Source organism: Stenotrophomonas sp. YJH_SMC_110, assembly GCF_059369255.1.
In genome coordinates this window covers 1-40665 of sequence record NZ_JCAFSM010000013.1, presented here as the reverse complement: position 1 = coordinate 40665, position 40665 = coordinate 1, and the positions used below count along the sequence as shown (strand labels likewise).

Below are 40665 nucleotides of genomic sequence, written 5' to 3'. Positions count from 1 at the left end.
GTTGGCGGCCTGCTGCTCGGTGCGGCGCGACAGGTCGCTGTTGCCGGAGGCGATCTCGCCGGCGGCCAGGGTGATGCTGGACGCGCTGGCCTGGATCTGGCCGACGATCTGGGTCAGCTGTGCAACGGTGGTGTTGGCATCATCCCGCATGCGCGCGAACACGCCATTGAACTGGCCTTCCATGCGCGCGGTCAGGTCGCCGGCGGCGATCGACTGCAGCAGCTGCGAGAGCTGGCCGAGGTTGCCGTCGGCCACCTGCATCATGGTGTTGAGATGCTCGATCATCAGCTTGAAGTCATGCTGGAAACGTTGTGCGTCGCCGCGCTGGCTGAAGTCACCGGCAGCGGCCGCCGCGGCCAGCTGCTGGATCTGCGAATTGATCGCCAGCAGGCTGGCCTTGGCCGCGTCCATCGATTCGTGCAGGATCGCGCGGCTGCCGGGCAGGCGGCGTGCATCCGGGGTGAGATTGCCGATGGCGTACTGGTTGAGCACGTCGATGGCATCGCGGATCGCATCCAGGTGCTCGAAGATCACCGTATTGATGCCGCCGGCCAGCTGGCCATAGACACCCGGGAAATCTTCCGGAATGCGATGGCTGATGTCCGGTCCCGCGTGCATCTGTGCCATCAGCTGGGTCTGCTCGCTGAAGCGGCGGAGCATTGCGGTCATCTCGGTCGTGGCGGCCAGCATCCTGCCGGCTTCGTCCTTGCTGGTGGCCTGGGTGCTGACGCTGAGGTCGCCGCGGGCAACCGCCTGGATGGCATGCACGGCCTTGCCCAGCGGGCCGGTCACTGCACGCGAGATGACGATGGCCAGCGCGGCGGCCACCAGCGACAGCAGCACGATGCAGCCGATGATGGCGATCATGCTGGTGCGATGGGTGGCGTTGGCGTCGGCGATCTTGCCGTCCATCTGCCCGGCGATGTGGGTGCCCAGTGCCTTCATCGCAGCGAACAGGTCGCGGCGCGCCGGGCGTGACTGCTCATCGGAGATCTGCTGGGCCTGCGCGCCATCACCGGCGGCCACGGCGTCGCGCATCGCCTTGTTGGCGGCGAAGTAGCGATCCAGCTGGGTGCTGGCGGCGCGATACAGTTCGCGCTCCTTGTCCAGCGCCGGCAGCGCCGCGTACGCCGCCAGTTCGTCATGTACGGCCTTGGCGGTGTCGTCCATGCGCTTGTTGTAGTCGGCGACCTTCTCCGGCTGGTCGAGCATGCTCAGCTGGGCCAGTTCGTAGGTGCGGAACTCACCGAGCTGCGAGCGCGCCTCGCCCAGGTGCTGGACCGAGGGGATATCGTTGCCGGCCATCTCGCGCAGCTGCGCGTTGGCTTCGCTCAGTCGCAGCAGGGCGAACGCGCCGAGGACCAGGGTCATCAGGGTGGTAAGGGTGAACCCCACGGCCAGCTTGCGGGCGATGGGCAGATCTTGGAACCACTTCATGCAGGGTGCTCCAGGTGGGCAGAGTGCCGGCGTCTGTGCGCCGGTTTGGGGGTGGTTGCAGAGCGAACGGTGGTGCCCGGTGGGGTTCGGTGACGGCCGTCAAAGCGAAATAGCGGCGCAGTCCGGATGGACTTTATGGACGCATGTCACATTCGGTGGCGTAGGGATGACGGCGCGGAAGTGGCGCAGCGGCGGGGCTTTCGCTTGCATGGCGTAGTTGCGCGCGAAACCTTCGCGTCGACGGAGTTCACAGAACGGATGGGGTCAGATCCCTTTTCCCCGAAAGGGCATCCGGCCCCGGCCGGAATGGAGCGCGCAAACAAAAACCGCCGCCCCGAAGGGCGGCGGTCCAGTACACGCATGCAGTGTGGATCAGGCGGCCTGCGGCATCCGCAGTGAACGCACCAGCCCGCCGATGTCGACGATCAATGCGACGCGGCCGTCGCCGAGAATGGTCGCACCGGACACCCCGCCGATGCGGCGGTAGTTGTTCTCGATGTTCTTCACCACCACCTGCTGCTGGCCGACCAGTTCGTCCACTTCCAGGGCGATCTTCTGGCCATCGCCTTCGACCACCACCACCAGCGATTCGCTGCCGGGTGCACGGTTGCCGTAGCCGTAGTACTCGCTCAGCGACAAGATCGGCAGGTATTCACCGCGCACGCGCAGCACGCGGCCTTCGCCGGCCATGCTGCGGATGTCCTCGGCTTGCGGCTGCAACGCCTCAAGCACATAGGCCAACGGCAGGATCAGGGTCTCACCGGCTACCGCCACGGTCATGCCATCGAGGATGGCCAGGGTGAGCGGCAGGCGGATCAGCGTGCGGGTGCCAGCGCCGAGGCTGCTTTCAATCTGCACCTCGCCCCCCAACGCCTGGATGTTGCGGCGGACCACGTCCATGCCGACGCCACGACCGGACAGGTCAGTGACCGCATCGGCCGTGGAGAAGCCGGGCTGGAAGATCAGGTCCCAGACCTGCGAATCGGTCGGGTTGTCCGGCACCGCCAGGCCGCGCTCGGTGGCCTTGGCCAGGATCTTGGCGCGGTCCAGGCCGCGACCGTCGTCGCTGACTTCGATGACAATGTGGCCGCCCTGGTGCGAGGCCGCCAGGGTGATCGTGCCGGTTTCGTCCTTGCCTGCACCGCGGCGCACGTCGGGCATTTCCAGGCCGTGGTCGATCGAGTTGCGCACCAGGTGCACCAGCGGATCGGCGATCTTCTCGATCAAGCCCTTGTCCAGCTCGGTACCTTCGCCGACGGTGCGCAGCCGCACCTGCTTGCCGAGGCGGCTGGACAGGTCGCGGACCAGGCGCGGGAAGCGACGGAACACCGCATCGACCGGCAGCATGCGCACGCCGATCACCGCTTCCTGCAGGTCGCGGGTGTTGCGTTCAAGCTGGTCCAGGCCAGCGAACAGGCTCTCGGCGTGAACCGGGTCCAGCGCATGCGAGACCTGCTTGAGCATGGCCTGGGTGATGACCAGTTCGCCGACCAGGTTGATCAGCGCGTCGACCTTGTCGACGCTGACGCGGATGGAGGTTTCCGCTTCCTGGCTGGCGCCACCGCTGGCGGCAGGCGCGGCGGGTGCCGACGGCGACGCTGCCGCCGGAGCGGGAGCAGCCGCGGCCGGCGCCTGGGTGGCCAGGCTCGGCGGTGCGGCCGGACGGATGTCCAGCTCGCAGTCGTCCAGTACCCACGCGAAGGTGTCTTCGATCTTGCTGCGCGGCACCTTGCCGACCAGACCCAGGTCCCACGCCAGGTGGGCTTCGAGCGGATCGAGCTGCGCGAAGCCCGGCAGGCGGTCCATGCGCGCGGCGACCTGCAGCGAACCGAGGTGTTCCAGTTCGCGGATGATGCGCAGCGGGTCGTTGCCGCTCATGAACAGCGACGGCGCCGGGGTGAAGCCGATCTGCCAGGCTTCCGGCGTATCGTCCACCTTGGCTGCGGCGGCCGCCGGGGCGCTCGCTGCGGCCTGGCCGGACAGAACCGCCTCCAGGCGTGCCTTCACCGCAGCGACGGCAGCCGGATCGGCAGCCTGGCCATGTTCGGCTTCGCGCAGCAGGGCGCGCAGCACGTCCACCGAAGACAGCATGGCGTCGACGGCGTGGCCTTCCAGTGCCCGCTTGCCGGCGCGCAGCTCATCGAGCAGCGTTTCCAGCACGTGGGTCAGGCCGGCGATCGCGTCGAAGCCGAAGGTGCCGGCGCCGCCCTTGATCGAATGGGCAGCGCGGAACACCGAATTGATGATCTCCGCGTCCTGCTGCCCCGATTCCAGGGCCAGCAGGCCAGCCTCCATCGCGTCGAGGCCTTCGCGGCTCTCCTCGAAGAAGGTGGCGTGGAAGCGTTGCAGGTCCATGCTCATGGCAGTGGTGGTCCGAAAGCGAAGAGGGGGAGCGGTGCCGGGCGATCAGCCCAGCACTTTCTGCACGGTGGCGACCAGCTGTTCGGGATTGAACGGCTTGACCAGCCAACCCGTAGCGCCAGCGGCCTTGCCTTCGGACTTCTTGTCGGCGGCAGATTCGGTGGTCAGCATCAGCAGCGGGGTGAACTTGTAGTCCGGCAGCTGGCGCAGTTCGCGGATCAGCGCGATGCCATCCATGTTCGGCATGTTGACGTCGGTAACCACCGCATTGAAGCGCTGGCCCTTGGCGCGACCGAGCGCGACCGCGCCGTCTTCAGCTTCTTCGACGGCAAAACCGGCCGAGGTGAGGGCGAAGGACACCATCTGGCGCATCGACGCCGAATCGTCCACCACCAAGATACGTGCGCTCATGCAGCGTTCTCCACAGATTTCAGGTTGTCATGGGTTACGTCCAGGCCGAGGGCCTGGGTGACGCCCAGCAGGCGCGCGGCGTCACGGAAGGTTGCAGTGCAACCGTGGAAGCCGGTGCCCAGGCCTGCCTCGCGGCGGGCCTGCACGAACGCACACAGCACCTGCACGGCGGCCGTGTGGATGCGGGCGACCTGACTGGCATCCAGGGTCAGCTCGCCTGCCTGCTCCACCAGGGGGGCAAGGCGGTTCTTGAGCTCGGTAGTGCTCTCGATGCCGAGATCCCCACCCAGTTCGACAGTGCTCATCGTTGCTCCGGACAAACGGTTCCGTGATCCATAACGGCATCCCGGTGGGGTTCTTTAGAAGAATCGACGCGGTGCGTCGATGTGGTCGCTGTTGAAAAGGGGACGGAGGGGATTAAGTCGCAAGCGACCTGGATCTGCCGCAGCCCCTCGGCAACGTCGACCGCGCAGTGGGGACGCAAGGTGTTGATCCAACGGATCAACCCCTTGCGTCCCCGACAGGCACCGCTTCGGCGCCAAGCGCCGAGCCACTTGCGACTTAATCCCCTCCGTCCCCTTTTTGGGGGTCAGCTCAACAGCCGTGTGGCGTCGAGCAGGATCATCGGGCGCTGGCTGACGCGGGCCACGCCGCGGAACAGGTCGTTGGAAATCTGGCAGATGCGTGCGGTATCGGGAGGTTCGATCTGTGAATCGGTGAGGTTGGCGACATCTTCCACTGCCGACACGCGCAGGCCGATGGTCTCGCCGTCTTCTTCCAGCACCACGATGCGGGTCTGGGCGTCGTCCTCGGCGGCAGCCGCGCCCAGGTGCAGGCCCAGATCCATCACCGGAACCACCTGGCCGCGCAGGTTCATGATGCCCAGCATGGCGGCAGCGGTGCCGCGCAACGGCAGCAGCGGCACCGGCAGCACGACCTCCTGGACCTTCAGCAGTTCCAGCGCATAGGCCTGGGTGCCGCAGCGCAGGCGCAGCCAGCGCGAGGTGCGTTCACCGGCGCGACGGTTCTGCGGATGCGGGCTGCGGGCCGGTTGGTGGGCCTGCGCCTGCAGCTCCTGCCAGGTGCCGGGGCGGTTGCCTGCGGGTGCATCGACGGCGACGCGCGGCGGCGGCGTGGCGGCGCGTGCGGCCGGGGCCGGTGCAGGGCGTGCCGCCGGGGGGGCCACCGGCGCTGCGACCACGGCGGGCGGCGGCGCAGGCACGTCTTCGCCACCAGCGGCTGCCTCGAAGGCGGCCTGCAGGCCGGGGCTGTCGGTGTGGGCGAGACGATGGCTGTCCGCCGGGTCGGTCTCGTAGATCACTTCGTCCGGCAGATCGTCCCAGGTGGGTTCCGGGCCGGTGTTCGCAGCGGCCGCAGCGGGTGCCGGCGCGGTTTCGTGGATGACCTCGTCGGGCAGGTCATCCCAGGTCGGCTCGCGTTCGGTGGGCCCGGCGCTGGCCGGCGCGGCGGCGGCCTCGAAGGCGGCCTCCAGTGCAGCCTCATCCTCGGCCAGGGCCGCGACGACGGCATCCGTTTCGTAGACCACTTCAGCAGGCAGATCGTCCCAGGTGGGCTCGCGTTCGGCATCGATCACGCTGACGGGCGCGGACGCAGCATCGAAAGCGGCTTCCAGTGCGGCATTGTCCACGGCAGGGGCAGCGGCAACGCTCTCGGTTTCGGTTTCGTAGATCACCTCGGCCGGCAGGTCATCCCAGGTGGGTTCGCGTTCGGCGGCGGCTTCGGTGGCCGTGGCCGGGGCGGTGCTGATCGGCGCGGGGTGGGGAGCGGCGGCCGGGGCGATCGCCTCGCCCAGCAGTTCGTCCAGGTAGTCGTCGAGGATGCCAGTGCTGTTCATGCGGCCTGCTCCAGGGCACGGGCATCCTCGCCGAGAATCCAGTTCAAGGCGCGCCGGTAGGCGGCCAGGCCGCGCCCCGGGTAGTCTTCGCCGACGCTCGGCAGGGTCAGCCCGGCGGCGTTGCTGATGCGGGTGTCGATCGGAATCGCATCTTCCCAGACGCGGCTGCCATGGCGGTCCTGCATGGTGCGCAGCGACTCGTTGCCGGCGCGGGTGCGGCGGTCGAACAGGGTTGGCAGGATCGAGATCGGCAGCGGCCGCCGGCGCGAACGCTCGACCATCTCGCCGGTGCGGACCATGCCATCCAGGCCGTGCAGCGCCAGCGGCTCGGCCTGGGTCGGAATGATGAGACGGTCCGCTGCAGCCAGTGCGTTGATCATCAGCAGGCCGAGCGTCGGTGCGCAGTCCAGCAGGATGTAGTCGTGCTGGCCCTGGTGGCGCGCCAGCGCGTTCTGCAGGGCCAGGCCGAGGCCGGGTTGGTTGGCGCTACGGCGTTCCAGCGTGGCCAGCGCGGACTGCGCGCAGACGTAGTCCAGGCCCTGGATGTTGCTGGCATGGCACAGGCCGGACAGGTCCGCTGGCGGTGCGCCGAACAGCTCCAGCACGCCGGCCGGCGGCGGGTCCACCGGCACGCCGAAGGCGCGGCTGAGCGAAGCATGCGGATCGAGGTCGATCAGCAGCACGCGATGGCCGAGCGCGGCCAGGCCGCGGCCGAGGGCGAGGGTGGTGGTGGTCTTGCCGACTCCGCCCTTCTGGTTGGCGACTGCCCAGATGCGCATCGGATTACTCCTTCATTGCCGGGGGAACGGCGGCGCCGACGCGGCTGCCAGCCGGCACCGGTGGCAACGTCACCGGTGCGATGGGGGAGGTGGGGGCGCTGGCCGGCGTTGCGGCGGCCTGTTCGGTGACGGTGCTGCCGGTGGCGCCGGTGGCTGCGTTCAGGCGCTGGCCGAGCGGGTCCACCGAATGCGAGGTGTCGGCCAGGATGATGACCATCACCCGGCGGTTGCGGTTGCGGCCCTGTGCGCTGTCGTTCTCTTCGCGCGGGCGGAACTGGCCATAGCCGACCATCGCCAGCCGCGACGGCTGCACGCCCTGGTCGGCGAACAGATGCACCACGCTGGCGGCGCGTCCGGCCGACAGCTCCCAGTTCGAAGGGAAGGTGGCGGTGGCGATCGGCACGTTGTCGGTGTGGCCTTCCACGCGCACGCTGTTGGGCACGTCGCGCAGCACCTCGGCCAGGCTGGCCAGGGTCTGCCGCGCATGTACGTCCAGTGCGGCCGAGCCGGTGGGGAACAGGATGTCGCTGTTGATCTCGACCTCGATCCACAGTTCCGTGCGGCGCACGCTGATCATGCCGCGGTCGATCAGCGGCGCCAGGGCGGCGGTGAGGCGGTCGGCAATCGTGTTGAGCTGGCGCTCGGCACGGGCGATCTGCTCCTGGTTGTGCACCGACACCGGCATGCGCATCTGCGAGGCCATCGACGGCAGCAGCGTCGGGTCGTGCGAGGGCGCCGGCGCGGACGGTCCGATCTTGGTGCCGGACTTGATCACCGACGGGCTGTCCCAGCCGCCACCCTGCACCTGCTTGTTGCCCACCTGCACCGGATTGATCGTGCGCGGCGCGCCACCGAAGGCATCGGTGAGCGCGTCGGCCATGATCCGGTACTTGCCCTCGTTCACCGACGAGATCGCGTACATGACCACGAAGAAGGCGAGCAGCAGCGTCATCAGGTCGGCATAGGGGATCGCCCATGCTTCGTGGTTGGCGTGCTCTTCGTGGTGCTTGCGGCGGGCCATGTCAGTGCAGGAAGCCGGAGAGGTTGGTTTCGATGTTGCGCGGGTTCTCGCCCTGGGCGATCGAGATCAGGCCTTCGATGACCATTTCGCGGTCGCGCGTGTTGTGCGAGATCACGCTCTTGAGCTTGGCGGCGATCGGCAGGAACAGCAGGTTGGCCGAGGCGATGCCGTAGATCGTGGCGGTGAACGCCGCAGCGATGCCGTGGCCGAGCTTGCTCGGGTCGGCCAGGTTCTTCATCACCGCGATCAGGCCCAGCACGGCGCCGATGATGCCGAGCGTCGGTGCGTAGATGCCCATCGCTTCGAACACCTTGGCGCCGGCCTGGTCCTGGTGTTCCTGGCTGCCCAGTTCGATTTCCAGCATGTGCCGCATCGATTCGGGCTCGACACCGTCCACCAGCAGCTGCAGGCCCTTGCGCAGGAACGGGTCCTGCTGCGCTTCCACCTGCGATTCCAGGCCGAGCAGGCCCTGGCGGCGGGCGATGTTGCTCCACTCGACGATCTGCTGGATCAGTTCGCGGCGATCGCTGTGCGGCGGGCGCACGACCCAGCGCACGATCTTGAACGCATGCTTGAACACCGCCGGCGAGGTGTGCAGCAGGATCGCGGCAACGGTGCCGACGATGACGATCACGAACGCCGCAGGCGACCACAACGACGCCAGGCCGGCGCCCTTGAGGATGCTGCCACCGACCAGCGAGGCCAGGGCGAGAAAGAGTCCAATGAGGCTGAGTCTATCCATGGATCCGGTATCGGCTTGTATGAATGGGACTTGAGACACCGGTACGGGCTACTGGTGCGACTTCACGGTTTTACGGGTTCAGCAAGCGGGTCAGTCGTGCGGGCTGCGCAGGCCATCCACATCCAGGATCAGCGCCATGCGACCATCGCCGATCAAGGTTGCACCGGCGTAACCGCGCAGGCCGCGCAGGGCCTTCGGCAGTGGCTTGATGACCACTTCCTCGCGCCCACGGACCTGGTCCACGACCAGGCCGAAGCGCGCTTCGCCGGCCTGCAGCACCACGATGGTCAGCAGGGTCGATGCGGCCGGCGTCACATCCAGCCACTGCCGCAGATCGACCAGCGGCAGCGTGTGCGAACGGCGGTCGAGCACGGCACGGCCATCGAACCAGCCCAGCGAGGTGCGCGGCGCGTGCAGTACCTCCATCACGCGCGCCAGCGGCAGCGCATAGACGTCCTCGCCGGCCTGCACCAACAGGGTCGGCAGGATCGCCAGGGTCAGCGGCACGCGGATCAGGAAGCGGCTGCCGCGGCCCAGCTCCGACTGGATCTGGATCTGCCCGCTGAGTTCGCGGATGCGCGACTGCACCACGTCCATGCCGACGCCGCGTCCTGAAATATCCGTGACTTGCTGCTTGGTCGAGAAGCCGGGCAGGAACACCAGGTGCAGGCACTCCTCGCTGCTCAGGCGGGCGGCGGCTTCCGGATCGATCAGGCCCTTCTCGCGTGCCTTCGCGCGCAGCTTTTCCGGATCGATGCCGGCGCCATCGTCCTGCACCTCGATGCTGACGTAGTCACCTTCCTGCTGCGCCGACAACCGCACATGGCCCATCCGCGGCTTGCCCTGCGCTTCGCGCAGGTCGGGCATTTCCACGCCATGGTCGATGGCGTTGCGGACCAGGTGCACCAGCGGGTCGGCCAGCGCTTCGACCAGGTTGCGGTCGAGCTCGGTCTCGGCGCCGATCAGCTCCAGGTCCACTTCCTTCTTCAGCGAGCGGGCGACGTCGCGGGCGACCTTGGGGAAGCGCGAGAATACCTTGCCCACCGGCTGCATGCGGGTGCGCATCACCGCCGACTGCAGGCGCGCGGTGGCGATGTCCAGGGTGGACACGGCGCGGTCCAGCTCCTCGTCGCGCAGGCGCGCACGCAGGGTCTTGAGCCGGTTGCGCGACAGCACCAGTTCGCCGATCAGGTTGACGATCGCATCCAGGCGCTTGGTGTCCACGCGCACGGTGTGTTCGGCTTCGGCCAGCGGCTTGGCGGCCGGCTTGGCCACCGGTGCCGGTGCGGTGGCCGGGCGCGGGGCGGCGATCGGTGCCGGCGCCACCGCAGCCGCGGGCCTGGCGCCGGGTGCGGCGCCACCGTGCAGCTGGTCGAGCAGGGCTTCGAACTCATCTTCGCTGATCAGGCCGTCGTCGGCCTTCTTTGCCGGCGCCACCGCAGTCGGTGCGTTGCCACCGTGCAGCTGGTCGAGCAGCGCCTCGAACTCGTCGTCGGTGATCAGGTCGCCGGCACCGGCCGCCGGTGCGGCGGCAGCGGCGGCAGGCGCTGCTGCACCGCCATGCACGTCGAACTGGGCGATCAGGTCCGGCGGTGCATAGCCCGGCTCGGTGCCGGAAGACACGGCATCGAGCATCGACTGCAGGTAGTCCAGCGATTGCTGGGCGGCGTCGAAGTGATGGGCCTGCAGCACGGCCTGGCCGGCACGTGCAGCGCCCAGCGCCTCTTCAGCGGCGTGGCACAGCTCGACCATGGCGGTGACACCGAGGAAACCCGCGCCGCCCTTGAGCGTGTGGTAGCCCCGGAACACCGCGTTGAGCTGTTCGGTGTCCTGCGGTGCCTGCTCCAGCGACACCAGCTGTTCGCCGAGGCGATCCAGGATTTCCTGTGCCTCGATGATGAAATCGGCAGTGATGTCGTCGGATACCGCGCTCATGCTTACAGCCCCAGATCCGACAACAGGTCGTCGGCGTCGTTCTGCGAGACCGCGTGGCGGTCCAGTCCCTTCAGTGCCGGCCCGGCCAGTTCCGGGTCGGTGCGATGCTGTTCCGGCGGCAGGCCGAGCGCGCCGAAGCCTTCATGCACGCGGCGGACGATGCCGACCACGCGACGGATGATCTGCCCGGTCAGGTCCTGGTAGCTCTGGGTCAGGGCGATCTCGGTCAGGTTGTGGCGGATGCGCTCCAGCTGCACGTCCTGGCCTGGCTGCAGGCCTTCGGCGCGCAGCTGCTCGGTCAGGCTGCGGCATTCCTCGGCCAGGTCCAGGGTGCGGTGGGTAGCGTGTTCGGTCATCGCCACCACGTGGTCCAGACGTGCGCACGCATCGTCCAGTTCGCCGGCCTCGCTGGGCACGGTCGGCAGTTCGCCCAGGGCCTGCCCCAGCTCGCGGGCCAGCCGCGAGAGGCCACTCATCATCGGCTGCGTGCGCAGCGCGACCAGTCCGTCGATGCGTTGCCGCCAGGCGGCTTCGTCACCGGACTCCAGGGCATCCAGGGCTTCCTGCAGGCGCAGGGCGAGGGCGTTCTTGTCGACCGTGGTATCCATCAGGCGCTGGCCGCCAGGCGTTCGAAGATCTTGCCCAGCTTCTCTTCCAGCGTCTGCGCGGTGAACGGCTTGATGATGTAGCCGTTCACGCCGTTCTGGGCCGCTTCGATGATCTGCTCGCGCTTGGCTTCGGCGGTGACCATCAGCACGGGCAGGGTCTTCAGCTTGGCGTCGGCACGGATCGCCTTGAGCAGTTCGATGCCGGTCATCACCGGCATGTTCCAGTCGGTGACGACGAAATCGAAGGGCTGGCTCTGCAGCAGCGACAGCGCGGCATGCCCGTCCTCGGCTTCGGCGGTGTTGGTGAAGCCCAGATCGCCCAGCAGGTTCTTGACGATTCGACGCATGGTCGAGAAGTCGTCGACGATGAGGATGCGCATGTTCTTGTTCAAAGCAGAGTTCCTTTGTTGTTCATTCCGGGCGGCCGGGGGCAGTCGCCTCGGGGATGTTCATTCTTCCAGGCCGGCGTCGACGGCCTCGAAAATCTTCAGGCGGCCGCGCAGGCGCAGCACGGCCTGGCCATGGATCTGGCAGACCCGCGACTCGCTCACGCCGAGCACCGCGCCGATCTCCTTCAGGTTCAGCTCCTGCTCGTAGTACAGCGAGAGCACCAGCTGTTCGCGCTCGGGCAGGTGGCCGATGGCCTTGCCCAGCTCGCGACCGAACTCGCCGCGCTCCAGCACCTGTTGTGGAGTCGGGCCGCCCTGGGCGACGGTATCCAGTTCGCCCTGGTCTTCGATGCGCGACTCCAGGCTCAGCACCTGGCCACGTGCGGCGTCTTCCATCAGGCGCAGGTATTCCGGCAGCGGCATCTCCATCGCGGCGGCCACTTCGGTGGCGCTGGCGGCACGGCCCGTGCTCTGTTCCAGGCGGCGGATGGTGGCGGCGGCGTCGCGTGCACGGCGGTGCACCGAGCGCGGCACCCAGTCGCCACGGCGGATCTCGTCGATCATCGAGCCGCGGATGCGGATCGAGGCATAGGTCTCGAACGAGGCGCCCTGGTCGGCGTCGTAGCTGCGCGAGGCTTCGATCAGGCCCATCATGCCGGCCTGGATCAGATCATCGACTTCGACGCTGGCCGGCAGGCGCGCGGCCAGGTGGTGGGCGATGCGTCGCACCAGGTCCGAATGCTGGGCGATGACCTCGTTGGCCGCCGAGCGCTGGACTTCCCTGTACTGGTGGGCTGCGCCTTTCATGCGGCCACCCCACGCTGCTTGAGGATGCGTTCGAGGAAGAACTCGACGCCACCGCGCGGTTCGGTCGGTGCCTGCCAGCGCGCGGTGCGGCGTGCGATCTCGGTGATCGCCAGCGCCGACGGGCTGGACGGATAGGCCTTCACCACCGGCTGCTGGCGCTGCACCGACAGGCGCAGCCAGTCATCCTGCGGCACGCAGCCCAGGTAGTTCAGCGAGACATCGGCGAGGAACTTCTCGCAGACGCGGGTCAGCTTCTCGTACAGCACGCGGCCCTCGTTCGGGTCGCGCACCATGTTGGCCACCACCTGGATGCGGTCCACGCCGCGCTCGCGCGACAGCACCTTGATCAGTGCGTAGGCGTCGGTGATCGAGGCCGGTTCGTCACAGACCACCACCACGGTGTCCTGCGCGGCCTGGCAGAAGGTCAGCACGCCGTCGGTGATGCCGGCGGCGGTATCGACCACCATGATGTCCAGCTCGCGTTCCAGTTCGGAGAACACGTTGACCAGGCCGACATGCTCGGCCGGGGCAAGCTCGGCCATGTGCCGGCGGCCGGAAGCGGCCGGGACCACCAGCACGCCGTTCGGGCCTTCGACGATGACGTCGTCCAGCGAGCAGCGGCCGGCCACCAGGTCGGCCAGCGTAAAGGTGGGGTTCAAGCCCAGGATCACGTCGATGTTGGCCAGGCCCAGGTCGGCGTCCAGCAGCAGCGTGCGCTTGCCCATGCCCGCCAGCGCCACCGCCAGGTTGGCGGACACATTCGTCTTGCCCACGCCGCCCTTGCCGCCGGTCACCGCGATGGTGCGCACAGGGCCGAGCGGCTCGCTGCGGGTGGCCGACAGCGGGAAGGTCTTGGTCAGCTTGGCGTACTCACGCGACGGCATGGTTCAACTCCGGGTTGCAGGGCATATCGGCCGCTCGGCGCAAATCTTCAAGGCGAAGTACAAGATTGGCTGCACTGGCCCGGTGCAGGTCCTCCGGGACGTCCTGGCCATCGGTCACCCAGGTGATCGGCAGGGCGTGGTCCACGGCCACCGACAGGGCGTTGCCGAAGCGGCCGGTCTCGTCCAGCTTGCTCAGCACCAGGCCCTGCAGGTTGGCCGCACCGAAGCGGCGCACCACCTCGTCCATGTCGCCGAAGCTGGTGTTGGCCGGCAGCACCAGCAGGGTGCGCACCTGGCGCGCGGCGCGCAGCCACTGCAGCTGGGCGGCCAGGGCACGGTCGCGCGGGCCCAGGCCGGCGGTATCGATCAGCACCAGCTTGTAGTCCTTCAAGCGTTCCAGCAGCTGGTCCAGGTCGGTGCCGCTGTTGGCCTCGTGCACGGCGATGCCGAGCTGGCGGCCGTAGCCATACAGCTGTTCACGGGCGCCGATGCGGGTGGTGTCGGTGGTGACCAGGGCGACGTCACGCGGGGCCTGCTTCTCGGCGAAGCGCGAGGCCAGCTTGGCGATGGTGGTGGTCTTGCCGGCGCCGGTCGGGCCGACCAGCGCGATCACGCCGCCTTCCTCCAGCGGGTCGACCGGGGCGATCGGCAGCTTGCGCGAGATCAGCCCCAGCATCAGGCCGCGGCCACGATGGGCTTCGGTTTCCAGCGGGATCTGCATGGCCACGTCGCGGGCCAGCCCGGCGTCGAAACCGTACTCGTCCATCAGGTCCAGCGCGGTGGCGCGCACCGGGCTGCCACGCAGGCGCTCGTCGGTGAAGCGGTTCATCTCGCGCTCGATCACCTGGCGCATGCCGGCCACTTCCTGGCGCAGCTGGCGGATCTCGGCGTCGTCCTGGGCAACCACGGTCAGCGTCGGTGCCGGGGCCAGCATGGGGGCCGGGCTGGCTTCGATAGCGGCTTCGACCGCTGCCGGTTCGCTGGCGGCGATCCCGGGCTGCGCGTCGATCACGGCAGCGGTCGGCAGCGGCGGCGGCTGCACGGCCGGGGCCACGCTTTCGTGATGCGCCTCGTGCGGCGGGTCGATCTGGAAGCGCGCGCGGTTGGCCGGCACGGTGGCGGCCGGTGCAACGATGGCCTCGGCGAACGGGGCGAAGATCTGTTCCGGCGGTGCCGGTTCGTTGACGGCGGCGCGGGCCAGGGTGGCGGCGAAGCCGGTGCTGCCCCGGGTCGGCACGATCTCGTCGGCGCTGTCCAGGGTGCGGCCGGTGGCACCGACGGCGGCGCGGGCGAGGGCGGCCACTGCCGAGGTGGTGGCCGCGACCGGTTCCGGCGCCGGGGTGCTGCTGCGGCGGCGGGTGACGGCGGCGATCACCGCGTCGGCGGCGGTGCGCGGCTTGGGTGCCGGCGGCGGTGCGACGTCACGGCGCGAGGCTTCCAGTGCACGCTGCACGGCGCTCTCGTCGTAGTTGGCGGCGGCGACGATCTCGATGCCTTCCTCGATCCGGCGGTTGGACAGGATCACGGCGTCAGGACCATGTTCCTTGCGCACCAGGTTCATGGCCGAGCGCATGTCGGCGGCGACGAATCGTTTGATTTTCATGCTGTGGTCACGGGGCGAAGACGGCGGGGTGGCGGTCGGAGAACTCGGGTGGTCGGTGGTCTGCACGGTGCGGGTTCCCCTTGGTATCTGTCTGTTGCGTTGGTTCGAAAGTGGTGTCTGTTTTCTGGCGCATCGCAGGGCGGCGTCAGCTGATCGTTCCGACCAGCTTCAGGCGCTTGTCCTCCGGCACCTCGCTGTAGGCCAGGACCGACAGCGACGGAACGCTGTGGCGGACCAGGCGGGCCAGCGCGGCGCGCACCGGGCCAGGTACCAGCACGACCGCGGGCTCGTTGCGGGCTTCCTGCTTGCTGACACATTCGGCCAGGCTCTGGTGCAGTCGCTCAGCGAGTCCGGGTTCCAGCGCGGCGCCGTTGCCCTGCGTGGACTCCTGCAAGACACGTTCCAATTGCGGGTTGAGGGTGAACACCGGCAGCTCCGCCGACATTCCGGCGATCTCCTGCACGATGAAGCGGCCCAGTGCGGTGCGAACAGCGGCGGTCAGCACGGCCGGGTCCTGGCTACTGGGCGCATGTTCGACCAGTGCCTCGGCGATCTTGCGCAGCTGGCGGATCGGAATGCGCTCGACCAGCAGGTTCTGCAGCACGCGCACCACCGCCGACAGCGGCAACGCCTTCGGCGTCAGATCTTCGACGAGCTTGGGCGCGCTCTTGGCCAGGTTGGCCAGCAGGTGCTGCACTTCTTCGTGGCCGAGCAGTTCCGGCGCGTGCTCACGGATCAGGTGCGACAGATGGGTGGCGACCACGGTGGCCGGATCGACCACGGTGTAGCCCAGCGTTTCGGCCTGGGCGCGCTGGTGCGGCTGGATCCAGGTGGCGTCCAGGCCAAACGCGGGGTCCTTGCCGGCGATGCCTTCAAGCGCGCCGAGCGCGCTGCCCGGGTCCAGCGCCAGCTCGCGGTCGGGGTGGATCTCGGCGGTGGCCACCGGCACGCCGTGCACCAGCACGCGGTAGCCGTTGGCCGGCAGTTCCAGGTTGTCGCGGATGTGCACCGACGGGATCAGGAAGCCGACATCCTGGGTCAGCTTGCGGCGCACGCCCTTGATGCGCGCCATCAGTTCGCCGCCCTGGTTGCTGTCCACCAGCGGGATCAGCCGGTAGCCGACCTCCAGGCCCAGCGGATCGACCGGGCGCAGTTCGTCCCAGCTCAGTTCGGCAGTCGGTGCCGGTGCGGCCGGGCGGCCGAGTGCGTTGAGTGCGGCGGCATCGGTGCCACCGCCTGCCGCATCGGCAGCCGGCGCCTTGCCCTTGCGGTACAGCTTCCAGGCGATGAAGCCGAGGATCGCGGCCAGCGTCAGGAAAGCGACGTTGGGCATGCCCGGCACCAGGCCGACCACGCCGATGATGCCGGCGGTGATCGCCAGCGCACGGTACTGGCCGAACACCTGGCCGGTCATGGCCTGGGCCATGTCCTGCGAGCGCGAGGCGCGGGTAACCAGCATGGCCACGGCGCTGGAGACCAGCAGGGCCGGCAGCTGCGCTACCAGGCCGTCACCGATCGACAGCAGGGTGTAGGTGGCGGCGGCTTCGCCGAACGGCATGCCATGCTGCAGCACGCCCACGGCCAGGCCGCCGAGCATGTTGATGAACAGGATCAGGATGCCGGCAATGGCATCGCCGCGGATGAACTTGCTGGCGCCGTCCATCGCACCGTAGAAGTCGGCTTCCTCACGCACTTCCTCGCGGCGCAGCTTGGCTTCTTCACGCGTCAGCAAACCGGCGTTGAGGTCGGCGTCGATCGCCATCTGCTTGCCGGGCATCGCGTCCAGGATGAAGCGCGCGGTCACTTCCGAAACGCGGCCGGCACCCTTGGTAATGACCACGAAATTGATGATGGTCAGGATCGCGAACACCACGATGCCGACCGCGTAGTTGCCGCCGATCACGAATTCGCCGAAGGCGGCGATGACCTTGCCCGCGGCATCGTGGCCGTTCTGGCCGTTCAGCAGGATCACGCGGGTGGAGGCCACGTTCAGCGCCAGCCGCAGCATGGTGGTGATCAGCAGCACGATCGGGAAGATGGTGAAGTCCAGCGGGCGCTTCACGTAGACCACCGCCAGCAGCACCATCAGCGAGATGGCGATGTTGAAGGTGAACAGCGCATCGAGCACCGGCGCGGCCAGCGGCACCACGACCATGGCCAGCAGGGCCAGCACGATCAGCGGCGCGCCAAGGCCCTGGCGGATCATTTCCAGGGCGCGGCGGGTGTTGAAACCGGCGGAGGGCTGGGCGCTCACGGGCGGCCTCCCTTGCCGAATTCATCCACCTGGATGTGCGGGGCGTCCGGCATCGGGCCAGTGCGCCAGGCGCGCAGCTGGTAGACGTAGGACAGGACCTGGGCGACGGCCGAATACAGTCTCACGGGGATTTCCTTTCCGAGTTGGCCTTCCCGATACAAGGCGCGTGCCAAAGGCGGGGCGGAGACGATCGCCACCTTGTTGCCGTCGGCCACTTCACGGATGCGCAGGGCGGTTTCGTCCACGCCCAGCGCGACCACGGTGGGGGCGTTCATGGCGCCGCCCTCGTACTTCAGGGCCACCGCGTAGTGGGTGGGGTTGACCACCACCACGTCGGCAGTGGGCACCGCCTCCATCATCCGGCGGTTGGCCATCTGCTGCTGCAGCTGGCGGATGCGGCCCTTCACCTCGGGGCTGCCCTCGCTTTCCTTCATTTCCCGGCGCAGTTCCTCGCGGGTCATCTTCAGCTTGCGCATCCAGTTCCAGCGCTGGTACGGCGCATCGATGGCGGCCAGCACCAGCATCGCGCCGGCGGTCGCCAGCAGCAGGCGCAGGGTGAAGCCCAGGCCATCGGTGATGGCGGTTTCCAGCGGGTGGTGGATCAGCCCGCGCAGGGTGTCGAAGCCGGTCCAGACCACCAGCCCGGCGGCGACGCCGACGAAGGCCACGCGCAGCAGCGATTTGGTGAATTCGGCAATCGCCTCCGGGCCATACAGGCGCTTGAGCCCGCTCATCGGGTTCATGCGGTTGATGTCGGGCAGCAACGCCTTCTGCGACCAGCGCAGGCCGCCCATCACCAGCGGGGCGACGAAGCTGGCCAGCAGGCAGACCAGCACCAGCGGTGCGATCACCAGCATGAACTGCAGCAGCAGGTCGCCGAAGTGGCCGAACAGTTCCTTCGGGTTCTGCCGCAGGCTCTGTTCGGGGCTGAGCGCGTGCTTCATCCAGGCCGTGGCGCCACGGCCGATCGAGCCGCTCATGGCCATCACCGCCAGCACGCCGGCGCCGAACACGGCGGCGGTGCCAAGTTCGCGCGAGCGCGGCAGGTTGCCCTGTTCACGGGCGTCGCGCAGGCGTTTTTCGGTTGGTTGTTCGGTCTTTTCGCCGGCGGATTCGTTCTCGGACATCACGGGCACTGCGGCAGGGGGTGCCGGGGTGCGTGCAAGAACCGTTCCACGCCTGGCGTGGATCTACCGACGGCCCGTTCTGTAGAGCCGAGCCCACGCTCGGCTACGGTTGGGGCCAGGCGCGAAGCACCGCCGGGCATGAGCTCGGCTCTACAGGAGAGTGCCGCAGGAATCGTTCTGTGATGGCGGGCGCGCGTGGCCCGGTGTCAGCCGGGCGGGTATTGCGGCGGCGGGCTCTGTGCCAGTTCCACCCGCGGCCGGGGCAGGTCGTGCAGCTGCATGAAGCGCGCCGCATCCACCGGGCGGCCCAGCAGGTATCCCTGCAGGAAGTCGCAGCCCAGGCGTTCCAGGTAGGCGCGCTGCGCGGCGGTCTCCACGCCCTCGGCGACGATGTCCATGTCCAGCGCATGGCCCAGCGCCACGATCGCCGAGACGATCACCACGTCTTCGGCACTGTGTTCCAGGTCGCGCACGAACGCATGGTCGATCTTGATCTCGGTGGCCGGCAGCCGCTTCAGGTACAGCAGGCTGGAATAGCCGGTTCCGAAATCATCGATGGAGATGCCCACGCCCAGCGCCGACAGCGCCTGCAGCAGGCGAAGACTGGTATCGGTATCGCGCATGACGGTGCTTTCAGTGATCTCCAGCACCAGGTGGCGCGGGGCAATGCCATGGCGCTCGATCACCTCGCGCACATCCTGCAGCAGGTGCGGCGAACTGAACTGCACCGGCGACAGGTTCACCGACATCGACCAGCTTTCATGCCCGGTGTCGTGCCAGCGCCGCAGCTGCTGGCAGGCCTGGTCCAGCGCCCAGCGCCCGATCTCGTTGATCGCACCGCTGCGCTCGGCCAGGCGGATGAAGCGGTCGGGGGGAATCAGGCCGTGTTCCGGATGGCGCCAGCGGATCAGCGCTTCGGCGCCGGCCACCTTCTGCGTGGCCACGCGGATCTTCGGCTGATAGTGCAGGAACAGCTGCTCGCTGCCGATGGCGCGGCGCAGGTCGGCCAGCAGCCGGAACTGCTGCTCGGCACTGTCGTTCATCCAGTCGGCGAACAGCACGAAGGCGTTGCGACCGGACTCCTTGGCCTGGTACATCGCCGCGTCGGCGAAGGCCATCAACTGGCGCTCGCTGGCGGCGTGGTCCGGGCAGATCGCCACGCCGATGCTGGCGGTCACCTGCAGTTCGTTGTCCGGCAGCAACGGGCCGCTGCCCACCGCCTGCAGGATGCGCCGGGCCAGGGTCGGCAGGTCCTCGTCGTGCTCGATGCGCACCACCAGCACGAACTCGTCGCCGCCCAGCCGTGCCAGCATATCGTGCGGGCGCAGCAGCTGGCGGGTGCGTTCGGCCACCGCCACCAGCAGCGCATCACCGGCCTGATGGCCATAGGCATCATTGACCTGCTTGAAGCCGTCCAGGTCCATGAACATCACCGCGAAGCGGTTGCCGCCCTGTTCGGCCTCGGCCAGTGCCTGCACGATGCGCCGCTGCAGCAGCAGGCGGTTGGGCAGGCGGGTGAGAGGATCGTGCAGCGCGGCCTGGGTCAGTTCCTGCTGCGCGTCGGTCAACGAGGTGCTCAGCATCGAATTGCGCAGCCGCAGCAGTTGCGCTTCCACGCGCTGGTCCAGCCATGAGACCACCAGCACCACGGCCAGGATCGCCACGGTCAGCACTACCACCAGCATCGCCAGCCACTCGTTCTGCAGGCCATCGCCGACCGCCGCGCCGCAGACGCTGCCTTCCGGGAAGCGCGCAGCGGCCATGCCGGTGTAATGCATGCCGACGATGGCCAGGCCGAGCAGGCCCGCCGCCGCCAGTCGATCACCGATGCGGGTGCGCTGGGCGCGCAGCCGGAACGCCACGTACAGCGCGGTCCAGGAGGCAGCCACCGCCACCATCAGCGAGAACAGCAGCCAACCCGGGTCGTAGTCGATGCCCGGCTGCATGCGCATTGCAGCCATGCCAACGTAATGCATGCCGGCGATGCCGGTGCCCATCAGCAGGGCGCCGACCGCCAATCGCGGGTGGGGCAGGGTGCGCAGCGAGACCAGCCACAGCGCGAACACCGATGAGGCGATGGCAAGCGCAAGCGAGAGCAGGGTGATGGGAAGGTCGTAGCCCAATGGAATGGGCAGGTCGAAAGCCAGCATGCCGATGAAATGCATCGACCAGATGCCCAGGCCCATGGCGAAGCCGCCGCCCAGCCGCCACCACCAAGCCGCGCCCCTGCCCGGTGCGGTCACCGTGCGCCCGGCCATCGCCAGCGCGGTGTATGAAGCCATCACGGCGACCAGCAGCGAGATCGCCACCAGCCACGGGTTGTACGTGCCTACCAGCATTCGTCAGTCTCCCGGACCTGCCTGTCGACGGAAACCACGGTGGGGCATGCATGAGGCAGGCCGACGCACGACGCCGGCCATGTGCGGCATCCCCCCGGTTGCCGCGCATTCACTCTAACGCGCAGACCGGGGGGGACTTCAAGCGGCAATACGTGAAATTGCGCCTCTGTAGAGCCGAGCCCATGCTCGGCTGCCTTCGGCAGGAGCGGCAGCCGAGCATGGGCTCGGCTTTACAGAAACAAATGCATGGCAAGCAGTAGAACGTGATGATCGGGTCAGTGTGTGACCGCGTCCGCAGCCTGGAAGGCGGCGTCGAACAGGCGCTGTACCGGCGGCCCCATTTCCCCTGCCAGCAGGGCCAGCAGGAACAGGCCCAGCAGCAGCGAGACCGGCAGGCCCAGCTGGATCGGATTCAGCGCAGGGGCGGCACGCGCCAGTACGCCGAAGGCCAGGTTCACCGCCAGCATCGCCACGGTGAGCGGAATGGCCAGCGTCAGCGCGCCGCGCAGCACGGTCAGCAGGAAGGTCGGGGCGATGCTGAAGAAGGCGTGCGGGTCCGGCAGCGGGGCGCCGATCGGCAGTGCGCGGTAGCTGTCGACCAGCAGCGAAATCAACGCCAGGTGGCCGTTGGCGGTGAAGAACAGCAGGCCGAACAGCAGGTAGAACCACTGGCCGATCACACCCGAAGTGCCACCGCGCAGCGGGTCGCTCATCTGCGCGAAGGCCAGGCCGGTGCCCTGCGCGATCAGTTCGCCGGCCATCGCACCGGCTTCGAATACCAGCCGCAGCATGAAACCGATGGAAACGCCGATGGCCAGTTCGCGCGCGATGGTCAGCACCGTAGCCGCGTCGAAGCCGGTCCAGTCCGGTACCGGTGGCAGCAGCGGCGCCAGTGCAATGGCCAGGGTGCCGGCCAGTACCACGCGCACCCGCGACGGCACCGCACGCGTGCCGACCATGGGCATGGCCATGGCCACCGCGCCGATGCGCAGCATGGTCCACAGCACCGTGCCGATCATGCCGAAGGCCTGCAGGCCGTCGGCCGCCATCTGTGTCGCGGCGTCCATCGAAGCGCGTGCCCTAGCCGATCAGGTGTGGGATGCGCTGGAACAGCAGCGTGGTGAATTCAACTAGGTGGCCGATCAGCAGGCTGCCCAGCGCGAACAGCACTGCGGTCAGCGCCGCCGCCTTGGCGACGAAGGCGATGGTCGGTTCATTGAGCTGGGTTGCAGCCTGCACGACACCGACCACCACGCCCACCACCAGTACGGTGAGCAGCAGCGGGCCGGCCACCCACAGCACGGTGATCAGGCCGCCACGCAGTTCGGTCAAGGCAAGTTCGGGAGACATTCGGGTTCCACCTTCTTATATAGAGTCGAGCCATGCTCGACTGTCTTTCAATCGCGCCGGATCGCGTCACGCGGGATTGAAGCTGGCCGCCAGCGTGCCCACGGTCAGCACCCAGCCATCCACCAGCACGAACAGCAGGATCTTGAACGGTGCCGACACCAGCATCGGCGACAGCATCATCATGCCCATGGACATCAGCACGCTGGCGACGACCAGATCGATGATCACGAACGGAATGAAGATCAGGAAGCCGATCTCGAAAGCGGTCTTCAGTTCGCTGGTGACGAACGAAGCGACCAGCACCGGGAACGGGATCGCATCGGGGCTGGCGTAGGTGCCGTGCCCGGCGATGCCGGCGAAGGTCATCAGGTCGGTCTCGCGGATCTGCGCCAGCATGAACCCGCGCAGCGGCTGCGTGGTCAATGTCCAGGCGGTCTGGAAGTCGATGTCGCCGTTGAGATAGGGCGCCATGCCCGTGCTCCACGCCTTGTCCCAGGTCGGCATCATCACCATCGCGGTGAGGAACAGGGCCAGGCCCAGCAGTACCTGGTTGGACGGCGTCTGGCCGGTACCCAGTGCCTGGCGCAGCAGGCCCAGCACGATGATGATGCGGGTGAACGAGGTCAGCACCAGCAGCATCGACGGGATCAGGGTGATCGCGGTCATCAGCAGCAGGGTCTGCAGCGGCAGGCTGACCGGCTGGCCGCCGATCTTGCCGACGTTGACGTCCGGCAGCGGGGTGGCCGGGGCCCCGGGCGCGGCGAACGCCAGCACCGGCAACAGGCACAGGGCAAGCAACAGCAGCCACGGCATCAGGGTGGCAACACGGGTACGGGTGACACGCATGTCAGGGGTCCTTGCGCAGCCGCTGCTGCAGCAGCTGGGCGAAATTCGGCAGGTTCTTGAAGTCCGGCACGCGCACCGGCGCCGGTGGCGGCAACGGTTCGGGCAGGGTATGCAGGGTGTTGATGCCGCCGGCAGTGACGCCCAGCAGCAATTGCTGGCCGTTGACCTCCACCACCACCACGCGCTCCTTGGCGCCGACGCTGAGGCTGGCCACCAGCTTCATGCCTTCGGCCGGGCGGAAGCCGCTGCCGGGCATGCGCTTGAGCAGCCAGCCCAGGCCGATCACCAGCGCCAGCACCGCCAGCAGCGCCAGCACCGCACCGAACAGGCTGGGTGCGGCGGCCGCGTGCTGGCCGACCTGCGGGCCGATCGGCGCTGCGGTCTTGCCGACCGCCAGCAGGGTGGAGGCCAGCAGGCTCAACGCAGTCTCCGGATCCGCTCGCTCGGGCTGACCACGTCGGTCAGGCGCACGCCGAAGCGGTCATTGATCACCACCACTTCGCCGTGGGCGATCAGGGTGCCGTTGACGAACACGTCCAGCGATTCGCCGGCACCGCGCTCCAGTTCCACCACTGAACCCTGGTTGAGCTGCAGGAGGTTGCGGATCGGCAGGCGGGCACGACCGACTTCCAGCGACAGGGTCACCGGCACATCGAGGATCACGTCCAGGTTCAGGTCCGCACCGTTGGCCTCGTCGGCCTGCAGGCTGCTGAACTGGGCCGGGGTCGGTTCGAGGGCGTCGATATCGTTCATTGCGGGTCTTCCTGGATGACGGGTACGCGCGGGCGGGTGCCCGGCGGATGGGTAGCGGTGATCTTCACGGCGTTCATGCCGTTGGCGATGCCGAACTCGCCGGTGAACACAGGGATGTTCTCCACGCACAGCGGCACCTGCGGGCTCAGCTCGATCGGCAGGATGTCGCCGACCTTCAGCTGGGTCAGGTCGCGCAGGGTCATGCGCTTGCTGGCCAGTACGCTGGACAGGGTGACTTCGGCGATGTTGAGCTGCTCGCGCAGGGTCTTGCCCCAGCTCTCGTCGCGGTCGTTGCGGTCGCTCTGGATGCCGGCGTCGAGCAGTTCGCGGATCGGTTCCAGCATCGAGTAGGGCAGGGTGACGTGGATGTCACCGCCGCCGCCGTCGAGCTCGACGTGCAGGCGGCATACCACCACGTACTCGCGCGGGGTCACGATGTTGGCGAAATGCGGGTTGATCTCCGAGTTGATGTACTCGAAGTCGACGTCCATCACCGGTGCCCACGCTTCGCGCAGGTCGGCGAAGGTCTGCTTCAGCAGCAGGTGGATCACCCGCATTTCGGTGGCCGTGAATTCGCGGCCCTCGATGCGGGTCGGGTAGCGCCCGTCGCCGCCGAAGAAGTTGTCGACGATGGCGAACACCAGGGTCGGCTCGAACACGATCAGGCCGGTACCGCGCAGCGGCTTGAAGCGGATCAGGTTCAGGTTGGTCGGCACATACAGCGAGTGCATGTAGTCGTTGAACTTGATCAGTTCGATGCCGCGCACCGACAGCTCGGCCGAGCGCCGGATCAGATTGAACAGGCCGATCCGCCACAGGCGCGCGAAGCGCTCGTGGACCATTTCCAGGGTCGGCATGCGACCACGGATGATGCGGTCCTGGCTGGCGAAGTCGTACGAGCGTGCTTCGCCTGACGGGGGTTCCGCATCGGTCTCGACCGCGCCGCTGTCCACGCCGTGGAGCAGGGCATCGATCTCGTCCTGGGACAGCAGATCATTCATCGGGGGGCCCTTACTGGGTCACGAAGCTGGTGAACAGCAGATCGTCGGCGCCGTTGCTGCCGGTCTCGGCCTTGAGCACCTTCTGCACCTCGGCCAGCGAACTGGCCTGCAGCTTCTGCTTGCCGGCGACATCGGCGATCTGGTCCGGGCTGACCTGCGAGAAAAGCATCAGCAGGCGCGCGCGGATGGCCGGGGCATGGGTCTTGATCGCTTCCAGCGCGGCCGGGTCGCGGGTCATCAGCTGGACCTCCAGCTGCAGGTAGCGCGGGCCGTCGACCGGGCCATTGAGGTTGACCACGAACGCCGGGTCCAGCGCGAAGTACTGTGCCGGGGCCGGCGTCGCGCTCTTCTTCGGCGCCTGCGCGGTCTTCTCTTCGTGCTTGGACTGGGTGAAGAACCACACGCCGCCACCAGCGGCAGCGGCGGCCAGTACGGCCACCAGTGCGGTGATCAGGATCGGACTACGCGGCTTGGCGGCCTTGTCCTTCTCGGCGGTCTTCTTGGTTTTGTCAGCGGCTGCGGCCACGGGGTGAAGCTCCTGAGGGTTGCTTCACCGGGATATGCAAGGGGTGTGCCGAAGGCCGGGCCCGCAGGGTGCGACGGAATTCCGTCGGGGTGCCGGCGGGGCCGTGCGGAGCAAGCTACGCACCCACCAACGCAATACGGGGAGGTGCCGACCGCCTGCCCTGGTGGGTGCCAACCTTGGTTGGCACACCTGTCAGGCGTAGGCGTCCAGCAAGCCGCGCTGGCGGATCAACTGCGCGGACGACACGCTGGCATCGCCCGGCGTCGGTTCTCCGTCGCCGGTCATGCCGCCGCCACCGGGTTGTCCCGACGCATTGCCGTCACCACCAGACGCGTGGTGGCCGACATCGGCGTGAGCCAGCTGGAAGCCCTGTTCGCCCAGCAGCTCGCGCAGGCGCGGCAGGCTGCTTTCCAGTGCCTGGCGCACGTCTACGTGCGGGCTGCTGAAGCTGGCATGCACCTTGTCGCCGTTCAACTGCAGGCGCACGTCGACCGGCCCCATGTCGTCCGGGCTCAGGCGGATGTGGGCATGGCCGATCTTCTGGTCGGCCAGCCAGCCCAGGCGTGCGCCGATGGCCTGGTCGAAGCCATCGTCACCCAGCACGGGCTTGGGCGTGGGTTCGCCATTGAAGATCGCGTTGCCGGTGGCGAGCGCCGCCTTCAGGTCCTGCACGGCGGCCGCTGCCGGTGCGTGCAGCAACGGTGTATTTGCGCGGTCGCCAACGGCGGCCACGTCACTGCCTTCGCCGCGCTCGCTGCGCTTGCCGGGCAGGATCATCGCCGGCAATGGCAGCGCGGCGGCATCCTCCGCGCTGGTCGCCGCCGGTTTGCCGTCGGCCGCCACGGGGGCTGCGGTTGCCGCTACCGGCGCGGCTGCAGGCAGTGTCGGGGTCGCGGCGGGGGCAGTGGTGGATAGCGCCGTACCGTCGCTGGCCAGTGACGGTGCAGCGCTGCCCGCCAGAGCGACGGCCGGATCGGCAGGCGTCGGCATCGCCAGCACCAGGCCGGCCAGGCCGATCGGTGGCCACGGGGCGTCCTCGGTCGCGGCGGGCTTGTCCTTGTCGGTGCCGGGTCCAGCCGGGGGCAGGGCAACGGGCGGTAGCGGCGGCGTTTCGGCAGTTGCCGCTTCCGCGTCCGCGCTGCGTTCGCCCGGTGCCTGGCCATTGCTGTCGGCGGTCGATGGCTGGCTGGGCGGGGACGGCGTCGGTGTGGTAGCGCTGCCGGCAGGCGCGGGCGCGGAGGGCGCACCGCCCTGCAGCAGCTGGCTGAAGTCCTTTGCGCCTTCGCTGCGCGCGGCGCGTGCGGCACTGTTGCTGGTGGCGGGCGTGGCCGGGTTGGCGCTGCTGGCGAGCGGGGCGGGCATCACGGGCGGCCTCCCTGCTCGGCGCCGTCCTGGTCTTCGGCCTGCACCAGGCGCGCGCGCCGCGCGCCAATGTCGTCCATCTCGCGCTGGTCGCGGCGGTCGGTCACCACCTTTTCCTGCGCGCGGTAGCTGGCGGCCAGCTGCTCCAGCACCGCCTTGTCACGGCTGGCCAGGATCAGCCGCGCGCGCTCGGCCTCCACTTTTTCGCGGTTGCCGTTGACCGTGGCCTGCTGCTGCTCGACCGCACTGTCCAGGCGATCAAGGAAGGCGCGGCGGTTCAGCAGCTGTGCCGGGCTGGTCGCTGCCATCTGGGCGTTGGCGTACTCCTCGGCATAGCGGCGCAGTTCGTCCAGGCGCGACAGATGGGTGTCGAGCACGCGCTGGCGTTCGGCCAGGTCGCGGGCGACCGCGTCCTCGTGTTCCTGGGCCCGCTTGAGCAGGGGATCGATGCGCTTGGACTGGTTCATGGCTTAACTCTCTTGTTCCACCAGGCGCTGCAGCGCCGCCTGGCTGTGCGGGAGATCTGCGGCCTTGGCAACGTCCTGGCCGAGGAACTCCATGATTTCCGGCCAGCGTTCCAGGGCTTCGTCGGTGGCCGCGTCGTTACCACGCTGGTAGGCACCGATCGCGATCAGGTCACGGTTGGCCGAGTACGCCGAGACCAGTCGCTTCAACTTGCGGATGCGCAGGCGCCACGGCTCGTCGGCGATTTCCGTGACCACGCGGCTGACCGACGATTCGACGTCGATGGCCGGGTACAGGCCGCTGTCGGCCACCCGGCGCGAGAGCAGGATGTGGCCGTCGAGGATCGCGCGTGCGGCGTCGGCGATCGGATCCTGCGGATCATCGCCTTCGGTCAGTACGGTGTAGAACGCGGTGATCGAGCCGCGGCCCTTTGCGCCGTTGCCAGCGCGTTCGACCAGCGCCGGCAGCTTGGCGAACACCGAGGGCGGGTAACCGCGGGTGGTCGGTGGTTCACCGACCGACAAGCCGATCTCGCGCTGCGCCTGGGCGAAGCGGGTCAGCGAGTCCATCAGCAGCAGCACGTTCAGGCCCTGGTCGCGGAACCACTCGGCGATGGCGGTGGCACGGTAGGCACCGTGCAGGCGCGCCAAGGGTGGCCGGTCGGCGGGGCTGGCCACCACCACGGCGCGGCGCAGGCCTTCCTCGCCCAGCGTGGTCTCGACGAAATCGCGTACTTCGCGGCCTCGTTCACCAATCAGGCCGACCACGATCACGTCGGCAGCGGTGTAGCGGGTCATCATGCCCAGCAGCGTCGACTTGCCGACGCCGGAACCGGCGAACAGGCCGACACGCTGGCCGCGGCCGATCGGCAACAGCGCGTTGATCGCGCGCACGCCCACGTCCAGCGGCTGGGTGATCGGTTCACGCGCCAACGGATTGATCGACACGCCGGCCATGCCGACATGCCCTTCTGCGCGGATCGGGCCCTTGCCATCCAGCGGCACGCCGTCGCTGTCGATGACGCGGCCGAGCAGGCCTTCACCCACTTCCACGCCGCCACGCCGCGCCGACGGTACCACGCGGGCGTTGGGCAGCAGGCCGTGCAGTTCGGCGCTGGGCATCAGGTAGGTGCGCTCACCGGCAAAGCCGACCACTTCGGCATCGACCCAGCCACCATCGACCACTTCCACCTTGCAGCTGGCGCCCAGCGGCGCCTCGCAGCCGACCGCTTCCAGGGTGAGCCCGACCGCGCGGCGCAGCACGCCCTCGCGGATCAGCCCACGGCCATGCGCGGTATCCACGCGCAGGCCGTCCAGGCGCCGGGCCAGGCGCAGGTTGCGGGCCACGGCCCAGTCGGCCGGCGGCGGCGTCGTTTGCGATGCGGCGCTCATGCCGTCGCCCCGGTCTGGCGGATCACCGCATCCAGCGCACCGCGCAGGCGGGCCTCCAGGGTGCCGTCGATGCGTACGGCTTCGGCGTGCACGCGCAGGTCGCCACGGCTGAGGCTGGTATCCGGTACCAGGCGCTGCGCCGGCGACAGGTTCAGCAGCGGGGCAAGCGCGGCGATGTCATCCGGGTGCAGCCGCACTTCCACCTCGCGGGTGCTGCCGCCCACGGCGTCAATCGCTTCGCCGACCAGCTGCGCCAGCAGTGCCGGCTCGGCCTCGTAGGCGCGGCCGACCAGCGCGCCGGCGATGCGCACCGCCAGTTCACCAAGGGCGCCGACCACTTCGTTCTCCAGCCGCACCAGCGGCCGGCTGAAGTTGTCGAGGATGCCTTCGATCTGCGCGGCGAGGCGACGCACCTCCGCCTGGCCCTGGCCGTAGCCTTCGGCATGGCCCTGATCGAATCCTTCCTTCTCCGCGCTGTCCTGGATCGCCTGGATTTCCTCCAGGGTCGGCAGCTGCAGCGGCGGCTCCGGTTCGTGTTCCGGGTCCGGCTCGGTGAGTTCGAACGCGTCCTCCTGCTCCAGCGCCGGTTCGGGCTGGGCCAGCAGGTCCGGGGCAAGCCAGCGCACGACGTTGCTCACAGCATGGCCTCCGCGCTGCCGCCGATGGTGACGGTGCCTTCATCGGCCATGCGCTTGACGATGGCCAGGATCTCGCGCTGCGCGCCTTCCACGTCGGACAGGCGCACCGGCCCGCGGGCTTCCATGTCTTCCAGCAGGATCTCGGCCGCGCGCTGCGACATGTTGCGGGTGATCTTGTCGCGCACCTTGATGTCGGCACCGCGCAGGGCCAGGCCCAGGCGCTCGCCGCTCACCTCGCGCAGCACCAGCTGCATCTCGCGGTCGTCCAGGTCGACCAGATCGTCGAACACGAACATCAGGTCCTGGATGCGGTTGCTCAACGGCGCATCGATGCGGGCGATTTCGCCCAGGATCGCCTGGTCCTGGCCGCTGTCCATGAAGTTCAGGATGTTGGCCGCGCACTGCACGCCACCGATGTTCGACGACTTCAGGTTCTGGTTGCCGGCGAACTGGCGCTCCATGATCTCGTTGAGTTCATTGAGCGCGTTCGGCGGAATGCCGTCGAGGGTAGCGATGCGCAGCAGCACGTCCACGCGGGTACGGTCCGGCAGCAGCTTCAGCGCGTCGGCGGCCTGGTCGGTTTCCAGGTGCGCCATCACGATGGCGATGATCTGCGGGTGCTCGTTGCGCACCAGGTCGGCCACCGCACGCGGGTCCATCCACTTCAGCGCGTCCAGGCCGGTGGTGTTGCGGCCGAGCAGGATGCGGTCGATCAGGTTGCCGGCCTTCTCGCTGCCCAGCGCCTGCACCAGCATGTTGCGGATGTAGTCGTCCGAGCCAACGCCGAGTGAGGTCTTCGAGCCCAGCTCCTGGCCGAACTGGTCCATCACCCGCTCCACCTGCTCGCGGGTGATGTCGGTCATGGTGGCCATGGCGATGCCGATTTTCTGCACCTCCTTGGGTTCCATGTGGCGCAGCACTTCGGCCGCGTCCAGCTCACCCAGCGAAAGCAGCAGTACGGCGGCGCGCTGCACGCCAGTCAGTGCGGCCTCAGTCATTTGCCACCCAACCCTTGACCACCTGGGCCACGCGCTTGGAGTCGGTCTTCACGGCTTCACGCGCCATCCGCAATCGTTCCTCATATGAATCCACCGGCAGGGCCAGTGCTTCCGGCCCGCCCAGGCTGGCCCGGTCAGCGCCCAGCGCCGGCAGCGGCATGCCATCGTCATCGACCAGCTGCACGTCCGCGGTATGCGGCTCGAGTGCCTGTTCGTCGTTCTTCCTGCTCTGGCCGGTGATCGCGCGCAGCGCCGGACGCAGCACGCCGAACAGCAGCGCCAGCACCACCACCGCGCCAAGCAGCATGCGGCCGGCATCGTGCACCCACGGCAGCTCCCACCACGACGGGCCTTCGACCGGCGTGGTGTCACGCACGAACGGGGCATTCATCACCGACACGGTGTCGCCACGCTCGGCGTTGAAGCCGACGGCCTGCTTGACCAGCGCTTCGACGCGGGTCAGTTCGGCAGCCGACAGCGGCTGCGGGCTCATCTTGCCGTTGGCGCCGGCGCGCGGCACGTTGTCCACCAGCACCGCCACCGAGACGCGCTTGATGCGGCCGGCCGGCTGGCGGGTGTGCTGCAGGGTGCGGTCCAGCTCGTAGTTGCGGGTCGCGTTCTTGCTGCTTTCGGTCGGGGCCTGCGCGGTGGCCGGTGCGGCCTGCTGGCCCGGCGGGCTGTTGCTGGTCGCACCCGGCACGCCCTGCGGGCCCGGCGTGCTGGTGGTGTTCTCGCTCATCTGCTCGCTGCGCAGCTTCTGCGGCTCGCCGTTGTAGAGCTCGCGGGCTTCCTCGGTCACCGAGAAATCCATGTCCACGCTCACTTCCGGGTTGACGCGGCCGGGGCCAGTCATCGGTTCCAGCAGTTCGCGGATGCGCTGGTTGAACGAAGTTTCCTGGCGGCGCACCTGCTCGAACTGGGCCGCGTTGACCGCCGCCTCGCTGTTCGGGTCGGTAATGCTGAGCATGCGCCCGCTCTGGTCGACCACGGTCACCCGTTCCGGTGCGAGGTCCGGAATGCTGGCGGCGACCATGTGCACGATGGCATCGACCTGGCTGCGTTCCAGCTGCTGGCCGCCACGCAGTTCCAGGGTGACCGAGGCGCTGGCCACGTCACGCTGGCGGGTGAACGCGCTGGGCTTGGGAATGGCCAGGTGCACGCGCGAATCGCGCACCGGGCGCAGCGTGTTGATGGTGCGCGACAGCTCGGTTTCCAGCGCGTGCTGGTAGCGCGCGCTTTCCACGAACTGGCTGACACCAAAGCCCGGGTCGCGTTCCATCAGCTCGAAGCCCAGCTTGCCGCTGTCGGTCAGGCCGGAGCCGGCCAGCTTCAGGCGGGCATCGTGCAGGTTCTTTTCCGGCACGGTGATGCCACCGGTGGCCGGGTCGAGCGCGAACGGAATCTGCGCGGCGCGCAGCAGGTCGGTCGCTTCAGCGGTCGCCTTCTGGTCCAGGCCGGTGTACAGCGGGACCATGCCCGGCTTCTGTGACCAGAAGAACACGGACAGGCCTGCCGCCACCGCCACTGCGATCATCGCCATCAGGCCCAGCCGACGGGTGATCTGCAGACTCTGCAGGCGGTCGAACCATTGCCCGGCCTTCTCGGCGTTCAGGCTGTCCTTGGAGAGCGTCAGTGCCATGCGTCAACGTTCCTTACAGCGGCATGTTCATCACGTCCTGGTAGGCCTGGACGAGACGGTTGCGGACTTCCACGGTGGCGCGGAAGGCGATCTGGGACTGCTGCGAGGCGACCATCACCTTGGCCAGGTCGGCGCTGGGGTCGCCCATCTCGAAGGCCTTGGCGAGGGCGCCGGATTTCTGTTGCGCATCGTTGACGCCGGCAATCGCACCACGCAGGGTTTCGGTGAAGCTGGCCGGCTGCACCTGCGGCGCATCCAGCACCGTGCCCGGCAGGGCATTGCTGCGCGGCGTTTCGCCCAGCGGGTTGAGCGCCGGCTGTCCCATCTGGGTCTGATAGGAGCGGATCTGCGAAAGGATCGAAGTGACGGAGTGGGACATCTGCAACGGTTCCAGAAACAGGGATGGGGTTGTCTGCTGGAGCCAGTGCAAGTGCCGTGCCGAAACCGGTTTTCGATTCAGTGAAGTGAGGGTGGGGGGGGGGTGCGGTGGCAGGGCTGCGCCTTGCACCCGCCGACGCCACGTCAACATCAACGTCAAAATCGGGCTATGCGTGGGGTGGCGGGCTGGGTCCGGTTATGGGGGACGCCGTAAATCCGTCCATGGAGGCACGGTCGCGCCATCCATGGCGCTCACGCCTCCGCAACCGGACCCACCCCGCCTTCGACAGGTGGCCGCGATCTGTTGGAACCTGCTGCTGATGGTGGGTGCCGACCGTTGGTCGGCACGGGATCTGACCCCATTGGCGGCGCCATTTAACCGGCGTCGGTTTTCTGGCCTATGGCTGCAGGGTCCATCGGCCGGAATTCTGGCGCTGGCGCGGGGCGATGGGGCCGTCATGCTGGGTGTAGATGAAACGGCCCTGGCGGTCGCTCTGGCAGGTCAGCAGCAGGGTGTGGTGGGCGAGGCCGGCCGGATGGGCCTCGGTCATCTGGATTTCCGCGATATGCGGGGCCAGGCGCTGGTAGCGGTAGCTGCCGCCGATGCGGAGGTCGGTGCCGAGGATGTCCAGCACGTACTGGCTGCCAGCAAAGCTGAGCTGCACCATGCGTCCGGCGTTGGGGTTGTCCGGCGCGTACAACGGGTCGCTGAGGTTGGTGAACTGGCGTTGGTCGAGCGTGGCGGGCAGGGTGCAATTGGCCGCGGTGGCCAGGGCCGGGCAGAGCAGGACGGCGAGCAGGATCAGGTGATGCATGGTGGGACCTCCTTGGGGTGTCCCTGCCATGCTCCGCAGTGCGGCCGCGTTGTTTCTGGGAAAACGTGCAAATGCAGTAGGGTCAGATCCCTTTCCTGGGGAAAGGGATCTGACCCCCGGTCGACCGCGGGCGCCAGAAACACCAACGCCCGGGCAAGCCCAGGCGTTCGTGCCCCCTTCATGCGGGTCGCGCGCTTCAGCCGGCCAGTTCGGCCTGCTCGCGCTCGATGCCGTACTTGCGCAGCTTTTCCACCAGGGTGGTGCGGCGCAGGCCAAGCAGCTGGGCGGCGTGGGCGACCACGCCCTGGGTGCGTTCCAGTGCTTCGTTGATCAGCCCCAGTTCGATGTTGGCCATGTGATTGCGCAGGTCCAGGCCGTCGTCGGGCAGTGCCGCCGGGGCGGCTGCGCGATTGACGGCGATGCCGTGCTCCAGCGCCGGCTGGCCGCCGCTGCCCGGGGTATGGAACGAGAAGCTGCGCAGGTCCAGGCGTTCTTCGCTGGCAACCGGAGCTGCCGGTACCGCTGCGGCCACCGCTGCCAGCGCGGCATCGCCACGATAGCGGGCCGGCAGGTCCTGCACGCGCACCGAGCCGCCCGGATGCAGCACCGCCAGGCGCTCGACCAGGTTGGTCAGCTCGCGCACGTTGCCCGGCCACTCGTAGCCGGCCAGGGCCTGCAGGGCTTCCGGGGTGAAGCGCACTTCGCCACGGCCGGTGCGGGCCAGCTGCGCGGCGATGGTTTCCACCAGCGCCGGCAGGTCTTCGCGCCGTTCGCGCAGCGCGGGCACGTCGATCGGGAACACGTTGAGGCGGTAGAACAGGTCCTCGCGGAACTTGCCCTCGGCGATGCGGGTCTCCAGGTCGCGGTGGGTCGCGGCCACCACGCGCACGTTGCAGCGGATGGTCTGGTTGCCGCCAACGCGCTCGAAACTGCGTTCCTGCAGCACGCGCAGCAGCTTCACCTGCATCGGCAGGCTCATGTCGCCGATTTCGTCGAGCAGCAGGGTGCCGCCCTCGGCCATTTCAAACCGGCCCTTGCGCGCGGTCAGTGCGCCGGTGAAGGCGCCCTTCTCGTGGCCGAACAGTTCGCTTTCCAGCAGGTCGGCCGGAATGGCGCCACAGTTGATCGCCACGAACGGGCCATCACGGCGCGGCGAGCGCTGGTGGATGGCGCGCGATACCACTTCCTTGCCGGTGCCGGATTCGCCCAGCACCAGCACGGTGGTGTCGAACGCGGCCACCTGCTCGATCATGGTGCGCAGCGCGGTGACCGCCGGGCCGTTGCCGGTCGGCCCCTGGTCCTGCGCGGCGCCGGCCTGGTGCTCGGCATCCAGGCGCTTGAGGCTGGCACGGCGCAGCAGGGCTTCCATCTGCGCGTGGCGCAGCGGCGTTTCCAGTGGCCAGATGTTGGCCTCGTGCAGCCCGTGCTGCTGGGCAAACGCTGCAGCATCACCATCGGCCAGCAGCACCGGCGGCGGCAGGCTGCTGCCGCCCAGCCAGTGGTACAGCGCAGTGCTGGCGGCGCTGTCGTCCAGGCTGCCGACGATCACCGCCATCCAGTCGTTCTGGCGCTGGCGGCCCAGGTCGAAGTCGGCCGCGTCGGACACCCAGCGCGGGTTGAAGTCCATGAATTCCAGCAGGGCAACGGTGCGCTCTGCGCGCACGGCGTCGTTGTCCAGCACCAGGATGCGCGATTCGCTCACGATCGATCCTCCCTGAGGCCTTCCAGGATCGGCATGACTTCCTGGATGTAGGACAGCTTGCTGACAAAGTTGTCGGCGCCGGCGCGCAGCGCGTGTTCGCGGTGCTCGGCGTCGTCGAAGTGGCTGGCGATCACGATGTACGGTGCATCGTCCTGCGACTTGATCAGGCGGGTGGCCTGCAGGCCGCCCATTTCCGGCATCGCCAGGTCCATCAGCACCACCTGCGGGCGCAGCGTTTCCGAGCGCTCGATCGCTTCCAGGCCGTTGCCGGCACTGCCGACGATCTGCAGCCAGTCGATCTTGCGGAAATGGCGCATCGCCGCATTGATGAAGCCCTCGTGGTCATCGACCAGCAGGACCGTGAGCTTGTTCATGTCCAACATCCTTTTCAGCCCACCCGGGCCAGCTGGGGTTGCCTGGCGCTGAGCCGGCGCCGTTCGCGGGCCGGGGCGATATCCAGTTGTTCTCGGTATTTTGCGACGGTTCGGCGGGCAATGTTCACCCCCTGGCGTGACAGCAGGCCGGCAATGGCCTCATCGGCCAGCGGGCGGCCGGCCGGTTCGGCGTCGATCAGGCGGCGGACCATGGCCTTCACCGCCTGGCCGGAGACGCTGGCGCCTTCCAGACGCACGGCGAAGAAGTGCTTCAGTTCGAAGGTGCCGCGCGGGGTCTGCAGGAACTTGCCGGTGGTGATGCGCGAGACGGTGGACTCGTGCATGCCGATCTCCTCGGCCACTTCCTTCAGGGTCAACGGCGCCATGGCCTCTTCGCCACGGACCAGGAAGGCGGCCTGGCGCTCGACGATCACCCGCGCGGTGCGCAGCAGGGTGTCGTAGCGCATCGACAGGCCGCGGCTGAACCAGCGCGCCTCCTGCAGCATTTCGCGCAGTGCCGGGGCGGCGTCGCTGGTCTCGGCCAGGGCCTGTTCGTACTGGCTGTTGATCGACACGCGGCGGCTGGTGGCCGGGTTCAGGGCGACCTTCCACTGCCCATCAGCGTGCCAGGCGACCACGTCCGGCACCACCACGGCGTTGCGTTCGGGCAGCAGGCTGTCGCCGGGGCGCGGCTGCAGCGAGAGGATCAGGCGCACCGCCTCGCGCACGTCGTCGATCTCGGCGTCGTGCTGGCGGGCGAGGGCGGGGTAGTCGTGGGCCGCGAGCGCGTCGAGCGCTCCATCGAGAATGCGTGCCGCCAGGTGGCGGGCCGGCACCACGCCATGCAGGCTGCGCAGCTGCGCCTGCAGGCCTTCGCGCAGGTCCTGCGCGGCCATGCCGGCGGGCTCGCCATGCAGCAGCTGCTGGCGGATGGCTTCCACGCCGTCGGCGGTGATGTCGAACTGGGCACTGGCCAGCAGCTGCAGCTGGGCCAGCGGCGCCTGCAGGTAGCCGGCTTCATCGCAGTGGTCCAGCCAGAACGCGGCCACCGCCAGCTGGCGGTCGTCCATGTCCAGCGCCAGGCGCTGCAGCACGCGCAGCTGCGGGTCGGTCGACTCGCCGGCGGCGATGCGTGCCATGCGGTCGTCATCACCGTCCTGCCAATTGGCACCGGCCACATCCCACATCGACGGCTCGGGCAGCTCGTCGAAGGCGGCGGTGTCGAGGGTGGTGGCACTCGCTTCGGTGGCGTCGGCAGCGGGCGCTTCGGCCTCCTCGATCTCCAGCAGCGGGTTGGAGTCCAGCAGGCGCTGGATTTCCTGCTCCAGGTGCAGGCCATCGAGCTGCAGCAGCCGGATCGACTGCAGCAGTTGCGGGGTGAGGTGGAGTTGCTGGCCCAGCTGGGTCGAGAGTGCAGCCTTCATCGTGGTTCCCCGGCACCGCTCCCCGGCGCCTTGTGGAACGCATCTTGCTTTTGATCCGGCGGGGGCGGAATCGGGGGGTTCCTGATGCATTTCGTGGAACTCCCGACAGGGTGTAGGGGAATTCCCTACACCGACGCGGGAAATTGACGAAATGCGTCGCCAAGTCATTGATTTGTGGTGGCGAAGCCGCTGGGCGCGCGGCGGTCGGGGCACGGATTCCTGTCAGGGAATGTCGGGGTGACGGGATGTCGTCGCCAACGCAGGGTGTCGCGGGGTCAGATCCGTTTCCGCGGGAAAGGGATCTGACCCCGATACCGGCGCCTACTCGAGCTCGTGCTGATGGCGTGCGGCCAGCAGCAGCAGGTCATTGGCGCGGCGGCAGCCCAGCGATTCCATCATCCGCGCGCGGTGGGTCTCCACCGTCTTGACGCTGATGCCGAGATCGGCGGCGATTTCCTTGTTGCTCTCGCCCTTGCCGATGCGGCGCAGGATCTCACGCTGCCGTGGTGAGAGTGCGGCGATGCCGGTGGGTTTCTCGCGGCCCAGCATCGGCGCCAGCATCTTGGCCGAGATCTGCGGGCTCAGGAACACCTGGCCGGCGTGCGCGGCCCGCAGTGCCAGTTCCAGTTCCTGCGGTGCGGCGTCCTTCACCACGAACCCGACCGCGCCACGATCCAGTGCATCGCGCACGTGGGCGGCATCGTCGTGCATGGTCATCATCACCACCCGGGTACCGGGGGCACGCAGGCGGATGTCGCTGAGCGCTTCCAGGCCGGTGCGGCCCGGCAGCGAGAGGTCCATCAGCACCACATCCGGTGCGTGCTGTAGGGACAGTTGCAGTGCCTGTTCGGCGTTGCTGGCCTCGGCCACGAGCTGCACGTCGGCAAACCCCTGCAGCAGCCGCGCCAGGCCGGCGCGGACAAGGGTGTGATCGTCGACGATGAGAACTCGCACAGGCACGCAGCAGATCCGTGTAGGGGCATCCACCTTAACTTAGCTGAACGGGCGCGCCAAGGGTCGGCCGTACAGCGCCAAGGGGGCGGGTTTCAGCGTGCGCGGCGTGCCTCGGCCACCTGGCGGCGGTGCAGGCGGAACAGGTGCCGCTCCATCGCCATCTCCAGGCCATCGCCCAAACGCTGGAAGCGCAGCCACAGGAAGTGCCCGCCGCTACCGTCGGCGGCTTCTGCGACGACCTCCACCGGCAGGTCGATGTGGTCGGGCAGCCAGTCGCTGGGCTGCAGGCGCACCACGCCGGCCTGGCCGGGGCTTGCGCCACTGCGCGGGCCCAGCTGCAGGCGGATGCCACGGCGCGACCAGCGCACCGGTCGCAGGGTCAGCTCCTGGCCCTGCTGGCGCACCAGCCGGCCGAGCAGCACCATCGCCAGGTCCAGCTTGGCTTCCAGGCGCTGCAGCTGCAGGCTGGCTTCGTTGCGTTCGTCGTGCTCGTCGCCGCGGCTGTCCTCGACCAGTGCCAGGCTGCGCAGCAGGCCTTCGGCGCTGCTGGTGCGGCCGGCCGCGCTGCCCGCCTGGAACTCGGCCGGCAGGGCCAGTTCGCAGCTGAGCGTCTCGTCGAACAGCTCGCTTTCGGCCGGGTGATGCAGCGAGGTGGTCGGCAGCGAGGTCATGCCAGCGATTCTGCCTGCAGATAGGCATGCGCCGCGCGAAGGGAGCGCTGGCCGTCGTTCATCAGTGCGGCCACGGCATCACGGCGCTGGCGCAGCAGGCCGAGCAGACTCTGCTGGCGCTCGAACAGGGCGCTCAGCGGCGCGTGGTCCGCAGCGGTCAGCGGCTGGCTGAGCAGGGCGTGCAGGGTGCTGTCGTGGCCGTCGAGCAGGCTGTCGGCCTGGTCGAGGGATTCTTCGCCCAAGGCTCTCTCGAAGGCATCCAGCTGCGCATGCAGTTCCTGCAGGCTCATGGCGCCACCGCAGCCGGGCGGCGCTGTTCGTGCGGGATCGCGTTCCAGGCGCTGTCGATCTCGCCCAGCAGCTGCAGCGATTCATCCAGCGCGGCACGGTCGTTGTGCAGGTTGGCCTCGGTCAGGCGCTGCAGCACGTAGTCGTACAGCGCAGACAGATTTCCGGCGATCTCGCCACCGGCCTCATGGTCCAGCGAGCCGTTGAGGTGGCCGACGATCGCGCAGACTTCGCCGATCGCCTTGCCCTTGCCGGCCTGGTCACCGCGTTCAAGGCTGGCCAGGGCGCGGCGCACGCGCTCCAGCGCGCCGGCCAGCAGCATCGCCACCAGCTTGTGTGGATCGGCATCGGCGACCGCACTGGTCACCCCCACCTGGCGGTACTGCTCGGCATATTGACGGCTGGAACCGTACATTCGTGATTCTCCTTGCGCGGGGTGCCGTCGGGTGATCGCGGGGACCGGTGCCGACGGCGCTGCGATGATTGCTGTTGCGTCCGTTATCGGTGCATTGCGCGGCAAACTTGAGTGCCGTGCATGTTCCGTCAGCGGTTCAACTGGGCCAGCTGCTGCTGCAGCGCGGTGTTGCTCTGCTGCAGCTTGCCCATCAGGCTGTCCAGCGCCAGGAACTGCTTCTTGTAGCGTTCTTCCACGCTCTTCATGCGCGTGTCGAGGTCCTTGCGGCGCTTGTCGATGTTGTCCAGCGTGGTGTTCAGGCCCTTGGTGCGGGCAACGAAGGCGCCTTCCTTGCCGACCGTGGTGCTGACATAGCCGTCGACCAGCGTGTACAGCTTGCCGGCACCGCCGGTATCACCGGTGATCGCCTGGCGCATCTTCTCCGGCTGGCTGGCCAGTGCGGCGGCGAACTTGGTGGTGTCCAGGATCAGCGTGCCGTCGGCATTGGGATAGCCACGGGTATCCAGGCCGATCGCCTTGGCATCGAGCTTGTCACCGGCCAGGTCCTTGAGCACGCTCGACATCACCGAGCGCAGCTGGCTGGTGGCGCCGCGCATCTGCGCATCGCCGGTCAGCGTGGAGGCTTCCTTGGTCTTGGCGTCGTACTTGGTTTCGGTGTTGATCGCCGCCAGTGCAGCGTTGTAGGCGGTGACGAACTCCTGCATCACCTTGGTGGCTGCCGCAGTGTCCGTGCTGATGGTCACCGTGCTGGTGCCCGGCATCTTCAGGTTCAGGGTCAGGCCCGGAACCGCATCGGCCACGGTGTTGCTGGCGCTGACGACCTTCACACCATCGATGGTCAGCTCGGCGTCGGCGGCGGCGGTGTTCTGCTTGAGGCTGTTGACCAGGCCGCCCAGTTTGGCGTCGCTGCCGGCGTATTCGAGCTTGATCGCGTTGGCGGCACCGGTCTTCTCCTGGGCGATCGACAGGTACTGGTTGTCGCCGGAGCTGATCAGGGTGGCCTGCACGCCTTCCTTGCGGCCGGCCGCATCGATCTTGTTGCGGATGGTGGTCAGCGTGTCGCCGTCCTCCACCTCCACGTTCATGGTCTTGGCCTTGTCGCCCACGCCAACGGTCAGCGTCAAGGTTCCGGCAGCAAACGTGTCGGTCTTGGGTACCGAGGTATCGGCGATCAGTTTGTGCGCTGTCGCCAGCGAGGTGACATTGACCACGTGCGTGCCGTTGGAGGCCGCAGCCTTGGTGGTGCCAACGTCATACAGCGCGACCGACGCCGTCAGGATCTCGTCGGTGCCCTTGTCGCCGCCCTTGCTGGCGGTCACCGTGCGCGTGTCGAACGCCGTGGTGGCCTTCAGTGCGGTCAGCGCCGTCTTCAGCTTGTCGAAGGCAGAGGTGATGGTGCCGATCGACGACAACTGCATCTTGGCCTTGGACTGCTGCAGGTTCAGCGCATTGTCGGCGGGCTTGCGGTCAGCTGCGACCAGCTGGTTGACGATGCTGGAAATATCCAGTCCCGAGCCAATGCCACCGTATCCAAAGTCTGCCACGTCGTTTCTCCTGGTATCCGGGCCCGGCCGTCGTGCGGTGGCCCGTCGTCAACGAAAATAGCGGCCTGCGCCGCTGGGTCTTGAGGACTTCGTCGATGCACGTGCCGTGCCAATCGCCTGGCGCGGGTTCTGGCACGCGGGTTGCAGGAGGGCTGGGGCAGGGTGCGGGTAGGTTCACCGCGGGCTGCCGGGAGTCTGCAAAAAGCCCTCCCCCAATGCAGGGGAGGGATCAGGCTACTGACAATCGGGGGGAGACGAAGCCGCCCGGTACGTACAGTCAAAGGTACAGCGCTGAAAGAGAGGTCCGCAGGAGCGGGCGATGCCAAGCCGGTTCGGGAGTGATCCCGGGCCGGGCATGGCCCGCGCCTTCGTGCATCGTGGCTTCCCGGTTGCCGCTACCGTCGGTTCGATCCGACGGTAGCGGCGCCTTCTTGCCGTGGATCAGCGCAGCAGGCTGAGCACGCCCTGCGGCACCTGGTTGGCCTGGGCCAGCATGGCCGTACCGGCCTGCTGCAGGATCTGGGTGCGGGTCAGTTCGGCGGTTTCCTTGGCGAAGTCGGTGTCCTTGATGCGGCTGCG

The 40665-nt window shown here is 68.3% G+C and carries 41 protein-coding genes; all 41 read right to left on the bottom strand.

Translation table 11 applies throughout. The annotated features are described in order from the left end of the window. On the bottom strand, positions 1–1437 hold a 1437-nt coding region (locus tag AC5P6H_RS18730), incomplete at its 3' end, for an MCP four helix bundle domain-containing protein (protein WP_308307060.1). 372 nt (positions 1438–1809) lie between these two features. Next, positions 1810–3798, bottom strand: coding sequence for a chemotaxis protein CheA (locus tag AC5P6H_RS18725; protein ID WP_014647024.1), 1989 nt, complete (start codon positions 3796–3798; stop codon positions 1810–1812). 45 nt (positions 3799–3843) lie between these two features. Then, positions 3844–4209, bottom strand: a complete 366-nt coding sequence (locus AC5P6H_RS18720) for a response regulator (protein ID WP_005409521.1) — start codon at positions 4207–4209, stop codon at positions 3844–3846. After that, complete coding sequence (locus AC5P6H_RS18715) at positions 4206–4514, bottom strand: STAS domain-containing protein (RefSeq protein ID WP_014647026.1); 309 nt, start codon at positions 4512–4514, stop codon at positions 4206–4208. Before AC5P6H_RS18715 ends, AC5P6H_RS18720 begins: the two co-directional genes overlap by 4 nt. Positions 4515–4798: 284 nt before the next feature. Further along, complete coding sequence (locus AC5P6H_RS18710; protein ID WP_495202954.1) at positions 4799–6064, bottom strand: chemotaxis protein CheW; 1266 nt, start codon at positions 6062–6064, stop codon at positions 4799–4801. Further along, positions 6061–6843 (bottom strand): ParA family protein, encoded by a 783-nt coding sequence (locus AC5P6H_RS18705; RefSeq protein ID WP_014647028.1) that lies wholly within the window; start codon positions 6841–6843, stop codon positions 6061–6063. Before AC5P6H_RS18705 ends, AC5P6H_RS18710 begins: the two co-directional genes overlap by 4 nt. A 4-nt stretch (positions 6844–6847) precedes the next feature. Beyond that, a complete protein-coding gene (gene motD / locus AC5P6H_RS18700) occupies positions 6848–7864 on the bottom strand; it encodes a flagellar motor protein MotD (protein ID WP_014647029.1) in 1017 nt (338 codons plus the stop codon). 1 nt (position 7865) lies between these two features. Next, the gene (locus AC5P6H_RS18695; RefSeq protein WP_005409527.1) at positions 7866–8606 is read right to left on the bottom strand and encodes a flagellar motor protein; all 741 of its coding nucleotides are present in this window, start codon (positions 8604–8606) and stop codon (positions 7866–7868) included. A gap of 90 nt (positions 8607–8696) precedes the next feature. Further along, on the bottom strand, positions 8697–10541 hold the full coding sequence (locus AC5P6H_RS18690) for a chemotaxis protein CheA (RefSeq protein ID WP_053495131.1): 1845 nt from the start codon (positions 10539–10541) through the stop codon (positions 8697–8699). 2 nt (positions 10542–10543) lie between these two features. Then, a complete protein-coding gene (locus AC5P6H_RS18685) occupies positions 10544–11149 on the bottom strand; it encodes a protein phosphatase CheZ (RefSeq protein WP_495202953.1) in 606 nt (201 codons plus the stop codon). After that, entirely contained in the window at positions 11149–11541 is a 393-nt protein-coding gene (gene cheY, locus AC5P6H_RS18680) for a chemotaxis response regulator CheY (RefSeq protein WP_005413247.1), read from the bottom strand. Before cheY ends, AC5P6H_RS18685 begins: the two co-directional genes overlap by 1 nt. A gap of 57 nt (positions 11542–11598) precedes the next feature. Continuing rightward, positions 11599–12345, bottom strand: a complete 747-nt coding sequence (locus AC5P6H_RS18675; RefSeq protein ID WP_014647032.1) for an RNA polymerase sigma factor FliA — start codon at positions 12343–12345, stop codon at positions 11599–11601. Beyond that, a complete protein-coding gene (locus AC5P6H_RS18670) occupies positions 12342–13229 on the bottom strand; it encodes a MinD/ParA family ATP-binding protein (protein WP_005416424.1) in 888 nt (295 codons plus the stop codon). The genes AC5P6H_RS18675 and AC5P6H_RS18670 overlap by 4 nt, the downstream gene beginning before the upstream one ends. Next, entirely contained in the window at positions 13216–14832 is a 1617-nt protein-coding gene (gene flhF / locus AC5P6H_RS18665) for a flagellar biosynthesis GTPase FlhF (protein WP_495202952.1), read from the bottom strand. The genes AC5P6H_RS18670 and flhF overlap by 14 nt, the downstream gene beginning before the upstream one ends. 145 nt (positions 14833–14977) lie before the next feature. Continuing rightward, positions 14978–17038 (bottom strand): flagellar biosynthesis protein FlhA, encoded by a 2061-nt coding sequence (gene flhA, locus AC5P6H_RS18660; RefSeq protein ID WP_153643679.1) that lies wholly within the window; start codon positions 17036–17038, stop codon positions 14978–14980. A 44-nt stretch (positions 17039–17082) separates the two neighbouring features. Further along, on the bottom strand, positions 17083–18213 hold the full coding sequence (gene flhB / locus AC5P6H_RS18655; RefSeq protein ID WP_014037101.1) for a flagellar biosynthesis protein FlhB: 1131 nt from the start codon (positions 18211–18213) through the stop codon (positions 17083–17085). Positions 18214–18419: 206 nt separating this feature from the next. Then, positions 18420–20552 carry a putative bifunctional diguanylate cyclase/phosphodiesterase gene (locus AC5P6H_RS18650; protein WP_075076495.1) on the bottom strand — a complete coding sequence of 711 codons (2133 nt, stop codon included), beginning with the start codon at positions 20550–20552 and terminating at the stop codon, positions 18420–18422. Positions 20553–20827: 275 nt separating this feature from the next. After that, positions 20828–21619 (bottom strand): flagellar biosynthetic protein FliR, encoded by a 792-nt coding sequence (gene fliR, locus AC5P6H_RS18645; RefSeq protein WP_014037103.1) that lies wholly within the window; start codon positions 21617–21619, stop codon positions 20828–20830. A 13-nt stretch (positions 21620–21632) separates the two neighbouring features. Then, a complete protein-coding gene (locus AC5P6H_RS18640) occupies positions 21633–21902 on the bottom strand; it encodes a flagellar biosynthetic protein FliQ (RefSeq protein ID WP_005413254.1) in 270 nt (89 codons plus the stop codon). Between the two features lie 66 nt (positions 21903–21968). Then, positions 21969–22748 (bottom strand): flagellar type III secretion system pore protein FliP, encoded by a 780-nt coding sequence (gene fliP, locus AC5P6H_RS18635; protein WP_014647039.1) that lies wholly within the window; start codon positions 22746–22748, stop codon positions 21969–21971. Between the two features lies 1 nt (position 22749). Further along, positions 22750–23169 (bottom strand): flagellar biosynthetic protein FliO, encoded by a 420-nt coding sequence (gene fliO / locus AC5P6H_RS18630; RefSeq protein ID WP_014037105.1) that lies wholly within the window; start codon positions 23167–23169, stop codon positions 22750–22752. After that, complete coding sequence (gene fliN / locus AC5P6H_RS18625; RefSeq protein WP_495202951.1) at positions 23166–23501, bottom strand: flagellar motor switch protein FliN; 336 nt, start codon at positions 23499–23501, stop codon at positions 23166–23168. The genes fliO and fliN overlap by 4 nt, the downstream gene beginning before the upstream one ends. Continuing rightward, complete coding sequence (gene fliM / locus AC5P6H_RS18620) at positions 23498–24502, bottom strand: flagellar motor switch protein FliM (protein ID WP_014647040.1); 1005 nt, start codon at positions 24500–24502, stop codon at positions 23498–23500. The genes fliN and fliM overlap by 4 nt, the downstream gene beginning before the upstream one ends. Before the next feature lie 10 nt (positions 24503–24512). Continuing rightward, positions 24513–25028 carry a flagellar basal body-associated FliL family protein gene (locus tag AC5P6H_RS18615; protein ID WP_049441913.1) on the bottom strand — a complete coding sequence of 172 codons (516 nt, stop codon included), beginning with the start codon at positions 25026–25028 and terminating at the stop codon, positions 24513–24515. A 192-nt stretch (positions 25029–25220) separates the two neighbouring features. Continuing rightward, a complete protein-coding gene (locus AC5P6H_RS18610; protein WP_227864557.1) occupies positions 25221–26390 on the bottom strand; it encodes a flagellar hook-length control protein FliK in 1170 nt (389 codons plus the stop codon). Then, positions 26390–26857 carry a flagellar export protein FliJ gene (fliJ, locus tag AC5P6H_RS18605; RefSeq protein WP_014647043.1) on the bottom strand — a complete coding sequence of 156 codons (468 nt, stop codon included), beginning with the start codon at positions 26855–26857 and terminating at the stop codon, positions 26390–26392. Before fliJ ends, AC5P6H_RS18610 begins: the two co-directional genes overlap by 1 nt. 3 nt (positions 26858–26860) lie before the next feature. Next, positions 26861–28246: a FliI/YscN family ATPase gene (locus AC5P6H_RS18600; RefSeq protein WP_197574775.1), complete on the bottom strand. Its 1386-nt coding sequence runs from the start codon at positions 28244–28246 to the stop codon at positions 26861–26863. Beyond that, complete coding sequence (locus AC5P6H_RS18595; protein WP_014647045.1) at positions 28243–28884, bottom strand: FliH/SctL family protein; 642 nt, start codon at positions 28882–28884, stop codon at positions 28243–28245. Before AC5P6H_RS18595 ends, AC5P6H_RS18600 begins: the two co-directional genes overlap by 4 nt. Beyond that, positions 28881–29867, bottom strand: coding sequence for a flagellar motor switch protein FliG (gene fliG / locus AC5P6H_RS18590; protein ID WP_024958226.1), 987 nt, complete (start codon positions 29865–29867; stop codon positions 28881–28883). Before fliG ends, AC5P6H_RS18595 begins: the two co-directional genes overlap by 4 nt. 7 nt (positions 29868–29874) lie before the next feature. After that, positions 29875–31521 (bottom strand): flagellar basal-body MS-ring/collar protein FliF, encoded by a 1647-nt coding sequence (fliF, locus tag AC5P6H_RS18585; protein ID WP_014647047.1) that lies wholly within the window; start codon positions 31519–31521, stop codon positions 29875–29877. Positions 31522–31534: 13 nt separating this feature from the next. Then, the gene (fliE, locus tag AC5P6H_RS18580; RefSeq protein WP_014037113.1) at positions 31535–31900 is read right to left on the bottom strand and encodes a flagellar hook-basal body complex protein FliE; all 366 of its coding nucleotides are present in this window, start codon (positions 31898–31900) and stop codon (positions 31535–31537) included. Positions 31901–32297: 397 nt separating this feature from the next. Further along, positions 32298–32714 (bottom strand): hypothetical protein, encoded by a 417-nt coding sequence (locus AC5P6H_RS18575; protein ID WP_075076491.1) that lies wholly within the window; start codon positions 32712–32714, stop codon positions 32298–32300. Positions 32715–32910: 196 nt separating this feature from the next. Next, entirely contained in the window at positions 32911–34416 is a 1506-nt protein-coding gene (locus AC5P6H_RS18570; RefSeq protein ID WP_329890697.1) for a sigma-54 dependent transcriptional regulator, read from the bottom strand. Further along, the gene (locus AC5P6H_RS18565) at positions 34413–34790 is read right to left on the bottom strand and encodes a response regulator (protein WP_010485922.1); all 378 of its coding nucleotides are present in this window, start codon (positions 34788–34790) and stop codon (positions 34413–34415) included. The genes AC5P6H_RS18570 and AC5P6H_RS18565 overlap by 4 nt, the downstream gene beginning before the upstream one ends. A 14-nt stretch (positions 34791–34804) precedes the next feature. After that, complete coding sequence (gene rpoN, locus AC5P6H_RS18560; protein ID WP_495202950.1) at positions 34805–36214, bottom strand: RNA polymerase factor sigma-54; 1410 nt, start codon at positions 36212–36214, stop codon at positions 34805–34807. Between the two features lie 321 nt (positions 36215–36535). Continuing rightward, complete coding sequence (locus AC5P6H_RS18555; protein WP_032959406.1) at positions 36536–37168, bottom strand: response regulator; 633 nt, start codon at positions 37166–37168, stop codon at positions 36536–36538. A 92-nt stretch (positions 37169–37260) separates the two neighbouring features. Then, on the bottom strand, positions 37261–37839 hold the full coding sequence (locus AC5P6H_RS18550) for a PilZ domain-containing protein (RefSeq protein ID WP_014647052.1): 579 nt from the start codon (positions 37837–37839) through the stop codon (positions 37261–37263). Then, positions 37836–38129, bottom strand: coding sequence for a hypothetical protein (locus AC5P6H_RS18545; protein ID WP_032959403.1), 294 nt, complete (start codon positions 38127–38129; stop codon positions 37836–37838). Before AC5P6H_RS18545 ends, AC5P6H_RS18550 begins: the two co-directional genes overlap by 4 nt. After that, the gene (gene fliS / locus AC5P6H_RS18540; RefSeq protein WP_005416447.1) at positions 38126–38542 is read right to left on the bottom strand and encodes a flagellar export chaperone FliS; all 417 of its coding nucleotides are present in this window, start codon (positions 38540–38542) and stop codon (positions 38126–38128) included. Before fliS ends, AC5P6H_RS18545 begins: the two co-directional genes overlap by 4 nt. A gap of 128 nt (positions 38543–38670) precedes the next feature. Next, positions 38671–40086: a flagellar filament capping protein FliD gene (gene fliD / locus AC5P6H_RS18535; RefSeq protein ID WP_014647054.1), complete on the bottom strand. Its 1416-nt coding sequence runs from the start codon at positions 40084–40086 to the stop codon at positions 38671–38673. Between the two features lie 441 nt (positions 40087–40527). Beyond that, positions 40528–40665 (bottom strand): flagellin (locus AC5P6H_RS18530; RefSeq protein ID WP_279923195.1); only part of this gene is annotated, 138 nt, incomplete at its 5' end.

What these genes read in the sequence shown, in the direction of transcription:
- fliJ (WP_014647043.1), bottom strand. Translation starts at nt 26,857, where the DNA reads ATGAACCAGTCCAAGCGCATCGATCCCCTGCTCAAGCGGGCCCAGGAA.
- AC5P6H_RS18725 (WP_014647024.1), bottom strand. Translation starts at nt 3,798, where the DNA reads ATGAGCATGGACCTGCAACGCTTCCACGCCACCTTCTTCGAGGAGAGC.
- AC5P6H_RS18705 (WP_014647028.1), bottom strand. Translation starts at nt 6,843, where the DNA reads ATGCGCATCTGGGCAGTCGCCAACCAGAAGGGCGGAGTCGGCAAGACC.
- AC5P6H_RS18685 (WP_495202953.1), bottom strand. Translation starts at nt 11,149, where the DNA reads ATGGATACCACGGTCGACAAGAACGCCCTCGCCCTGCGCCTGCAGGAA.
- AC5P6H_RS18720 (WP_005409521.1), bottom strand. Translation starts at nt 4,209, where the DNA reads ATGAGCGCACGTATCTTGGTGGTGGACGATTCGGCGTCGATGCGCCAG.
- rpoN (WP_495202950.1), bottom strand. Translation starts at nt 36,214, where the DNA reads ATGAAGGCTGCACTCTCGACCCAGCTGGGCCAGCAACTCCACCTCACC.
- AC5P6H_RS18715 (WP_014647026.1), bottom strand. Translation starts at nt 4,514, where the DNA reads ATGAGCACTGTCGAACTGGGTGGGGATCTCGGCATCGAGAGCACTACC.
- AC5P6H_RS18650 (WP_075076495.1), bottom strand. Translation starts at nt 20,552, where the DNA reads ATGCTGGTAGGCACGTACAACCCGTGGCTGGTGGCGATCTCGCTGCTG.
- AC5P6H_RS18695 (WP_005409527.1), bottom strand. Translation starts at nt 8,606, where the DNA reads ATGGATAGACTCAGCCTCATTGGACTCTTTCTCGCCCTGGCCTCGCTG.
- fliF (WP_014647047.1), bottom strand. Translation starts at nt 31,521, where the DNA reads ATGGCACTGACGCTCTCCAAGGACAGCCTGAACGCCGAGAAGGCCGGG.
- AC5P6H_RS18545 (WP_032959403.1), bottom strand. Translation starts at nt 38,129, where the DNA reads ATGAGCCTGCAGGAACTGCATGCGCAGCTGGATGCCTTCGAGAGAGCC.
- AC5P6H_RS18670 (WP_005416424.1), bottom strand. Translation starts at nt 13,229, where the DNA reads ATGCCGTCGCGTGAGTACGCCAAGCTGACCAAGACCTTCCCGCTGTCG.
- AC5P6H_RS18565 (WP_010485922.1), bottom strand. Translation starts at nt 34,790, where the DNA reads ATGAACAAGCTCACGGTCCTGCTGGTCGATGACCACGAGGGCTTCATC.
- AC5P6H_RS18710 (WP_495202954.1), bottom strand. Translation starts at nt 6,064, where the DNA reads ATGAACAGCACTGGCATCCTCGACGACTACCTGGACGAACTGCTGGGC.
- flhA (WP_153643679.1), bottom strand. Translation starts at nt 17,038, where the DNA reads ATGATCCGCCAGGGCCTTGGCGCGCCGCTGATCGTGCTGGCCCTGCTG.
- AC5P6H_RS18675 (WP_014647032.1), bottom strand. Translation starts at nt 12,345, where the DNA reads ATGAAAGGCGCAGCCCACCAGTACAGGGAAGTCCAGCGCTCGGCGGCC.
- AC5P6H_RS18550 (WP_014647052.1), bottom strand. Translation starts at nt 37,839, where the DNA reads ATGACCTCGCTGCCGACCACCTCGCTGCATCACCCGGCCGAAAGCGAG.
- AC5P6H_RS18575 (WP_075076491.1), bottom strand. Translation starts at nt 32,714, where the DNA reads ATGCATCACCTGATCCTGCTCGCCGTCCTGCTCTGCCCGGCCCTGGCC.
- fliE (WP_014037113.1), bottom strand. Translation starts at nt 31,900, where the DNA reads ATGTCCCACTCCGTCACTTCGATCCTTTCGCAGATCCGCTCCTATCAG.
- fliN (WP_495202951.1), bottom strand. Translation starts at nt 23,501, where the DNA reads ATGAACGATATCGACGCCCTCGAACCGACCCCGGCCCAGTTCAGCAGC.
- fliP (WP_014647039.1), bottom strand. Translation starts at nt 22,748, where the DNA reads ATGCGTGTCACCCGTACCCGTGTTGCCACCCTGATGCCGTGGCTGCTG.
- fliS (WP_005416447.1), bottom strand. Translation starts at nt 38,542, where the DNA reads ATGTACGGTTCCAGCCGTCAATATGCCGAGCAGTACCGCCAGGTGGGG.
- AC5P6H_RS18610 (WP_227864557.1), bottom strand. Translation starts at nt 26,390, where the DNA reads ATGCCCGCCCCGCTCGCCAGCAGCGCCAACCCGGCCACGCCCGCCACC.
- AC5P6H_RS18690 (WP_053495131.1), bottom strand. Translation starts at nt 10,541, where the DNA reads ATGAGCGCGGTATCCGACGACATCACTGCCGATTTCATCATCGAGGCA.
- flhF (WP_495202952.1), bottom strand. Translation starts at nt 14,832, where the DNA reads ATGAAAATCAAACGATTCGTCGCCGCCGACATGCGCTCGGCCATGAAC.
- AC5P6H_RS18600 (WP_197574775.1), bottom strand. Translation starts at nt 28,246, where the DNA reads ATGAGCGCCGCATCGCAAACGACGCCGCCGCCGGCCGACTGGGCCGTG.
- AC5P6H_RS18640 (WP_005413254.1), bottom strand. Translation starts at nt 21,902, where the DNA reads ATGTCTCCCGAACTTGCCTTGACCGAACTGCGTGGCGGCCTGATCACC.
- fliR (WP_014037103.1), bottom strand. Translation starts at nt 21,619, where the DNA reads ATGGACGCCGCGACACAGATGGCGGCCGACGGCCTGCAGGCCTTCGGC.
- motD (WP_014647029.1), bottom strand. Translation starts at nt 7,864, where the DNA reads ATGGCCCGCCGCAAGCACCACGAAGAGCACGCCAACCACGAAGCATGG.
- fliM (WP_014647040.1), bottom strand. Translation starts at nt 24,502, where the DNA reads ATGAATGATCTGCTGTCCCAGGACGAGATCGATGCCCTGCTCCACGGC.
- flhB (WP_014037101.1), bottom strand. Translation starts at nt 18,213, where the DNA reads ATGTCCGAGAACGAATCCGCCGGCGAAAAGACCGAACAACCAACCGAA.